Below are 57,671 nucleotides of genomic sequence, written 5' to 3'. Positions count from 1 at the left end.
CGATACCTGGCACGTGAAAGACCGCTTTGGCTATCCGGTCGATGACCAGCATGTCGGCCGAATTGCGCATATCGTGATCGGTCTCCACCAAGAGCAGCTCCGGGTTCATCCTCGCCTGGGAGAAATGCCGGTCGGCAGCTGCGTAACCCACATTCGCGGGGGTCCAGGGCGGCAGATACTTCTTGCTGTCGTAATTCGTCTTGTACCCCGGCAGCGCGAGCAGCCCGATCAGGGCGATCGCGATAGACACGGCCAGGATCGGTCCGGGCCAGCGCACGATCGCGGTACCTACCCGCCGCCAGCCGCGGGTCCGCATCTTGCGCTTGGGGTCGAAGATCTTGAAGTAACTGCCGACTACCAGCACGGCCGGACCGAGGGTGAGCGCGGCCAGCACCGCTACCAGCATTCCTATTGCGCATGGGGCGCCCAGAGTTTGGAAATAGGGAAGGCGGGTGAAGCTGAGGCAATACATCGCACCGGCGATCGTCAGACCGGAGCCGAGGACGACATGTGCGGTTCCGTGGAACATTGTGTAGAACGCCTTTTCCCGGTCCTCACCGAGACCGCGCGCCTCTTGATACCGACCGAGCACGAATATCGCATAGTCGGTGCCGGCCGCGATCGCCATCAGCACCAGCAGATTAACCGCGAAGGTGGAAAGCCCGATGATGTTGTAGTGCCCCAGGAAAGCAACGACTTGCCGGGCCGCCATCAACTCGATTCCGACCATCACCAGGACCAGCAGCACCTGGACAATGGATCGGTATACGAAAAGCAGCATCACGATGATCACCAGAAAGGTGATCATCGTGACTTTCTTGACGCCTTTGTCGCCGGACGTGGACTGATCGGCGGTGAGCGCGGCCGCGCCGGTGACATATGCCTTGACACCCGGCGGGGCCGGAACGCTGTCGACGATCTTGCGCACCGCTTCGACGGATTCGTTGGCCAGCGACTCGCCCTGGTTACCGGCCAGGTTCAGCTGGACGTAGGCCGCCTTGCCGTCGGGGCTCTGTGAACCGGCCGCCGTCAGCGGGTCGCCCCAGAAATCCTGGATGTGCTGAACGTGTTTGGTGTCGGCGGAAAGTCTGCGGATCAGTTCGTCGTAATAGTGGTGGGCGGCGTCGTCGAGTGGCTTGTCGCCTTCCAGCACGATCATCACCGAGCTGTCGGTGTTGAATTCGTGAAAAACCTTGCCGACGCGCTTCATCGCGACCATCGACTCGGCGTCATTGGGGCTCAACGAGACGGTGTGGTCTTTGCCGACCTGTTCCAGCGACGGTACGAAAATACTCAGAACGACGACAAGTCCGATCCAGACCAGCACGATCGGCACCGCAAGGCGGTGAATTACCCGGGCAAACGAGGGCCGTTTCCCGGACCCGCTTCGGGTTTGATCCGCGGGACTGCTTTCGGTGGTCGTCTGGATCTCGCTCATGCCGATTTCACCAGGCAAAAGGTTTGGGCGTTCACTTCGTTCTCGGACCTTTCGTCCTTGACTTCGCCGTTGACGATGATGCGGCAACCGATCTGATCGCTGTTGCCCTGCGCCACCACGTTGACGCTCACCGAAGCCAGCGTGGTGGTGACGGAAAGCGTCCAGGGCAGCGGGACGTTACTGACCCGCTGGGGCTGCGCATTGACGTCCAAATAGTTGATGTTGGCAATGGTCCCGGGCGGACCGAACACCTCGTAGACGACGTGCTTGGGGTTGAACGGCTTGATGTCATCGGCAATGCCGCTGGTGATCGGTCCCTTGTCCTGATAGCCGAAAAAGCTACGGAGGCGATGGACGCTGAAACCCGCCACCGCGACCACGGCAACGATGACGAGGGGGATCCACACTCGCTTCAGCACGCCGGCAACCGAAATCTTTGCCACCCATCACCTTTCGCTCGCCGGGACCGGGATCATGCGTCGCGGCGCTCGAGCCATCGCGCGCGCCAGGTTTGTCGAAGGGATCCGGGAAGCAAACCCGAGGCGGCCGGAAACGGCCGGTGTAGGTGACAACCCATCCCGATGATTTGTTGCGCTAAGTATCTTAAACGTACCGGTTGCGGGCCGCATAACCTCGCCCACGCGACGGTCGCAACCGGTTGTGATCTGCTCACGAAAACTCTCCATCCTCGGTGGCTCAGGAACATTCGGCGGTGAGGCCGAAACAGGTCGCGGTGAGCAGCCGAGTGAGGGCGGAGGCGAAATCGAGGTTCCACTCGGGCGGCAGCACGTCAGGCTCCTCGGCGTAGGCGTCGGTGAGCCGCTCCGGCGGATTGGCAATCTGCCACAGCGTGGCCGCCAACGAGTAAGCAGCCAGCAGGATGTCGAACGCCCCCGAACGCCCGAGCGCCGGCAGCGCATTCTCGATCGCGTCAGCGAGCGCGATCACCGCGGCGGTGCTGGTGCGCTTTACCTCGACCACCCGGTCGACATCCACCTCGTGTTCGAGGTGCAGGTGAAGATTGGCCAGCAGGTCACAGAACAGCGGATCGGCGGCAAGGCCGTCGGCCAGGGCCGCGGCCACCCGGGAATGCGACATCGGGCCGGGTTCGCTCAAGCTCTCGCATACCGTCTTCGACCACCGCACCCAACCCTCGGCAGCGAGGTGGAGCAGGACCTCTTTGTGGGAGGTGAAATAGCGGCGCACCGCCGAGTAGTGAATGCCGGCGCGGTTGGCGACGGCGGTCAGGGTCACCGACGCCACTCCGGTTTCGGATGCCAGCGAACGCGCCGCTTCCATCAACGCCGCGGCACGCCGGCGTTTGTTCTCCTCGGTGCGGGCGCGCCGGAACGTCAGTTGCGCCACTGGCAGAGGATAACGCACATCGCGTGATTTGCGAGCGGTAAGCCGACCGGGTAGCGTGCCGTTACGCACGTGATATGCGTTACACTGCGGCCCTGCGGGGTGAAGGAGTTGCGCCCCACAGCGCAGTGGTTTACTTAGGCAAGGCTAGGCACAGTAATGGCAGGCTCGTGGTGATTCAGGGTGACCCGCGACGAGTAGCTCGTCGCGGCCACCGGCGTCGCTGATCGGGTGCGCCGCGGCTGATCGGGCGCGTCGCGGTGCTCTGTCGTTAAAAGCTCGGGAAGGACTTCGAAGGGGCGGGTATGGTTCGCCCGTAGCAAATACCAACCGGCGAAAGGAACTTGAGATCTTCAAGGTGCTGTCGCGGACATGGATCGCGCTGGTAATCCTGGCGGTGGTCATCGCCGGGGGGTTCACCGTGCACCGGATTCGCGGCTTCTTCGCATCCGAGAAGCGCGAGTCCTATTCCGACAGCAACCTCGACAGCAAACCGTTCAACCCCAAACAGATTACCTACGAAGTCTTCGGCCCGCCCGGAACGGTCGCCGACATCAGCTATTTCGATGTCAATTCCGACCCGCAACGGGTGGATCAAGCGGTGCTACCGTGGTCGTTGCACTTCACCACGAACTTGGCGGCAGTGATGGGAAACCTTGTGGCCCAAGGCGATAGCGACAGCATCGGTTGCCGGATCACCGTGGACGGCGTGGTCAAGGCCGAGAAGGTTTCGCACGAGGTCAATGCCTACACCTACTGCCTGGTGAAGTCGGCGTGACCATCAAATACGCAAACGACCCCGGCACCGGCACCCATGCCGAAAAGCCATTGATCGCGCGGATCATCCACGCGTTCGCGGTGCCGATCATCCTCGGCTGGCTGGCGATCTGCGTTGCGCTCAGCGTTTTCGTCCCGTCGCTGGAAGAAGTCGGGCAAGAGCGCTCGGTGTCGCTGAGCCCCAAGGAAGCGCCGTCGTACCAGGCCATGAAGCACATCGGCCAGGCGTTCAACGAAGGCAGCACCGACAGCGTCGCCATGATCGTCTTGGAGGGCAAACAGCCACTCGACGACGCGGCCCACAAGTACTACGACGTTCTCATCCGCAAACTGCGAGCCGATACCAAGCATGTCCAGAGCGTCCAGGACTTCTGGGGAGATCCGCTGACGGCAGCCGGGGCGCAAAGCAACGACGGCAAGGCCACCTACGTCCAATTGAATCTCGCCGGCAACCAAGGCGAGCCGTTGGCCAACGAGTCCGTCGAAGCGGTGCGCAAGATCGTCGCGGACACGCCGGCGCCGCCGGGGGTGACGACGTATGTCACCGGTGCGGCGGCGATGGTTGCGGACATGCACCACAGCGGCGACAAGTCGATGATGAAGATCACCATCACCACCGTCGCGGTGATCTTCATCATGCTGCTGGTGGTGTACCGCTCGCCGATCACCGTCGTCATGCTGTTGCTGACCGTCGGGGTGGAGTTGACCGCGGCCCGGGGAGTGGTCGCGCTCCTCGGACACACCGGGGCCATCGGACTGTCCACCTTTGCGGTCAGCCTGCTGACCTCACTGGCTATTGCCGCCGGCACCGACTACGGCATCTTCATCTTCGGGCGCTACCAGGAGGCGCGCCAGGCCGGGGAAGACCGGGAAACCGCCTTCTACACCATGTACCGCGGCACCGCCCACGTCATCCTGGGCTCCGGCCTGACGATCGCGGGCGCCACCTTCTGCCTCAAGTTCGCCCGGATGCCCTACTTCGAAACCCTCGGCATCCCTTGTGCGGTGGGCATGCTGGCCGCGGTGTTCGCGGCGCTGACGCTGGGGCCCGCGGTGCTGACCGTCGGCAGCCGATTCGGGTTATTCGATCCCAAGCGGCTGCTCAAAGTTCGTGGCTGGCGCCGGGTCGGCACGGTGGTGGTGCGGTGGCCGCTGCCCGTTCTCGCCGCCACCTGCGCCGTTGCTTTGGTCGGTCTGCTCGCGCTGCCCGGATACCGGACCAACTACAACGACCGCTCCTACCTGCCCAACTTCATTCCCGCCAACCAAGGGTTCACCGCCGCGGAACGCCACTTCTCGCAGGCCCGGATGAAGCCCGATGTGTTGATGATCGAGTCCGATCACGACATGCGAAATCCCGCGGACTTTCTGGTGCTCGACAAACTGGCCAAGGGAATCTTCCGGGTTCCCGGAATATCCCGGGTGCAGGCGATCACCAGGCCCGATGGAACAGCGATGGACCACACGTCGATCCCGTTTCTGATCAGCATGCAAAACGCCGGTCAGGTGCAGACCCTGAAGTACCAGCGTGACCGGATCGATGACATGCTCAAGCAGGCCGACGAGATGGCCAAGACCATCACGATCATGAAGCAGATGTACAGCCTGATGTCACAGCTCGCCGAGAACACCCACCGCATCGTCGGCGACACCGAACAGATGCAGCAGATCACCAACGAGCTGCGCGACCATATCGCGGACTTCGATGATTTCTGGCGCCCGATCCGTAGCTACTTCTACTGGGAGAAGCACTGTTACGACATCCCCATCTGCTGGTCCTTCAGGTCGATATTCGACGCGCTGGACGGGCTCGACCAGGTTGACGAGAAGCTCAGCGATCTGGTAGCCGATACCAAGAATATTGACCGGCTGATGCCGCAGATGCTGGCGACGTTCCCGCCGATGATCGACAGCATGGAGAGCATGCGGATCATGATGCTGACCATGCACAGCACCATGGCCGGCTTCTACGACCAGATGAACGAGATGAGCGAAAACTCGAACGCCATGGGCAAGGCGTTCGACGCCGCCAAGAACGACGACTCGTTCTACCTGCCGCCAGAGGTCTTCAAGAACAAGGACTTTCAGCGCGCCATGAAATCGTTCCTGTCCCCGGACGGGCACACCGCCCGGTTCATCATTTTGCACCGGGGAGATCCGCAATCACCCGAGGGAATCGCAAGCGTCAATGCGATCCGCACCGCGGCCGAAGAATCGCTCAAAGGAACCCCGCTCGAGGACGCCAAGATCTATCTGGCCGGGACGGCGGCCGTCTTCTACGACATCGCCGACGGGGCTAAATGGGACCTGCTGATCGCCGGGATTTCCTCGCTGTGCCTGATTTTCATCATCATGCTGATCTTGACCCGCGCGTTCGTCGCGGCGGCGGTGATCGTGGGTACGGTGGCGCTGTCGCTGGGTGCCTCCTTCGGGCTGTCGGTGCTGTTGTGGCAGCACATCCTCAGCATCGAATTGCACTACATGGTGCTCGCCATGTCCGTCATCGTGCTGCTGGCGGTGGGATCTGACTACAACCTGCTGCTGGTTTCTCGGTTCAAGGAGGAAATCGGCGCAGGGCTCAACACCGGCATCATTCGCGCGATGGGCGGCACGGGCAAGGTCGTGACCAACGCCGGACTGGTGTTCGCGTTCACCATGGCGTCCATGGCCGTCAGCGATCTGCGGGTGATCGGCCAGGTGGGCACCACCATCGGCCTGGGTCTGCTGTTCGACACGCTGATTGTGCGTTCGTTCATGACGCCCTCCATCGCCGCGCTACTGGGACGCTGGTTCTGGTGGCCGATGAAGGTGCGTTCCCGGCCGCCCCGAATCCGTTCGGCACCAAAGGGTCCCGGGGAGGAGCCGCAAACGGACCGGCTGATGGCGATGAGCGGTGAACATTAGGGTCGGTTAGCTCCGCTCCCATCCGAGCTGCCGACGGTTCCGAATACCTGATGTGCAGCAAAGACATCCCGCGGGACGCTCGATAGCGGTCATCGGCAGCGGCGTCGCCGGCCTCACCGCCGCCTACCTGCTGTCCGGACGTGACCGAGTCACCTTGTACGAGGCCGACACCCGGCTCGGCGGACACGCCCACACCCACTACGTCGATCCTGGCGGCGAGACGGGCGGTCACCGTCTGGTGGCCGTCGACTCGGCGTTCCTGGTGCACAACGACCGCACCTACCCGACGCTGTGCCGGCTGTTCGACGAACTGGGGGTGGCCACCCAGGAATCGGACATGTCGATGTCGGTGCGCGCCGACGACATCGGCCTCGAATATGCCGGGGCACTGGGCGTCCGGGGCCTGTTCGCGTGCCGCCAAGCGCTGCGGCCGCGCTACCTGTTGATGCTCGCCGAGATCCTGCGCTTCCACCGCGCCGCCTCCCGGCTGCTGCGCGCGGAACCAGGCGATGAGCCAGAGACATTGGCGGCGTTCCTCAAACGGCACCGTTTCTCGTCGTTTTTCGTCGACTACTTCATCACTCCCCTGGTGGCCGCAGTGTGGTCATGCGCGAGTGCGGATGCGTTGCGCTATCCGGCCAGGTATCTGTTCGTCTTCCTCGACCATCACGGGATGTTGTCGGTGTTCGGATCGCCCACCTGGCGCACCGTCACCGGGGGTTCGGCGACCTACGTCCAGGCCATCGCCTCACGTCTGGCCGAGGTGGCAACGGACGCACCGGTGCATTCGCTGCGCCGGGTCGCCGGCGGCGTGGTGATCCGAGCCGGTCACGGCGCCCCGCGAGAGTTCGACGCGGCCGTCGTGGCCGTGCATCCCGACCAGGCCCTGCTGCTACTCGACCAGCCGACCGCCTGGGAGCGCCACGTACTCGGCGCCATTCCGTACTCGACAAACCGGGCCCAGCTGCACACCGACGAGTCGGTGCTGCCGCGCCACCCCGGCGCTCGCGCGTCGTGGAACTACCTGGTGACACCGGGCGCCGACCATGTGGTGGTCAGCTACGACGTCAGCAGGCTGATGCGCATCGACCACAACCGCCGGTTCCTGGTCACCCTCGGCGGCCATGACCGGGTGGACCCGGGCTCGGTGCTTGCCGAGATGACCTACAGCCATCCGCTGTACACACCGGAATCGGTTGCGGCCCAATGTTTATTGCCCACCCTCGATGACGATCGGGTGGTGTTCGCCGGGGCCTACCACGGCTGGGGGTTCCACGAGGACGGCGCCGCCTCCGGGCTGCGCGCGGCCCGCAGACTCGGGGCGGACTGGCCGGCCGCTACCCGAAGGGAGGTGGTGGTGCCATGCTGACTCCGGCGATCTACCGCACCACCATCACGCACTCGCGGCGCGCCCCGGTGCACCACTCGTTCGAATACCGAAGCTACAGCTGGTATGTCGACGTCGACGAGCTGCCGCGGCTGCCCTGGTGGCTGCGGACGTTCGCCCGATTTCGCGCCGACGATCACTTCACCGGGACGCCGCACGGTTCACTGCGGGACCGGTTGGAGGCGTTCTTCACCGATCGCGGCGTCGCTGTTCCCGACGGCCGGATCACCGCGTTGCTGCAGGCGCGCGTGCTCGGGCATGTCTTCAACCCGTTGAGCGTCTATTGGTGTCACGACCGTGACGGCCGGGTGTGCCACGTGGTGGCCGAAGTGCACAACACCTACGGGGAACGGCATGCGTATCTGCTGCCGCCGGCCGATCGGCCCGTGGTGACGGCCAAGACGTTCTATGTCTCGCCGTTCAACGGCGTCGACGGGCGCTACGTGGTGCGGGCACCGCGGCCCGACCACGAAGTGGACGTGACGGTGGCGCTACACGCCAAGAACCACCCGGCCTTCCCGGTATTCATCGCGAACCTTCGCGGGACGCGACGACCCGCGACAACCAAAGAAGTCGTGCTCATGCAATGCATTTCACCGTTGGCCCCGTTGGTGGTGGCCGCCCGTATCCGGATACAGGGGATCACACTGTGGTTACGTCGAGTTCCAGTGGTACCGCGATGAGCATCGAAACGATCGGAACGCCTTCGGTCACAATAGATTCCGAACGCTGGCCGGCAGTCACCGCGGTGCCGTCGGGACCGGTCGCAGCGGTGTCGGCGGCCATCGCCGACTGGCTGTTGCGTCGCGCGGTCGCCCGACTGCCGCTGCGACTGGTCTACCCCGACGGCACGGCGATCGGCGCCGGCGACGCCACGTCGGCGACGCTGACGGTTCACCGCCCGCAGGCGCTGGCACGACGGATCGGCCGGCACGGCCTGATCGGCTTCGGCGAGTCCTACCTGGCCGGTGACTGGTCGTCGGAGGATCTCACCAGGGTGCTGACGGTCCTGGCCGAGTCGGTGGCCGACCTGGTGCCGGGCCCGCTGCAGTGGCTGCGTCCGCTGGCGCCAGCGTTCGAGCCGACGCGGCGCGGTCCCAGCCGCGATCAGGCCCGCCGCAATGTCGCCGAGCACTATGATCTGTCGAACGACCTGTTCGCTGAGTTCCTCGACGAGACCATGACATATTCGTCCGCGCTGTTCGACGCTCTTCCCGCCTCGTGGCCCGATTTGGCTGCCGCCCAACGGCGCAAGATCGATCGGCTGCTCGACCTGGCCGGTGTCGGACCGGGCAGCCGGGTGCTCGAGATCGGCACCGGCTGGGGCGAGCTGTGCATCCGGGCGGCCGCCCGCGGGGCCCGGGTGCGATCGGTCACGTTATCGGTGGAGCAGCAGCGGCTGGCGCGGCAGCGGGTCGCCGCCGCGGGCCTGGCCCCTCGGGTGCAGATCGAGCTGTGCGACTACCGCGACGCCCGGCCGGGGCATGACCCTTATGACGCGATACTCTCGGTCGAGATGATCGAGGCCGTCGGATACCGCTCCTGGCCAACGTATTTCGCAACGCTGGACCAGCTGGTGCGCCCGGGCGGCCGAGTGGCGATCCAGGCGATCACCATGCCCCACGACCGGATGCTGGCCACCCGCAACACCCGCACCTGGATCCAGAAGTACATCTTCCCCGGCGGACTGTTGCCGTCCACGAAGGCCATCGCGGCGATCACCGAGCGCCACACCAGCCTGCGCACGGTCGACACCGCCTCGCTGCGACCGCACTACGCCGAGACCCTGCGGCTGTGGCGGGAGCGATTCGTCGAGCGACGAGACCGGTTGGCGCACTTGGGTTTCGACGAGGTATTCGCCCGGATGTGGGAGTTCTATCTGGCCTACTCCGAGGCGGGATTCCGGTCGGGGTACCTCGATGTCGTCCAGTGGACGTTCGAGCGCAAGGATGACCGGTGAACGAGGCCGACATCTTCCTGGTATCGGGCGCTTCGGCGCTGGCGCTGGCGGTGGTGCATTCGACGACCTTCCTGATCGGCAGGTGGCTCGGCCGCTACAACGTCGTCGACGTCGCCTGGGGGCTTGGGTTTATCGCGGTAGCAGCCGTGGCGGCGGTATTGGGCACCGGAGACCCGGCCCGGCGGTGGCTGCTGCTGGCGCTGGTGACGGTGTGGGGTCTGCGGCTGAGCTGGCACATGTACCGCAAGACCGCCGGCAAGGGTGAGGATCCCCGCTACGCCGATCTGCTGCGCGGTGCCACCACGGGTCAGGTGGTGCGCAAGGTCTTCGTACTGCAGGCCTTCCTGACGCTGTTCATCTCCTTTCCGCTGCAGCTGTCGGCGATCACCGGGGCCACGCCCAAGCCATTGCTGGTGGTCACCGGTCTGGGCGTGGCGGTATGGCTGGTCGGGGTCTTCTTCGAAGCGCTCGGCGACCGCCAGTTGCGGGTCTTCAAATCCGACCCGGCCAATCGCGGGGCCATCATGGACCGCGGCCTATGGGCCTGGACCCGCCACCCCAATTACTTCGGTGACGCCTGTGTCTGGTGGGGGTTGTGGCTGATCACCATCACCGGCTGGGTGCCGCTGCTCACGGTGGTCTCGCCGCTGTTGATGACCTACTTCCTGGTCGACGTGAGCGGGGCCCGGCTGACCGAGAAGTACATGAAAAACCGTCCCGGATTCGGGGAATACCAGCGTCGGACAGCGTATTTCGTGCCCCGGCCACCGCGATCGGCGCGTCAGTGATGACCAGTCCGGCGATTTCGGTGCTGCTTGACGATAGGCTACCGTCGATGACGGGACCGCCACGCCTGAGCAGCGACCTCAGCGCCCTGTTGCACCAGATCGCGCGGGGCGACCCCGACGCGTTCGCAACGTTCTACGACCACACCAAAACCCGGGTGTACGGATTGGTGGCGCGGGTGTTGCGGGACCCGGGCTACAGCGAGGAAACCACGCAGGAGATCTATCTCGAGGTGTGGCGCACGGCGTCGGAGTACGACGCCGTCAAAGGCTCGCCGCTGGCCTGGTTGCTGACCATGGCACACCGGCGCGCCGTCGACCGGGTGCGAGCCGAGCAAGCGGGCAGCCAGCGGGAGTCACGCTACGGCGTGGCCAATATCGACCCGGCGAGCGACGTCGTCGCCGACTCCGCGATCGCCGGTGACGAGCGGCGCCGGGTCGCCGCATGCCTGGGCGGGCTGACCGACGCGCAGCGGGAGTGCATCGAACTGGCCTACTACGGCGGCCTGACATACGCCGAGGTGTCGCACCGGCTGGCCACCAACCTGTCGACGATCAAATCGCGCATGCGGGACGCGCTGCGCGGTCTGCGGAACTGCCTGGGTATGTCATGACCGAGCCGACCGATTTCGGACTGTTGGAGCTGGCGATCCCGTATGCGTTGCATGCGATGTCCGACGAGGAGCGAGTCGACATCGAGCGAATGGTCGCCGCCGCGCCGTCGGCGGTGACGGCCGCCTTCAACGAAGAAGTCCGCGCGGTTCGCGAGACGATGGCGATCGTGTCGGCGACGACCGCCACCGAACCGCCGGAACGTCTGCGCACAGCCGTCCTGGACAGCGTCAAGCCAGCCGCCGGCCGCCGCCAATCACGTTGGCGTACGGCCGCTTTCGCATCCGCAGCCGCTGTGGTGGTGGGACTGGGCGCGTTCGGCCTGGGGACAGTGCTGCGGCCGCCGGCGGCGCCCACGGTCGCCGAGCAGGTCCTGGGCGCACCGGATGTGCGGACGGTCTCCCGCCCGTTGGGCAACGGGACCGCCACGGTGATGTTCTCCCACGACCGCAATGCCGGCGTGCTGGTGATGAACAACGTGCCGCCGCCGTCCCCGGGCACCGTTTATCAGATGTGGCTGCTGGGCGCCAACGGGCCGACGTCGGCGGGGACCATGGGCCCGGCGGCGGTGGCGCCGTCGACGAAGGCCACGCTGACCGACCTGGGGAACTCGACCGCGCTGGCGTTCACCGTCGAACCGGGCACCGGTTCTACGCGGCCGACCGGCGCGATCTTGGCCGAGCTGCCGCTGCGTTGAGACGGTGAGCCGGGGTTCACCGACGGGATTCGCCGACATTGCTCCCACGGCTGCGTTCGCGGTCTGAAGCACGACCATCACGGCAATCTCGATGAATTCCGGTCACTTCCACAGGCTTCCCAGCACCGCGGCCAGCACGCCCAGCACCACCAGCGCCACACCGGCGGCCAGCGTCAGGTTCAGCCACAGGTGCAGGCTGCGCTCCGCCGCAGCGACCATGACGTCGGCCACCCGCCGGATATCGCCGGTGGTGCGAGTGAGCGCGTCGCCGACATATCGACTGCCGATCTCGATGCCCGCCCAGCCGGCGGCGCCGACAAGCAGCCCCGACACGCCGAGGCTGGTCAGCGCCTTGCCCCGGCGGCGCGCGGTGGCCAGCATCAGCAACGCGCAGCCGGCACTCGAGGCTGCGGCGCCGATACTGACCCACGGGCCCCACACCGCCAGCCGCCGCAGCTGTCCCTGGTGCACCGACTCAGGCAGCGACACCGTCAGCGGAACCTTCAGCGTCGCCGGCACCGTGACGTGGTAGCCGCTCAACACCTGCTGCATCGAACTGTCGTTGAGCATCGGGGCCAGATCGACCACCCATTGGTCACCGCTGCGGCCGGACCGCGGCTCGCCGAACAACCAGCGGTGCGCGACCCGGTTTGCCTGGGCGAACAGCGGCGGAAACGCCGGGCCGGCGGTGAATGCGGCGGCGGCATCGCGCACGGTCAAGCTGTCGACCGGATGGCTCGGATAGCTCGACCCCCGGCGCTCGGCGATCAGCGCGGTTGCGCGGGTGGCGAGTTCGGCCGCCATGGCGGACTGCAGAACGGGATCGGCGGCGGCAGTCTGGGCCAGCGCGGCGTAGCCGTCCTCGTCGAGGATCGTGGTCTGCGCCCACGCCGCCGGCACGGCCACCGCCAGCGCGGCCGTGGTGGCCAGCCACAACACCACCGTCGCAATGAATCGCACGCCGTGAAACCTACTGGGCCCGCGGCACGATCCCACGCAGGTAGGCGGCCTGGCCGAGATGTTGTGCGCAGTCGTCGATGATGCTGACCAAGCGCATGCTCGCGGTCACCGGCGGGTCCCAGTTGGTGTCCACGATGCGCGACAGCTCGGCCGCGGTCACACCGGCGACGTAGTCGAGGGTGAGCTGGTGCACCGCGTGGTAGTAACCGGACAGCAGGCCCGACGGTGCGCGCACCTTGCCCACATCGGCGGGGCTGTGCCCGTAGCCGGTGTCGTCGCGCGGTAGGTCAAGACCGAACCGGTCGACCCAGCCGTCGCGCGTCCACACCTGCTCCACGCCGGCGATGTGAGCCAGCTGGATGTCCTGGACGCGGGCACTGTGCCAGAGCAACCAGGCGATGCTGTTGGCGCTCGCGGTCGGCCGGTAGGCGGCGATGTCGTCGGTCAGGCCGTGGGTGAGGTCGTCGGCGTGTTCGATCAGGCGGGTGAACGCGTCGCGCAGCAGCTCCCGCGCCGCCGCAGCATCGTTGGCAGGGGTGCTGGCCATACCGGCGACTTTACGGACGGGGACGATCCTGGCACCACCCGCCGCCTCGGTCGTAAATTAATTAGATGACCTACGACCTGCTCATCCGCAACGGCACCATCGTCGACGGGTCGGGCGGCGAACCGTATGTCGGTGACGTCGCGGTGCAGGACGGCGTCATCAGGGTTGTTGGTGTTGTCAACGACGAATCCGCCAAGCGGGAGATCGACGCGACCGGTCTGCTGGTCACCCCAGGTTTCGTCGACCTGCATACCCACTACGACGGCCAGGCCATCTGGTCGGACCGGCTGACACCGTCGTCGGCGCACGGCGTGACCACGGTGGTGATGGGCAACTGCGGGGTCGGCTTCGCGCCCTGCCGCCAGCAGGACCACGACGTGCTCGTCGACGTGATGGCCGGCGTCGAGGACATTCCCGGCGTGGTGATGACCGACGGCCTGCCGTGGACCTGGGAAACGTTTCCCGACTACCTGAATGCGCTCGAGGCGGGCAGCCGAGATATCGATGTGGCCGTCTACCTGCCGCATTCTCCATTGCGGGTTTACGTGATGGGGCAGCGCGGCGCCGACCGCGAACCGGCCACCCGGCAAGACCTGGCCGCGATGCGGGCCCTGGCCAAGGAGGCGATCGAGGCCGGCGCGCTGGGGTTCGCGTCGTCGCGGCTGACCATCCACAAGACCGAGAGCGGCTCGCCGATCCCCAGCTACGACGCCGCGCGGGAGGAGATCGAGGAGATCGCCAGGGGTGTGGTCGACGGCGGCGGCGGGCTGCTGCAGTTCGTGCCCGACATTCCCGCCGGCGGCTATCAGCCGGTTCTGCAGCTAGTGTTCGACGTCGCCGAGGACTTACGGCTGCCGGTCACCTTCACGCTGGTGGTCGCCAACACCGGCGATCCGACCTGGCCGGACGCCATCACCATGATCGAGAAGGCTAACGCTGTGGGGGGAGACATCACCGCGCAACTGCTGCCGCGGCCGATCGGGCTGATCATCGGGCTGCAACTGTCCGCCAACCCGTTCGTGCTGTACCCGAGCTACCGGGAGATCGCGCATCTGCCGCTGGCCGAGCGGGTCGCCGAGATGCGCAAGCCCGAGGTGCGCGCCCGCATCCTGGCCGACAAACCCGGCCACGGCCATCCGATCCTGTATGTGGCCCAGGCCTGGGACTGGATCTTCCCGCTGGGCGAGAGCCCCGATTACGAGCCGGATCCGTCGGACAGCATCGGGGCCCGGGCCCGGGCCCGGGGGGTGAACCCGATGGAAGAGGCCTACGACCGGCTGCTCGACGACGACGGCCACGCCATGCTGCTGGTCGCCACGAGCAACCTGGAGAACAACTCGCTCGACACCGTCGGCAAACTGCTGCACCGCGACGACGTGGTGCTCGGCCTCGGCGACGGCGGCGCCCACTACGGCATGATCTGCGACGCCAGCTACTCGACGTATTTCCTGGCGCACTGGGCGCGCGACCGGGCATCCGGGCGGTTCACGCTGGCCGAGGCCGTGCGGGAACTCACCTCTGTTCCGGCCCGGGTGGCCGGGCTGGCCGACCGCGGACGCATCGCCGTCGGCTACAAGGCCGACCTCAATGTCATCGCCCACGGCGCGCTGCGGCTGCACAAGCCGGTCATCAGATACGACCTGCCCGCCGGCGGGCGGCGCTTGGACCAGACCGCCGAGGGCTACGTCGCGACCGTCGTCTCGGGCGAGGTGATCGCCGAGAACGGGGTGCCTACCGCCGCCCGACCCGGCAGGCTGGTCCGCGGACGTCGGTCCGCTCCGGTCCCCGCCTGAGCACTTAGGGGGTTCCTGTGCGCCGGGTATGGATATGCAGTTTTCCTGCGCCGATATGGCCACGTCGAGGGGCTCGGGCGGGTAGTTTGGGCTAGTGACAAACCCGCATTTCGCGTGGTTGCCGCCAGAGATTAATTCGGCGCTGATGTTCGCCGGTCCCGGCGCGGGACCGCTCCTTGCCGCGGCCGGGGCCTGGGGCGGCTTGGCCGAGGAATTGGCGTCGTCGATGTCGTCGTTCAGCTCGGTGGTCGCCGAGCTGACCAATGGTTCTTGGCTGGGTCCATCGTCGGCGGCAATGATGGCCGTCGCGACCCAATACATGGCATGGCTCAGCGCGGCCGCAACCCAGGCCGAGCAAGTCGCGGCTCAGGCCGCGGCCACGGCGACGGCCTTCGAGGCGGCGCTGGCGGCCACGGTGCAGCCCGCGGTGGTCGCGGCTAACCGTGGCCTGATGCAGGTGCTGGCGGCCACGAATTGGTTGGGGTTCAACACCCCGGCCATCATGGACATCGAGGGCGCCTATGAGCAGATGTGGGCGATGGATGTGGCGGCGATGGCGGCATACCACGCCGACGCCTCCGCGGCCGCGTCACTGTTGGCGCCCTGGCAACAGGTGCTGCGCAACCTCGGCATCGACATCGGCAAGAACGGCGCGATCAACCTCGGCTTCGGCAACACCGGCAGCGGCAACATCGGTATCGGCAACACCGGCAGCGGCAACCTGGGCATCGGCAACACCGGCAGCAGCAACATCGGCGGCGGCAACACCGGCAACAACAACGTCGGCATGGGCAACCTGGGCAATAGCAACCTCGGCTTCGGCAGTACCGGCAATCATGACGTCGGTGTTGGGCTGACCGGCAATAACCAGGTCGGTTTCGGCGGCTTCAATTCCGGTAGCGGCAACATCGGCTTCGGCAACTCCGGCACCGGCAACATCGGCTTTTTCAACTCCGGCAACGGAAACCTGGGAATCGGCAACTCGGGCTTCCTCAACAACGGGTTTGGGAACTCGGGAAACATCAACACCGGCTTCGGCAACGGCGCCATGAGCGCGGGCCTGTGGCAATCAGTGCTGCAGAACAACGTGCCGGGCACGGCCGGCCTGGACGCCGGCTTGGCCAACTCCGCGAGCTACGCAACCGGTGGCACGGCAACCTTGAGCTCGAGCATTCTCAGCTCCGCCCTCGGTCAGACGGGCGGCGTGCACCCGGGTCTGGCAAACGCGCTCAACCCGGCCCCGGCCACACCCCCGGCGGCGACGCCGATCACTCCTCCCGCGGCAGTTGACCCCGGGGCCGCGAACAGCGGCGGCGCCACTGCCGGCACCGGCTCGCCGGCGAATGCCGGGCTGCGCAACCCGGGTAGCGGGTACACCGGTTTCTACAACTCGGGCAGCAACGACTCGGGTGTGCGCAACGCCCCGGTCCGTGAGCCGGTCAGCGGCGCTCCGGGCGTTCCCGGGTCGGGCATCCCCAAGTCGACCTTCTACCCCAGCCGCGAACCTGCCGACCCCGGCACCGGCATCAAGCTGCCGGTTCGGTCCGACTAGCCCGACTAGCCCAGCAGCGCCCATCGGCCCGTCTTTACCGGCGCCTATCCTCGATTGCATGGGCGCCAAAAAGGTAGACCTCACGCGGCTGGCCGCCGCCTTGGCCGATTATCCCTTCGCCTACCTGATCACCGTCGATGACGACTACCGCGCGCACACCGTGACCGTCGAGCCGGTACTGCGCGGGGTCGTCCTCGACGTGGGGCTGGTCGGCGGAGGAACCCGCAAGAACCTGGCGCAGCGCCGCGACGTGACGCTGCTATGGCCCGCGCGTGAGCCCGGCGGCTATTCGCTGATCGTTGACGGCAGCGCTGAAGTAGCACAAGCCGGTGAGGAGACCGTCCGTCTGGGGGTGGTGCCCACCCGCGCGCTGCTGCACCGCGAGGCCGACCCCGACTCCCCCGCAGCGGCCAAAGGCTGCCGCCACGACTGTGTGGTGTTCTCGGCGCCGTAGCGTGCCCTGCGCGCGTGTCCAGTCTGCGGCCATTGCGTCGAAACTGCGGTGGGCGTCTAGGTTGGCCCGGTCCTGCAGCCGGGTACGCAGTCTCGGCGCGCGAAAAAGCCCGGCCTGCAAAAGCAGGCCGGGCTTTTCGTACCGGGACTTAGAAGTCCATGCCTCCCATGTCGCCGCCACCGGGCATGGCGGCCTTTTCCTTCTCGGGCTTGTCGGCGACGACGGCCTCGGTGGTCAGGAACAGCCCCGCGATGGACGCCGCGTTCTGCAGCGCCGAACGGGTTACCTTGACCGGGTCGGCAACGCCGGCCTTGAGCAGGTCCTCGTACACACCGGTCGCGGCGTTGAGGCCATGCCCCGCGGGCAGGTTACGGACCTTCTCGGCGACCACGCCGGGCTCCAGGCCCGAGTTGAACGCGATCTGCTTCAGCGGGGCCTCCAGCGCCACCTTGACGATGTTTGCCCCGGTGGCTTCGTCGCCCTCGAGCTTGAGCTCGTCCAGCGTGGGCGCGGCCTGCAGCAGGGTTACGCCGCCGCCGGCGACGATGCCCTCCTCGACGGCCGCCTTGGCGTTGCGCACCGCGTCCTCGATGCGGTGCTTGCGCTCCTTGAGCTCCACCTCGGTGGCGGCACCGGCCTTGATCACCGCAACACCGCCGGCCAGCTTGGCCAGGCGCTCCTGCAGCTTCTCGCGGTCGTAGTCGGAGTCGCTGTTCTCGATCTCGGCGCGGATCTGCGCCACCCGCCCGGCGATGGCGTCGGAGTCACCGGCGCCCTCGACGATGGTGGTCTCGTCCTTGGTGACGACGACCTTGCGAGCCTTACCAAGCAGGCTCAGGTCGGCGTTCTCCAGGGTCAGGCCGACCTCCTCGCTGATCACCTGACCGCCGGTGAGGATCGCCATGTCCTGCAGCATCGCCTTGCGGCGGTCACCGAAGCCGGGCGCCTTGACCGCCACCGACTTGAAGGTGCCGCGGATCTTGTTGACGACCAGGGTGGACAGCGCCTCGCCCTCGACGTCCTCGGCGATGATCAGCAGCGGCTTGCCGGCCTGGATGACCTTCTCCAGCAGCGGCAGCAGGTCCTTGACGGTGGACACCTTGGAGCTGACCAGCAGGATGTAGGGGTCCTCCAGAACTGCTTCCTGACGCTCGGCGTCGGTGACGAAGTAGCCGGAGATGTAGCCCTTGTCGAACCGCATACCCTCGGTGAGCTCGAGCTGCAGGCCGAAGGTGTTGGACTCCTCGACGGTGATGACACCCTCGTTGCCCACCTTGTCCATCGCCTCGGCGATCAGGTCGCCGATCGACTGGTCACCCGCGGAGATGGCCGCGGTGGCAGCGATCTGCTCCTTGGTCTCGACCTCCTTGGCGCCCTTGAGCAGCGTCTCGGTGACCTTCTCGACTGCCTTCTCGATGCCGCGCTTCAGGCCCAGTGGGTTGGCGCCGGCCGCGACGTTGCGCAGGCCCTCTTTGACCAACGCCTGCGCGAGCACAGTGGCCGTGGTGGTGCCGTCGCCGGCGACGTCGTCGGTCTTCTTGGCGACTTCCTTGACCAGCTCGGCGCCGATCTTCTCGTACGGGTCCTCCAGTTCGATCTCCTTGGCGATGGAAACCCCATCGTTGGTGATCGTGGGGGCGCCCCACTTCTTCTCCAGGACGACGTTGCGACCCTTGGGTCCCAACGTCACCTTTACCGCGTCGGCGAGGGCATTGAGGCCCCGCTCGAGGCCGCGACGGGCCTCTTCGTCGTACGCAATTGTCTTGGCCATTGCGAAGTGATTCCTCCGGATTGGGAATGAAACTGGGGCCGCCGGGTGACGACCACCCCGTTACTTACGCTGGCCGGGCGCAGTGCCCGCGACGGACGATCGCAGCTGTTGCGGCTGGACCTCACCGTCCCGACCTAGCACTCGCCGGTGGAGAGTGCCAACGTCATTCTTAGCACTCGCCCATGCCGAGTGCAAGGAAGGGGTCGGTGATCGATTCCGGCAGCCTTCGCGCCCCGCATCACCTACTGGATCCAGTAGTCGCCGGGCACCATGGCGCGGGTGCGCTCGAAGAACGTCCGGCCGCTGTAGGGCAGTTGGGTGACGACCTTCCCGCTGGGATGCCGGAAGTAGTTGGCACACGCCAGCCACACCTTGCCTTCCATGGCGGCCTGGATCTCGTCGTTGTAGCGCCGCTGCGCCGCGGGCGTCACCTCGACGGTGCGCGCCCGGCGGCCGGTCAGCACGTCGAGGATGTGGCGGATGAAGGTCGTCTGCGCCTCGTGGATGTAGATGATCGAGTTGACCCCATTGGTGTTGGGGCCGTAGAGCATGAAGAAGTTCGGATACCCGGCGACCAGGGTGCCCAGATACGCCTCCGCGCCGTCGCGCCAATCCTCGCGGAGCCGACGGCCGCCGGTCCCGTAGACGTCGATGCTGGCCAGGTAGTCGGCGGCGTGAAACCCGGTGCCGTAGATGACGGTGTCGACGCGATGTTCGACGCCGTCGACGGTGCGCACGCCGTGTTCGGTCAGTTCGGCGATAGCGGTGGTTTCCAGGCTGACGTTGGGCAGCGAAAACGTGGGGTACCAGTCGCGCGACATCAGTGGCCGTTTACAGCCGACCGGATAGTCCGGAGTCAGCTTGGCGCGCAGTTCGGGGTCGGCCACCTTGCGCAGCAGGTAGCCGCGGGCCAGTTCGGTTGCCTCCCTGGTCTGCGCCGCGTCGATGTCGAAGCTGGACGACTCGTAGGAGTCGAAGGCCTCGTCGCGAAGTTTCCGGGCGGTGGCCGGGTCGCGCTCGAACAGCTCCTGCTGCTCGGCGGTGAACGGGATGTCGAATCGCGGGGAAATCCAGATCGGGGTCCGCTGGAACACGGTCAGGTGCGCGGCCTGCGCGGCGATCGCCGGCACGTACTGGATTGCGCTGGCGCCGGTGCCGATGGACGCCACCCGCTCGCCCGCCGTCGACTTGGTGTGATCCCAGCGCGCCGAATGGAACTGCCGGCCGCGAAACCGTTGCGCCCCTGGGATATCCGGGATGTTGGGCACGTCGAGCATCCCGACGGCGCTGATGAGGACGTCGGATTCATGCCGGCGGCCGTCGTCGGTGGTCAGCATCCAGCGCTTGCGGGCATCTGACCAGCGTGCCGTGGTGACCGCGGTGTTGGGCCGCAGCTGGGCCTGCAGTCCGTAGTCGGCAGCGACCTTCTCCAGATAGGCCAGGATCTCCGGCTGGTTCGCGTACGTCTTACTCCAGCGCGGGTTGGGCGCGAACGAATACGAGTACAGGTGCGACGGCACGTCACAGGCCGCGCCCGGGAACGTGTTGTGCCGCCAAGTGCCGCCGAAGCCTTCGGCGCGGTCGAAGATGGTGAAGTCGTACCCGCCGCCGGCGAGTTGGATGCCCATCGCGATGCCGCCGGCGCCGGCTCCGATCACCGCGACCCGCGGCTTCAGTGCCATTGCGCGAAATAGGGTCGTTCCGGCCGGCTCTTCTCGACCAGAATGAACACCACTCCCCACGGGTCGGCGAACCACGTGGTGCGGACCCGCGCCACCTCGGCGATCCCGTCGACCAGAAAGCGCACCCCTTTGCTTTCCAGGTCGGCGCGGGTGGCGTCGAGATCGTCGCAGATCAACGCGACGTGCGTCAGGCCGTGATCGCTCAGGGCCGCCGCGGCCCGTTGATCGGAACCTTCGACGTTGAGGTACTCGATGACCTCGAGGACGCGGTCGCCGTCGCCGGGCAGGCCGACGATCGCCGCCTTCATCGTGGGGTCGGACACCAGCTCGCCCATGTCGTCGCGAATGGCGTTACCGCCGATGACGAACGGTGGCGAGAGCACTTGCAGGCCCAGTACCTCGCGATAGAACGCCACCGCGGCCGCACAGTCGGGTACGCAGATGCCGGTGTGCGCCAAACCGGTAATCACGTTCTCAACTTTACTCAGGCCGTAGCGCCGGGCGCCGCCGTTGACGCCACTGAGTATCTTGTGCCCCATGACCTCTGACGTCTCGAAAAACGCCACGGCGAACCGCAAGTGGTCGCGAGCCGACATCCCGGATCAAAGCGGCCGGGTGGCCGTCGTCACCGGCGCCAACACCGGCCTGGGCTACCACACCGCCGCGGCGCTGGCCTTCCGTGGCGCGCACGTGGTGCTGGCGGTACGCAACCTGGAGAAGGGCAACGCCGCCCTGGCGCGCATCGTCGCCGCCGCGGGCCGAAATGCCCAGAAAGTAGACGTCACGCTGCAGCAGCTCGACCTGGGCTCGCTGGGTTCGGTGCGCGCCGCCGCCGAGGCGCTGCGTTCGGCGTATTCCCGGATCGACCTGCTGGTCAACAACGCCGGGGTGATGTGGACGCCCCGGCAGGTCACCGAGGACGGGTTCGAGATGCAGTTCGGCACCAACCATCTCGGTCACTTCGCGCTGACCGGCCTGCTGCTCGACCGGCTGCTGCCGGTGCGCGGTTCGCGGGTGGTGACGGTCAGCAGTCTGGGCCACCGGATTCGCGCCGCGATCCACTTCGACGACCTGCAATGGGAACAACGCTACGACCGCATCGCCGCCTACGGCCAGTCCAAACTGGCCAACCTGCTGTTCACCTACGAGTTGCAGCGCCGGCTGGCGGCAGATCCCAAGGCCGCCACCATCGCCGTCGCCGCCCACCCGGGCGGCTCCAACACCGAATTGGCGCGCCACCTGCCGCGGATTGTGCGACCGCTGTCCAACATCTTCGGGCCGGTGCTGTTCCAGAGCGCGGAGATGGGTGCGCTGCCGACACTGCGGGCCGCCGCCGACCCGTCCGTCAAGGGCGGGCAGTACTACGGTCCCGACGGTTTCGCCGAGCAACGCGGCCACCCCAAGCTGGTGCAGTCCAGCGCTGCCTCACACGACGAGGAGCTGCAACGCCGGCTGTGGGCGGTCTCCGAGGAACTGACCGGCGTCCACTTCCCGGTCTAGCGACCATAATGGCCGGGTGCGATCAGTAGCAGAACACCAGTTCATCGTCACCGACATGATCCGAGCACGTCCGGCGGTGACGGTTGCGCTCAGCGAAGCCCAGGGCCTGGTCCTGGCCGGCGACGTGATCGCTCCGCTGTCGCTGCCGGTGTTCGACAACTCGGCGATGGACGGGTACGCGGTTCGCGCCGAGGACACCGCGGGCGCGACGGCCGAGCATCCGGTGACGTTGCCGGTGGCCGAGGACATCCCAGCCGGGCGCACCGACGAACTGCGGCTGGCACGCGGCACCGCGCACCGCATCATGACGGGCGCGCCAATGCCGTCCGGTGCCACGGCTGTCGTCCCCGTCGAAGTCACCGACGGCGGGGTGCAGACGGTGGCGATCCGACAGCGGGCCATGCTGGGTAAGCACATCCGGCGCGCCGGCGAAGACGTCGCCGCCGGCACCACCGTGCTGCACGCCGGCCAACATGCGACGCCGGCCGCGCTCGGTTTGGCCGCGGCCCTGGGACTGCCCGAACTGACCGTGATTCCGCGCCAACGGGTGCTGGTGATCTCCACCGGATCCGAACTGGTGCCGCCGGGCAACCCGCTGCGGCCGGGGCAGATCTATGAGTCCAACGCCGTCATGCTGGCCGCCGCGGTGCGCGACGCGGGTGCCATGGTGGCGGCCACCGAGACCGCCGGCGACGACGTCGCGCAGTTCGCCGCGATCATCGAGCGCCGCGCGGCTGACGCCGACCTGATCATCACCAGCGGCGGCGTCAGCGCCGGGGCGTACGAAGTGGTCAAAGACGCCTTCGGGCGGGCCGGCGACCAGGGCGTGGAATTCGTCAAGGTGGCGATGCAGCCCGGGATGCCGCAGGGCGTCGGCGTGGTGGCGGGCACACCGATCGTGACCCTCCCGGGCAATCCGGTGAGCGCGCTGGTGTCCTTCGAGGTGTTCATCCGGCCGGCATTGCGCATGGCCATGGGTTTTCCCGATGCGTTCCGGCCGCGGCGGGCCGCGATGCTGACCGAGTCGGTGACCTCGCCGCGCGGCAAACGGCAGTTCCGGAGGGCGGTGCTGGACGCCGACAGCGGACAGGTCACCAGTTACGGCCCGCCGGCCTCCCACCATCTGCGCTGGCTGGCGTCGGCCAACGCGCTGCTGGACATACCGGAGGACGTCGTCGAGGTGTTCGCCGGAACCGAGGTGCAGGTCTGGGATCTGTCCTGATCTCAGTCCGCCGATCAGCGGCGGTCCCATCAGTTAGCCAGGGCCACCGGATCGACTCGGACACACCGCACGCCCGCCTTCCGTAAGATGACCGCGTGGCACGACGCCCCCGCCCTTCCGCTCAGGAGGGCACCTCCTTTCCGGAACCGACGTTGAGCCCGCAGCACCTGCTGGCGTTGGTGCGATCCACCGTTCCGCCGATCCACCCGGCGGGGCGGCCGTTCATCGCTGCCGGCCTGGCAGCGGCGTCGGCCGCGATTCTGGGTCAGGCCGCCACCGGACGTGATCTTCGCTGGCTGCGCCGGACGGGTCTGCTGGCCGCGGGTGCGTCTGCGGGCTTTTTCCGGCACCCCTCCCGGGTATCGCCGACCCGGCCGGGCGTCATCGTCGCGCCGGCGGACGGCGTGATTTGCGTGATCGACTCCGCGGCACCGCCCGCCGAACTCAGCATGGGCGCCGCACCGCTGCCCCGGGTCAGCATCTTCTTGTCGATTTTCGACGTCCACGTGCAGCGGTCACCGGTGAGCGGCGAAGTGATCGCCGTGCAACACCGGCCCGGTCGCTTCGGATCCGCTGACCTGCCCTCGGCCAGCGCCGACAACGAACGCACCAGTGTGCGGATCCGCACCTCTAGCGGCTCGCAGGTCTCAGAGGTCATAGTCGTGCAGATCGCCGGGTTGGTGGCACGCCGCATCGTGTGCGACGCACACGTCGGGGACAAGCTGTCGATCGGTGACACCTACGGCCTGATCCGGTTCGGCTCGCGGCTGGACACCTACCTGCCGCCCGGCGCGGAGCCCGTGGTCAGGGAGGGTCAGCGGGCGATCGCCGGCGAGACTGTACTGGCCGAGCTGCCATGACCACCAAGCCTCGGATCAGACGAGGGGTGAACCTGCATCTGTTGCCCAGTGCGATGACGGTGCTGTCCATCTGCGCGGGTTTGACCTCGATCAAGTTCGCCCTCGACCACAAGCCGATACCCGCGATGGCACTGATCGCCGTGGCCGCCATCCTCGACGCCCTCGACGGCCGGGTGGCCCGCATCCTGGACGCCCAGTCGCGGATGGGCGCCGAAATCGACTCCCTGGCCGATGCGGTCAACTTCGGCGTGACACCTGCGCTGGTGGTCTACGTAACGATGCTGTCCAAGTGGCCGGTCGGCTGGATGGTGGTGTTGCTGTATGCGGTATGTGTGGTGTTGCGGTTGGCCAGGTACAACGCGCAGCTAGACGACGGCACCTTGCCCCCCTACGCCAAGGAATTCTTCGTCGGAATGCCCGCACCGGCGGGCGCGGTGTCGATGATCGGTCTTATCGGCCTCAAATTGCAGTTCGGCGAGGGCTGGTGGACGTCGGTGTATTTTCTGGCCTTCTGGATCACCGGCACGTCGCTGCTCATGGTCAGTGCGATCCCCATGAAGAAGATCCACACCGTCGCGGTGCCGCCCAACCTGGCGGCCCCGCTGTTGGCGGTGCTGGCCATCGTGGCGGCCGCCTCCGTCCTGGCTCCTTACATCCTGATCTGGGTCATCATCATCTCGTACGTGTGCCACATCCCGTTCGCGGTACGCAGCAAGCGCTGGCTGGCCGAACATCCCGAGGTGTGGGGCGAAAAACCCAAGCAACGACGTGCCGCCCGGCGCGCGATCCGCCGAGCGCAACCGCACCGGCGGTCGATGGCGCGGCTGGGGCTGCGTAAGCCGGGCCGGCGGTTGTGACTCGTCCCGGTGATGCGTCGGCAACGCAGCTCACGCTGACTGCGCGGCTGAATACCTCGGCCGTCGACTCGCGCCGGGGTGTGGTGCGGCTGCACCCGAGCGCGATTGCCGCCCTGGGCATTCGGGAGTGGGACGCGGTATCGCTGACCGGGTCCCGAACCAGCGCAGCGGTGGCCGGCATGGCCGGCCCGCAGATTCCGGTCGGCACCATCCTGCTGGACGACGTCACGCTGTCCAACGCGGGAGTCCGAGAGGGCACCGCGGTGCTCGTCAACGCGGTCACCGTCTACGGCGCGCGAACGGTGACGCTGAGCGGCTCGACGCTGGCCTCTCAGTCGATCTCGCCGCTCACCTTGCGCCAAGCCCTGCTCGGCAAGGTGCTGACGGTCGGCGACGCGGTGTCACTGCTTCCCCGCGACCTGGGTCCTGGAACCTCCACGTCGACGGCCACCCGGGCATTGGCGGCTTCGGTCGGGATCAGCTGGACTTCGGAGCTGTTAACGGTGACCGGCGTCGATCCCGAAGGGCCGGTCAGCGTGCAGCCGAACTCCCTGGTGACCTGGGGCTCCGGGGTGCCCTACCGGGCGTCGACGGCCGCGGAGAAAGCCAGCGTCGCCACCCCGGAGATCCAGGTCGAAGAGCTCAAGGGCACCCAGCCGCAGGCCGCCAAGCTCACCGAATGGCTCAAGCTGGCGCTCGACGAGCCCCACCTGCTCAAGACTCTGGGGGCGGGCCCCAACCTGGGGGTGCTGGTGTCGGGTCCGGCCGGCGTCGGCAAGGTGACGTTGGTGCGCGCGGTGTGCGCCGGGCGCCGGCTGGTGGAGCTGGACGGACCGGAGGTCGGCGCGCTGGCTGCCGAAGACCGGCTCAAAGCCGTCGCCGCTGCCGTGAAGGCAGTCACGGCGGTGCGGGACGGCGGCGGGGTGCTGCTGATCATCGACGTCGACGCGTTGTTGCCGGCGACCGCCGAGCCGGTGGCCTCGCTGATCCTGGCCGAGTTGCGCACCGCGGTGGCCACCGACGGCGTGGCGGTGATCGCCACCACCGCCCGGCCCGACCAGATCGATGCGCGGCTGCGCGCACCCGAGCTGCTGGACCGGGAACTCGGTCTGCCGCTGCCCGACGCCGGCACCCGCAGGGCATTGCTGGAAGCGCTGCTCAAGCACGTCCCCACCGGCGACCTTGATCTCGACGAAATTGGTAGCCGCACACCGGGTTTCGTAGTTGCCGACCTGGCGGCGCTGCTGCGCGAGGGGGCATTGCGGGCCGCCTCGCGGGCCAGCGCGGACGGCCAGTCGCCGACGCTGAACCAGGAAGACCTGGTCGGCGCGCTGACCGTCATCCGGCCGCTGTCCCGCTCGGCCAGCGAAGAGGTCGCCGTCGGCAGCATCACGCTCGACGACGTCGGCGACATGGTCGAGGCCAAGCAGGCGCTGACCGAGTCGGTGTTGTGGCCGTTGCAGCACCCGGATACCTTCGCCCGGTTGGGGGTCGAGCCGCCCCGCGGGGTGTTGCTCTACGGCCCGCCCGGGTGTGGCAAGACCTTTGTGGTGCGTGCGCTGGCCAGTACCGGGCAGCTGAGCGTGCACGCGGTCAAGGGTTCCGAGCTGATGGACAAGTGGGTGGGCTCGTCGGAAAAGGCAGTGCGCGAATTGTTTCGGCGCGCCCGCGACTCCGCGCCGTCCCTGGTGTTTCTCGACGAAGTCGACGCGCTCGCACCTCGGCGCGGCCAAAGCTTCGACTCCGGAGTGAGCGACCGGGTGGTGGCGGCCCTGCTGACCGAGCTCGACGGCATCAACCCGCTGCGCGACGTCGTGGTGCTCGGCGCCACCAACCGGCCCGACCTGATCGACCCCGCGCTGCTGCGCCCGGGGCGGCTGGAACGCCTGGTGTTCGTCGAACCACCCGACGCGGCGGCGCGGCGCGAAATTCTGCGCACCGCCGGCAGATCGGTCCCGCTGGCCGCCGACGTCGACCTGGACGAGGTGGCCGCCGGGCTCGACGGGTACAGCGCCGCCGACTGCGTGGCCCTGCTCCGCGAGGCCGCCCTGACCGCGATGCGGCGTTCCATCGATGCCGCCGACGTCACCGCCGCGGACCTGGCCGCTGCCCGGGGAATCGTCCGGCCGTCGCTGGATCCGCTGCAGGTGCAGTCTTTGCGCGCGTTCGCCAAGACGTTGTGACGCCGCCCGGGGCCGGATGTTCGTCCTGCCCACCGCACTCGGAAATTCAGGGTGACCAGTGACCGGGAATGCCTGTCGACAAGTCGACTTGCGCAAGCCTTGGCTCTGTTCTCGGCCACACCACGCTCACCGAATCGATTGTCATGTCGCAGCATCGAGCGTGCGATGACGGCGTCGACTGTGCGCCCAGGGCGTCGACTGTGTATCCAGGGCGTCGACTGTGTATCCAGGGCGGAAGAAGTGCCCGATCACCGCCCTGGATGCAATATCGATGCCATAGACACACACTCGAAAACCCTCATGGCACACTCGGCGGCGCCAGGCTCCGACCCAACCGCGTCAGCAGGTGACAAAGGCGTTGCGCGCCTCAACTTGTCGCTCGAAGGCGGCTCGGCCAGGACTGCGCTGCGCGCGGTAACTGAATCAGCACCGCGCTACTCGGACAATTGAAATTCGACCATCGCGGCAATGGAATCCACCGCCTCCAGCATTGCGGTCAGCCGGTTGGCGGCCGTTGGCGCCGACAACACGGCGTAACGGTCGGCCGGTCCCATCGGTACTCGAGACGCCAACGTATACAAGAGTTTTCCAACCTCACCAGTGTCGTCGTACGTATAGCCCAGCACCACATCGCGATCCGGCAGGCGGACGCCGCGGACGGCCGCGATGCGCTGGAACAAATCCATGACCCGATTTTCAGCGTTGCGGAATTGGCTTTCCGTCACGCGATCTCCCGGTTCGTCCGGCCAAAGCACTACCCTCGCCCGCGGATAGGGATCGTCGGGTAGCCAGTCACACACCCGGATCCGCTCTCCTGTCCGGCAACGCAGTTGATAGCGACCCGCACCCTGATCGATGCATTCGCTGATGCTGGCAAGCGTTCCGACGTCATACCGGGAATCGCCGCCCCCCACTTCCCGCCCCCGCACGATGAGCACCACGCCAAACGGATCACCGGTGTCGATGCAGTGCCGCACCAGCGCGCTGTAACGCGGTTCGAAGATGCGTAACGGCAGCTCTTCGTCGGGCAGTAGCGCCGACTCGAGCGGGAACATCGCCAACTCGAACGGTTTTGTCGCCGTCATCCGACAGCCTCAAATGTCTAGTTCGGCAACCAGCGCATCGACGACGGCGCGCAGGTCGCCGTCATGGTCCTCGGCCACCCGCCGCTGCCGCTGATAGGAAGCACCCACCCGGGGGATATCGGCCACCGCGGCAAGCTCGTCGGCACAATTCAGCGACTTGGCGACCGGCTCCAGCCGGGTCAGCAGATCGTCGAGGTCCTCGGTGACCAGCCGCTCGTTACTGTCGGCGTCCAAGATGATCACAGCGTCCAGGCCGTAACGGGCGGCGCGCCACTTGTTTTCCTGGACATGCCAGGGGGGCATGGTGGGCAGCGTCTCACCGGCGTCGAGTCGGCGGTCCAGGTCGACCACCAGGCAATGGGTGAAGGCGACCAGCGCGCCGAGCTCACGCAAGTTGGAGATCCCGTCGCACACCCGCACCTCGATGGTGCCGAGATGTGGTGAAGGTCTTATGTCCCAACGGATTTCGTCCATGTGGTCGATGATGCCGGTCTTCTTCTGGTCGTAGACGAAGCCTTCGAACTCGGCCCAGGTCTGGAACTGGAACGGCAACCCGGCGGTGGGCAGCTGCTGAAACATCATCGCCCGGTTACTGGCATAGCCGGTGTCTTCGCCGCCCCACCAGGGTGAGGACGCCGACAGCGCCAGCAGATGGGGGTAGTAGTTGAGCAGCGACGAGATGATCGGCATCACCTTGTTGGCCGACGAGATCCCGACGTGGACGTGCACGCCCCAGATCAGCATCTGGCGGCCCCACCATTGGGTGCGCTTGATCAGCTCGGCGTAGCGTGGCGCGTCGGTGAGCTTCTGGGTCGACCACCGCGCGAACGGGTGAGTGCCGGCGCAGAACAGCTCCATACCGCGGTCCCGGACGATCCGGCGCGCTGAGCCCAGGGTGTCACGCAGATCCTGCATCGCCTCGGCGGCACAGTCACAGATACCGCTGACCACCTCGACGGTGTTGCGCAGCAGTTCCTTGTGGACGCGCGGGTTTTCACCGATCTCGGCGATGACCGCGGTGGCTTCGTTGCTCAGATCTCGGGTATGCGCGTCGACCAGCGCGAACTCCCATTCGACACCGACAGTCGGCCGCGGTGACGGGGCGAAATCGATGCGGGCATCACCTTTACCGGGCGCCCTGTTGACCGGCGAGCTAGCCGGCACCGATGACACCACACGCCACCCGCTTGCCGGCGTCACCGGTGGTCATCGTGGTCTGATCGGGCCCCGGGGTTCCGTTGGCCTGGGTGTAACGGTCCGCCGGGATGTTGGCGAAGTTGTCGGCACCGGCGTGGATGATGATCGCGGTTTTCTCGCCGCTCACCAGGTCGTCCATCGTGAAGGCATCGGTGGTGGTCACCAGCATGCCGCTGCCGTCACCGCGCACCTGCAGCGACGTCAAGTCACCATTGGATTGACCGGCCTTGGCACGCCCGGGCACCTGAAAGTGCCCGCCGGCGGATAGGAAGTCGCCGGGAGCGCCGCCGGACGGAGCGACCGAATTGGGCTCGCACTTGCCCGCCTGGTGGATGTGCACGCCGTGGAAGCCGGGCGCGAGGCGGCCGGTGCCGGTTGTCGCGATCGTGATGGTCGCGAACCCGTTGGCGAACTCGAACTTGGCGGTCGCCACCTCGGTGCCGTCGGGCGCCCGCAGCTGAGTGGTCAAGCCCTGTGCGCCGGGCACCCCCTCCTGATGGCCCCGGCCCTCCGACGGCGCGGGTGATCCGGTCCAGATCGACGGCGTGGTACCCGGTGTCGTCGAGGCGTGTTGCGGTGATGAGCACGCGCTTACCAGCGCGACGCAAACGGCCGCGGACAGGGTGGACAGGGTGGTGGCTACGACGTGGCGGTGACCGGCGGGCATAGACATAGCGGAGAGCCTAGCCTGGCGCCCCCCTTACTACCGAGCGGGTCGAAACGACCCGCTGGGAAGTCGGGCTCAACCCGTGACGAGGACGATGACGCCGGGCGGTTGGTCGGCAACTTCGGCGATGCGCCGCTCGACGGGCGCTCCCAGTTTCTGTCCCACCGCGTCCGCGGTGGCCCGCTCGCCCTCGGCGTCGCCGTAGTAAACGGTGGTGACGGAGACTTCCGACACGGCGAGGTTGGTGACCTCGGTCACTTTGAAACCGGCCGCCTTGAGTTGGTCCGCGGTACGCCCGGCGACTCCCTCTTTGCCGGAGATGTTGTATACCCGCACCTCGGCCTGGTTCGCCGCGGGCTTGGCGCTGGTCGAGGTGGGCGCGGTGCTGGTGGTCGTCATGCCGGCCACCGTCGACGAGTCGTCATCGGATTTCCCGGACGAACCCAGAGCCTGCCAGCCAAGCAGCAGGAAGATGATGCCCAAGAACAGCAGCACCATCACCATGGCCCGCAGGGGAAGCCCCGTAGAGTCGGGTACGCGCTCGTTCATCGAGCCCACTGTAGCCAGGAGTGGCCCGAAACCTGTAACGGCGCGTCAAAAAGGTGGACGGGTGTCAGGTCACCTCGAAGCCGAGGCGACGCGCCGCCCGCGCCTTCTGACGGCTAGCTCGCAGCCGCCGCAGCCGTTTCACCAGCATGGGGTCCGCGGCCAGCGCCTCGGGTCGGTCAACCAGCGCGTTGAGCACTTGGTAATAGCGTGTCGCCGACATGGAGAACAGCTCTTTGATCGCTTCTTCCTTGGCGCCGGCGAACTTCCACCATTGACGTTCGAAAGCCAGGATGTCGTGCTCGCGACGGGTCAGACCTTCGGCAATGTCAGAGTCGTCCCCCGCTCGATTTGCCCGCGCCATAGCGCCGTCCATATTGCTTCCCCTGGGCCCTTCCGGCGAATGCTCACTTAGCTCGAATGACTTGACCTACAAAGGCGCATGTTCCGGCGAATATTGAACCACGCCCGGAACTGTTGCCCGGTTACCCTGACCCGCGAGTCGGCCGATTGGGTGCATTGTCCTGCTTCCCGCCGCGCTGGCCGCATCGACCCGGTCACCGGCTCCGGGACGTCGTCGACCGCTGCGTCACATCGCCACACCAGCCACCGGCGGCACCGGTACCCCGCGCCGGCCCGCCTAAGCTAGCCGACCATGGCAGTCGTTCCTATTCGCATCGTGGGCGATCCCGTCTTGCACACTCCGACGAAGCCGATACCGGTCGGCGCCGACGGATCGCTGCCGGCCGATCTGCCGCAGCTGATCACCGACATGTACGACACCATGGACGCCGCGTACGGCGTCGGCCTGGCCGCCAACCAGATCGGCTACGGACTGCGGGTGTTCGTCTACGACTGCGCCGAGGACCGCGGCAAAACCGCGCGCCGCCGAGGGGTGGTCATCAACCCGGTGCTCGAGACGTCCGAAATCCCCGAAACCATGCCCGACCCGGATAACGACGAGGAGGGTTGCCTGTCGGTTCCCGGCGAATCGTTTCCCACCGGGCGGGCCAAGTGGGCGCGGGTCACCGGCCTCGGCGCCGACGGCACGCCGGTCGACATCGAGGGCACCGGCCTGTTCGCGCGGATGCTGCAGCACGAAACCGGGCACCTGGATGGCTTCCTGTACCTGGACTGTCTCATCGGCCGGTATGCCCGCAGCGCCAAACGGGCGGTCAAGTCACACGGCTGGGGCGTACCCGGGCTGTCGTGGCTGCCGGGCGAGGGGCCCGACCCGTTCGGTCACTGATGGCGATCTCGTGGCCGGACGCCGGGACGCGGGTGACGGTTCGCTACCGCCGGCCGCCCGGGTCTGTCCCGCCGCTGACCGACGCGGTGGGCCAGCTGCTGACCGTCGCCCCGACGGTGCGGGTGCGGACCAAGACCGGCGCGACGGTCGACATCGCCCCCACCGATGTCGTGGCGGTGCGGGTTCTCACCGATGCTCCGGTGCGCACCGCGGAGATCCGGGCCGTCGAGCACGCGGCCGCCAAGGCCTGGCCCGGTGCGCAACGCTGCTGGCTGGACGGCTGGCTGCTGCGGGCCAGCCACGAAGCCACTCCCGCCGATTCGGCAGTGCCGCTGGACATCTCGGCCCGAGCGGGTACCGTCCCCGCGATCGCCGACTGGTACCGGGCCCGCGGGCGCACGCCTCGGCTGGCCATCCCGGACCGGCTGCTGCGCCAGCCGACCGGATGGGTGCCCGAACACACCGAACGCCTCCTGGTGCGCGACCTGATGCGCGATGTCGGCGACGCGAGCACCCGCCCGACCGACCGCTTGATCATCGTGTCCGCCCGTCCCGACGACACCTGGCTGCGGCTCGACGACCGCCGGATACCCGTTGACGTCCTAACCGCCGTCGACGACGGTGAACTTGCTTTCGGCAGCTACCCCGGGGTGGCCGCGCGCGCGGCCGTCACCGACGCGCCGGACGGCACTCGGTGGGTGGGGCTGTGGGCAACCGGCGACCAGTCCCGCGCCGCGCCACTGTATGAAGCGCTGCTGGCTTGGGGCGCTCGGCGCGGCGCGACCCGCGCCTACCTGAGCGTGCCGGGCGCCGGCCCGGCCCAACCCCTGGGTTTCGGGCTGCACCATCGCCGCCGCTACCTGCGGCCACCCGATAGCCTCTAGCCATGCCCGAGGGCACCATCCGGCTGGCCACTTGGAACGTGAATTCGATTCGCACCCGCCTGGACCGCGTCCTGGACTGGCTTGCCCGCGCCGAGGTCGACGTATTGGCCATGCAGGAGACCAAGTGCGCCGACGGACAGTTCCCCGCGCTGCCACTGTTCGAACTCGGCTACGAGGTCGCACATGTCGGTTTCGATCAATGGAACGGCGTGGCAATCGCATCGCGGGTCGGTATCGACGATGTCCGGATCGGCTTCGACGGCCAACCCACCTGGAGCCGTAAGCCGGAGGTGGCGGCCACGGCGGAAGCCCGCGCCCTGGGCGCCACCTGCGGCGGTGTCCGGGTGTGGAGCCTGTACGTGCCCAACGGTCGCGCCCTGGGTGATCCGCATTACACCTACAAGTTGGATTGGCTTGCGGCGCTAAAGAATACGGCTGAAGGCTGGTTACGCGACGATCCCGCCGCCGCCATCGCGCTGGCCGGTGACTGGAACATCGCCCCGACCGACGACGACGTGTGGAGCACCGAGTTCTATGCCGGGGCCACGCATGTCTCGGCACCGGAGCGCAAGGCGTTCAATGCCATAGTCGAGGCCCAATTCGCTGACCTGGTAAGGCCTTTCGCCCCCGGACCGGGGGTCTACACCTACTGGGACTACACCCAGCTGCGCTTTCCGAAGCGGCAGGGAATGCGGATCGACTTCATCCTCGGCTCCCCCGCACTGGCGCGCCGCGTCGTCGACGCGCAGATCGTCCGCGAGGAGCGCAAGGGTAAGGCGCCCAGTGACCACGCGCCGGTCTTCGTCGATATACGCGACGACTCGACTACATAACCGGCAGACACTCTCCAGTCACTCTTCGTTGTCCTGGCGTTGGTAACGTGGCAGGCTTTTAGTAGACATGCGTGCTGTGAAGTGTGCGGCCCAGAGTAGATAAACGATTACAAGCCAGGGAGTCATCATGGGAGTCGTCGGCGGAGCGGTCCGCAGCGTTGGTCGAACGGTGAGTCAGGCCGCCACGGTGACCACGGCTGCCGCGGGCGCCGTCGGCGGCGCGGCGGTCAACGGCGTTGTCGGCGGCGTAAAAGGAGTCGCGGAGGGCGTGCAGCGCGGACTCAGCACCGGCACCAAGTCGACGCCGGCGGCCGCGTTGGCCATCGGCGCGCTCGGCGTCACCGGAATTGTCGAGTGGCCGATCCTGTTGGCCGTCGGGGGCGGCGCGTTGTTGTTGCGCCGGATGAACAAGAAACCCGGGGACTCCGGGCCGCCGGTGAAGGCGAAACTGACCTCGGTACCTAGCGAGTCCGAGCCGGAAAAAGCTCCACCGCAGAAGACAACCGCCAAGGCACCGGCCAAGAAGGCGAGCGGGCGCCGGGCAGGTAGCACCGAGCTGCGCAGCACCAACTGACGGCGGTGTTGAGCACCCGTTGAGCATTGCCAAGTCCATAACACGGTCTCTGCCGCTGCGCGCCCTCGCGACTGGCATTCAGGCGACCACCGCGCTTACCGTCGCATCGGTCACGGTCGCCGCGGACGTCGCCGAAACGTTGGGTAAGACGGCGGGTTCGGTCACCAAGGTGTGTTTCGAGGCGTGTTTGGAGGCCGGCACGGCGCCGCTGCGCGACGGGGCCAAGGCGGTTTCCGGCGAGCTGTCCCGCGAAACACTGAGCCGGCACTGCTGGCGCGGTGACGACCGCGCCTGGATCGAAGTGCGGGGCCTCGGCGACGACGGCGAACTCGGCCGCCTCGTGCTCGAATCGATACGGGCCCACCCCGGCGTGGCGTCGGCCGGCCTGAACTACCCGTTATCCCGTGTCGTCGTCGACATCGACGGGCCGGCGACAACGCTGCGGGAGCTGTGCCGCGTCGTCGCCGACGCTGAAAATCGTTACCGCTCAACGCAAGACAATTACCACCGCACACCCGCGGCCAGCCTGCCGGGCGATGGTGTGGTGCTGGCGACCCGGGCGGTGACCCTGGCCGCCAACGCCGCCGGGCTGGGCCTGGCGGTCGGTGGCCGGGCCCTGCGCTGGCCCCGATTGCCGAGCAGCCTGCTCGCGGGCGTGGTGGCGTTCGACTACCAGCCGCGATTACGCGGCCTGCTCGAAGACCGCATCGGCGCGGCCGCGACCGACACCGTCATGACCTTAGCCGTCGCCGCGGCAGAGACACTCACGCAGGCGCCGGCGTCGTTGTCGGTGGGCCTGGTGATGCAGACGCTCAAAGCCGCCGAATCCCGTGCCGCGGCGCGGGCCTGGCACTACCACGAACCACTGTTGGCGCGGCATGCGGACCAAGCCCCGATCGAGCCCGTCCGCCGGCCCGCGCCTACCGTCGAGCGCGCTACCGGTCGTTTTGCGCTCATCCAGGCGATCAGCGCCGGTCTGGTCGGCGCCAGCACCCGCAACCTGGACATGGCCGCCACCGCCGCGCTGGTGGCCACCCCCAAGGCCAGCCGAACCGCACCAGAGGCGTTCGCCGCCGCGCTCGGGCAAGGGCTGGCCGATCGCCATCGGGTCTTGCCGTTGCGCCCGGAGGGCCTGCGCCGCCTGAGCAAGGTCGACGCGATCGTCGTCGACCCTCGGGTGTTGTGCACCGAAAAGCTGCGGGTGGCCCGCATCGCCGGCGCCGAGCAGGACGAGCTGTCGTCGGCCTGGAACCGCGCACAGCTGCTCCTGGAAAACAACGGTCTTCCTCCCGGCTGGCACCAGGTACCCGGAATGCCTTCCAGCACAAGGGCATCCAGTGTCAGAGCGCTTTTTCTGCCGGCCCACGACCCATTCGCCGCGGCCGTGGTCGCCGAGGCACATCGCACCACAGCGGAGCTGGTCTCGGTGGACGACGGCTCGTTGGGCGAGCTTCGGCCGGCATTCGACGATATCCGGCCGTTGCCGAACGGAGCGCAGAGCAGCTCGATCGACGACGCCCTGGCCGGCGCGGTCGCCGATCTGCAAAAGGCCGGCCGGACCGTTGCGGTGTTGTCTTCGATTGGCGGGCAAGCCATTTCGTCGGCAGATGTGGCATTGGGGGTATTGCCGCACGCCGCGGCGGGCCCGACGTGGCATGCCGACGTATTGCTGCCCGACCTCGCCGCCGCCTGGCGCATGATGCACGCAATTCCAGCGGCCCGGGAAGCACGTCGGCGGGGAATCGAAATCTCCGGTGGCGCATCAGCTTTGGGCGCATTGCTGATGCTGCCCGGGGTCCGTGGGCTGGGCCCGGGACCCGTGACCACCGGAGCGGCGGCGGGGATGCTGTCGGGATACCTGTTGGCGCGCAAGATCGTCGGGGCGCGGCCGCCGCGCCCGGCGGCCTTCCACGAGTGGCACGCGATGTCCCCCGAGCAGGTCCGTAAACTCCTGCCGTCACCGGATGACCCGGAGCAGCCGGCGCCGGAGCGCGCCACACTGGCCACCCGCGCCATCGCCGGCGGCATTCACACGGCACAGCGCGGAGCCCGGCTCACCGTGGGGCCCGCGCAGGCAGTCGGACAGTTCCTCGGCGCGGTGCGTGCGGAGTTGTCCGACCCGCTGACCCCCATGCTGGCGCTGGGCGCCACCGCCAGCGCGGTGCTGGGGTCGCCCGTCGACGCGGTGATGGTCGGCTCGGTGCTCACCGGTAACTCGGTACTCGCCGCGACCCAGCGGTTGCGCGCCGAAAGCCGTCTGAATCGCCTTCTGGCACTACAGGTTCCGCCGGCCAGGAAGGTGGTGGCCGGTCCGGACGGACAGCGGGTGTACCGCGACGTCATCGCCGAGCAATTGCAGCCGGGCGATGTCATCGAGGTGCGAACCCACGAGGTGGTCCCGGCCGACGCCCGGGTGATCGAGGAGGTCGACATCGAGGTTGACGAATCCGCGCTCACCGGCGAATCGCTGTCGGTGACCAAACAGGTCGACGCCACGCCGGGTGCGGACCTGGCCGAGCGCCGCTGCATGTTGTACGCGGGCACTACCGTCGTCGCGGGCACCGCGGTCGCGGTGGTGACCGCCGTCGGCGCCGATACCCAAGAACGGCGCGCGGCCGAACTCGTTTCCAGCGACCTGTCCAATGTCGGTCTGCAATATCAGTTGAGCCAGCTCACCAACCGGGCCTGGCCGGTCAGCATGACCGGCGGCGCCGTGGTCACCGGGCTGGGCCTGCTGCGTCGCCAGGGCCTGCGGCAGGCGGTGGCCAGCGGCATCGCGGTCACGGTCGCCGCCGTCCCGGAAGGCATGCCGCTGGTGGCGACGCTGGCACAGCAGGCGTCGGCGCGGCGGCTGACCCAGTTCGGCGCGCTGGTTCGGATCCCGCGTTCGGTGGAGGCGCTCGGCCGGGTCGACATGGTCTGCTTCGACAAGACCGGGACACTCAGCGAGAACCGGCTGCGGGTGGCCAAGGTGCGCCCGGCGCCCGGGTTCAGCGGCGATGAGGTGCTGCGCTGTGCCGTGCACGCCGCGCCGGCCACCAACGGCGGCCCACAGCTGCATGCCACCGATGTCGCCATCGTCGAGGCGGCGCCGTCCGGCGTGGCCGGCAACGGGGACCCCCCGGATGCTCACCTCCCGTTCCGCTCGGGCAGGTCGTTCTCAGCCTCGGTGTCGGGCACCGAGCTGACCGTCAAAGGTGCGCCCGAGGTGGTGTTGGCCGCCTGCGGCGCCGACGGCCCCGACATGGACCAGACGGTCGCCGGACTGGCCGCCGATGGGCTGCGGGTGATCGCGGTGGCGCGCCGGCAGCTCGACCCGCAGCAGGCCCGGTCGGTTCTCGACGACCCCGACGAGATCGCCCGCTTCTGTCGTGACGGCCTGTCCCTGGTGGGCTTCCTCGGGCTGTCGGACACCCCCCGCGGCCCGGCCGCCCAACTGCTCGCGGACCTGCACGAACACGGGCTCGACGTGCGGCTGATCACCGGCGATCACCCGATCACCGCCGCGGCGATCGCGCAGGAACTGGGTATGTCGGTGGCCCCGGATCAGATCATCAGCGGTGCGCAGTGGGATGCCTTGTCGCGCAAGGACCAGGAACAGGCGGTGGCCGAGCGGACCATCTTCGCCCGGATGACCCCGGAGAACAAGGTGCAGATCGTGCAGACGCTGGAACGCAGCGGGCGGGTCTGCGCGATGGTCGGCGACGGCTCCAACGACGCCGCCGCGATTCGGGCCGCCACCGTCGGGATCGGGGTGGTCTCGCACGGTAGTGACCCTGCGCGGGTCGCCGCCGACATGGTGCTGATCGACGGACGCATCGAATCGCTGCTTCCCGCCATCCTGGAGGGTCGTCAATTGTGGCAGCGGGTCCAGGCGGCGGTGTCGGTGTTGCTGGGCGGCAACGCCGGCGAGGTGGCGTTCGCCATCATCGGCAGTGCCATCAGCGGAACGTCGCCGTTGAACACCCGACAGCTGCTGCTGGTGAACATGCTGACCGACGCGTTGCCCGCCGCGGCGCTGGCGGTCAGCAAACCCCGCGACCCGGCCAGCCCGGACGCCCGCGGCCCGGACCAGCGCGCGCTGTGGCAGGCGGTCGGCGTCCGCGGGGCAACCACGGCTGCCGCGGCCACCGCGGCGTGGACCATGGCGAGGTTCACCGGCCTGCCGCGCCGCGCATCGACGGTGGGACTGGTCGCACTGGTCGCGGCGCAGCTGGGCCAAACCCTGCTGGACTCACATGACTGGCTGGTGGTGCTCACCGCGCTGGGCTCACTGGCCGCGATGGGAACCCTGATCAGCATTCCCCTGGTCAGCCAGCTGCTCGGCTGCACCCCACTCGGCCCGGTCGGGTGGGCACAGGGCCTGGGGTCGGCCGCCGCCGCGACCGCCGCGATGGCCGTTCTGAACCGCATTCTGGACAGTACGGATGCGGAACCGGATCCATCGGACCCGTCGGCACCCGAGCGGCGTACCCCGCCGGCACCGGGCGAGGGGCCGGCTTGCGCTCCACGATCTCCACGAACCCCACCCGCCACAGCAGCGCATAAAGCTCCCGCAACGGCACGCTCAGCACCGCGGCAATCGACGAAACCAGCGGATCGGCCAGGGCGTCGGTCGTCGACATACTCCCGACGGTGACCCTACGACACTGCTCGGCGGCAAACCCTTCGTTACTGAAAGGCAAATGATGGTAGAAAAGAAGGCTCGTCGCGGAACATCGCAGCGTGAAGCCGTGAAGAAAATCAGAGAGGGCGAGACCTTCGTGGTTAATCTTCCGTTGGTGGGACAACTAGAAGTGCCCCGGCCCGAACAACTGGCTTACTACGGCGGCCTGGCCGCGCTGGCCGCCCTCGAACTCATCGACTGGCCGGTCGCCTTGGTGATCGCGACCGGCCACGTCCTGGCGAGCAACCACCACAACCGGCTCCTGGAAGAGCTCGGCGAGGCGATGGAAGAGGCCTGATCACGGCCCAATCAGGCCTGGTCAGTTCCCCGTCAGGGTGCCGCCGCATCGTCGAACTGCAGCGCAACCCGGGTTCCGCCGGCAGTGCGGACGGTGTCGACGCGGTCAGCGAGCCCGCTCATCAGGGTGAGCCCACGTCCGCGCCGCTGGCTGCGCAGGCTGGCCGAGGAATCACCTGCCCATCGGCCGGAGTCGCTGACGGTGACCACGACCCGGTCCCGGTGCAGGAAAGCCTCGATGGAGACGGTTTTGCGGGCATCGCAGCCGCTGCCGTGTTCGATTGCGTTGGTCACCGCTTCTCCCGTGGCCAGCAGGATTTTGTCGCTACCGGCGGGTGCGATGTCGATGGTTGCCAACCAGTCCCGCAGGCGCTGCCGAGCGCCCGGGATTTCCGCCGGGACAGCGTGCAACACGGTGGCGAAACTGTGCGTCCCGACATGGCTGGGCCGAAGCGCCAGCACCACGACGTCGTCGCGGTAGCCATCCAGGGGGCGCATGCGGTGCAGCAACTCGGCGCAGACCGCATCGACGGGCAGCCCGGCGCACGCTGCGGCCGCGGTTTGCAGACGGGCGAATCCCTGGTCGAGCGTCTCCCCGGCCCGCTCGATCAATCCGTCGGTATAGAGCAGAATCAAACTTCCTGCCGGTAGCTCGGCGTGTCCGGTGGCCACGGTCGAGTCTTCTCCGTACGTGGCCACCGGGGGACGCCGGCCCGATCGGAGATAGACCGGGCGACCGTCCGCGGAGACCAACAGCGGATAGGGATGCCCGGCACACAGGTACCTCATGGCGCCGCCCCCGGGTCTGGCGTCCGATGGGGCGTCGATGACGGCGTAGGCAACGGTGGCGCCGCGGGCGCCGGCGATGGTAGCCCCATATTTGTCCAGCGCCGCCAGCACATCCGACGGCTCGGCCGACGTGAGCGCGGAGGCAGCCACCGCCGCACGCAGTCGGCTCATCACGATCGCGGCCGGCAGACCATGCCCGACGACGTCACCCACCGAGATCCCGATCGTGCCGTCGCCATTCAACGGCGTCACCGAATACCAGTCGCCGCCAACCCGCATCGCTTCACCCGCCGGTTGGTACACCGCGGCCACCGCCGCGGCCGTCGACCCGCGATTCAGGTCGAGAAGGTGCTCCTGGAAGGAGACGGCAATCCGATGTTCCTGGGCTCTGAGCAGCACCCGGTCCAGTGCGGATTGAGTGAATTCGGCTATCCGGGTGAACACGTCGAGTTCGGCGGCGTCGAACTGGCGCGGCGTCGGCCAGAGCAGGATCAGCACTCCGATCACACGGCCGGTGCGACCGCGCAACGGGTGGGCGACGCAGGCGCGCACACTGGCCGCGGTGTCCTGCACGGCGTGTTGATAGCGCGGCGGGAGCGCCAGGGTGTCGCTGACGACCATGGGTGTTCCGCGGCGGATGACGTCGGGCCCGACCAGGGGGCTGTTCAGCGAGACCACGTGATAGCGGTCGCGCACTTCGGCGGGAAGCCCGCCGGCGTACTCGAAGCGGGCGTAATCGCCGTCGACAACCCCGATTCCGACGGCGGCCGGGTCCGCACCGAACCGGGAGTCGAGCATTGCCGCCAGTATTCCGGCCACCGAGTCCGTGGCCTGCAGCGCGGCGTCAAGCTCGGCCAGGCCGACGGCCAGCCCCTGCCGCCTGCGCTCGCGGTCGACGGCGGCCAGCCGCGACTTCACCCGCTCGACGAGTTCCTGGGACCGGAACGGCTTGGGCAGGTAGTCGTCGGCACCGCCGGCGAGGCCCTCGCTGACGGCTTCGGCGCCGGCCCGGGCGGACAGCATGATCACCGGCGTGGCCGCCAGGACCGGATCATCGCGGATGGCCGCGACGAATTCGAATCCGTCCAGGGACGGCATCATGACGTCGGTCACGATCACGTCCGGGTGCAGCCGGCGAGTCGCGTCCAGCGCCGCCTCGCCGTCGGCGACCAGAACGGTCTGCCAGTGCGGCGACAACACCCGGTCCAGGTAGGCCCGCATGTCGGCGTTGTCGTCGACGATCAGCACCACCCCGCGCCCCGGGGCACGGCTGACCTCCGGGCGTGGCGTGGTGCTGATCGACGACCCCAACCACTGGCTGGCCTCCTCCACATACGGATTGTTCGCGTCCTTCGGCCGGGTGAACGACGGGTCGACCGCGGTGTCGCCCAGCGACGACGGAAGCCGAATGGTCACGGTGGTACCGCGGCCCGGTTCACTGTCGATCTGCACCGTGCCGCGCTGCAGCTCGACCAGGCCGCGCACCAGGGACAGGCCGATGCCGGTGCCCTCCGCACTGCGCCCGCTGACGTTCGCGGCCCGGTAGAAGCGCTCGAACAGACGGCCGAGGTCGTGTCCGGCAATCCCGACCCCGGTGTCGCGCACCGCAAAGCGGCAGTGCGTGCCTTCGCTGCGCACCTCGACCGTGATCGATCCGGTCAGCGTGTACTTGACCGCGTTGGACAGCAGGTTGAGCACGATCGTCTCCCACATGTCCGGATCGACATCGGCTAACACCGGATGACAGTCCAGCACCAGGTCGAGACCTGCGCGCGCACACAGCTCGCTGAACGAGGAGGCGATATCGGAGGTCAACGCCCCCACGTCGGTGCATGCCAGCGTCGCGTTCGCACGGCCGGCTTCGATACGGGAGAAGTCCAGCAGCGAGTCCACCATCCGCTGCAGACGCCGCGCGTTACGTCGCGCGGTGCCTAGCCGTTCGGCCAGGAGCGTGCCGGATCCCGCGTCGGTCTGCGCGTCGTCGAGCGGCCCGAGCAGCAGCGTCAAGGGCGTGCGGAACTCGTGGCTGACGTTGGTCAAAAAGGCTGTCTTCGCCCGATCCAGTTCGGCCAGCGCATCGGCTCGCCGCCGTTGCTGCTCATAGGAGAGCGCGGCCGCGAACGCCGCGGACAGCTGGTCGGCGAGCAGCTGGCAGAAGCTCTGATACAGCGGGTCCAGCGGACGGCGCGGATTCGTCCCCACTACCAGCGCACCCGGGGCCGAGTTCTCGCCGAGCGGCAGCACCAGCGCCTGCCTCGGGCAGTCCTGGGTGAAAACGGTGTCGATGCCGGGCATCAGCTCGTCGAGGTGGTCGACGACGTGCGCCGTCTCCCGCGATCGCGACGCCGCATCCCATCCGGTCAGCAACGCCAGGTCGGCGGGTAACACCGAACGCATCGACGGCGTGGCGCCGCGCAGCGTGGCCCCGTCCCTGTCGGGGTCGGAACCGTCTCGCACGTAGACCGCGATGAACGGCAGATCCTCTGGCTGGCTGGCACAGGCGGTGACGGCTGCGCTCACCGTGTCCTCGATGGTCCGGGTCTCCATGGTCGCCGACGCCACGGCATTGAGCAGGTGCAGGCGGCGCTCGCTCAGCACCCGCTGGGTGGTCTCGATGACGGCGCAGAAGACGGCCGTGACGGCACCGCGGCCGCCGATGATCGGGCTGTAGGTGAACGTGAAGTACCGCTCCTGCGGCGTGCCCGCGGTCACCAGCGGCAACATCAAGTCGTCCGACCAGGTGGCCTTGCCGGTCGCCACGACCCCGGCCAGCATCGGCCCGATTTCTGTCCATATCTCCGGCCACACCTGCCGGCCGGGAGCGCCCAGAGCCGCCGGGTGCTTGTCACCCAGGATGTGCGCGTACGCGTCGTTGTACATCAGGAACAGCTCTGTCGGGTCCAACCACAAGACGATGGGAAACCGCGATGTCAAAGCCACCGCCACCGCCGCACGAATCTCGGGTGACCAGTCGGCGGGCGGACCGAGCGGATGAGCCGGCCAGTCGAATTCAGCGAAACAGCGGCCCATTTCGCCGCCCAACGGGACCGCGGCCGCCAAGTCACCGGGTAGCTGTCGCCTACCGGAGGTGCTGGGCGGGGGCGGCTCGCTCATCGCGCCTGTTCAGATTCCTTGGGTGGGCACGTCCGCAGGGCTTCCGACATGGTGGGGTAGATCTTGAGTATCCGGTCCAGCTCGGTCACCCTGATCGGCTGGGTGACCTGACCGTGGCCGGCGACCAGCCGGACCGACGTCCCGGCGGCGATGCCCTGCTCGTGGCAATCCAGCACCGCGTTCAATCCCGCGCTTCCGAAGAAAGTCACCGGTTGCAAATCGATGACGAGCAGGCGGGCGGGGTGGCTGGCGGCCAGCTGCAGGGCCGCAATCAGATGGGCGGTGAGTTCGTCCACGGTCGTCGAGTCGATATCGCCCTCGGCACGCACCACAACGGCGTCCTGGCAAACCTCATGTCCGACCGCCAGCAGGTCCATGGCCTTCACTCCGCCCGCGAATATGTCGAATTCCGGTAGTTAACTGGGGCGGGGCGCCCGACCCACGCCTGCGCCGTCCTAGATTGCTACAGCCTAACCCGAGCCTAACCCGGTCCAGCCGGGATGCGTTCATGCACCGTGAGCAACAGATGGTCGAACTGGCTTTGGACGGTCGCCGAGGGCGCCGGCAAGGTGGCGACTTCGGCGACCAATTGCTTTGCCAGCGCGCGCACTTTGGTATTCGTCTCCTGCGACCGCCACTGCAGGACACGGAAGGCCTGCTCGGGGCTGACCCGGTACACGGCCATCAGCACACCCTTGGCCTGCTCGATCGCCGCGCGGTTCTCGAAGAGGTCGGGCAGGGCCTCGTCGAGCACTTCCTGCCGGGCTTCGTCGAAGGTGTCGGTGAGGTCGATGTAATAGCCGGCGGTGCCCACTACCGCACCCGAATCGTCGTGCATGCGATCGGCCACGACGATCGCGTCGTGCACGTTGCCCGCGGTGTCGACGAATCGATGACGGCTCGAAAACGAGCCACCCGAGCGCAACGCGTAGTCGAGTAAGTCCTGGACATGGGCGCGGTCGTCGGGATGTTTGTGCGACAGCAGCAGCTTCGTCGTCGGCACAACCGATCCGGGTTCGTAGCCATGCATTCGTGCCACTTCGTCGGACCACTCCCAACGTTGACCAACGAACCAGAATCGAAAACCGCCGACATTCAAGTACTTACTGAGCCCGGCGGTCGTTTCGCCGCCGGTCGGATGGTCACGGCAGTCGGGCAGGTGCACGTCTGAAATCATCCCACTTTAGGTGCCGACCGGCCAGCACGCGCCAGACGCCCCTGCACAGCGGCGCCGCGCTGCGCTAGCGTTGGGTACATCAACCAAATCCACGCGGGAGCGCACCCCCAGTGCGCTGAGAGGACGGCTCGGGGCCGTCGACCGTACGAACCTGACCGGATAATGCCGGCGTAGGGAGATGACAATGACCGTGACCACCGAACCGTCGGCGGCTTCCGTGACCACCGGCCCCATCGCGGGCAGCAGCAAGACTTATCGCGCACTGGACGGGGTACCCGGCGCGCGTGTGCCGTTTCGGCGGGTGCACCTTTCCACCGGGGATCACTTCGACCTCTACGACACCTCCGGTCCCTACACCGATCCCGATGCGGTCATCGATCTGACCGCCGGCCTGCCGGGGCGGCCCGGGGTGGTCCGCGACCGCGGCACCCAGCTGCAGCGCGCCCGCGACGGCGAGATCACGGCCGAGATGGCGTTCATCGCCGCCCGCGAAGACCTGCCGGCCGAGTTGGTCCGCGACGAGGTCGCCCGCGGCCGGGCGGTGATCCCGGCCAACCACAACCATCCCGAGAGCGAGCCGATGATCATCGGCAAGGCGTTCGCCGTCAAGGTCAACGCGAACATCGGCAATTCGGCGGTGACGTCCTCGATCGCCGAGGAGGTCGACAAGATGGTGTGGGCCACCCGCTGGGGCGCCGACACCATCATGGACCTGTCCACCGGTAAGAACATCCACGAAACCCGCGAGTGGATCCTGCGCAATTCGCCGGTGCCGGTCGGCACGGTGCCGATCTACCAGGCGCTGGAGAAGGTCAAGGGCGACCCGACCGAACTGACGTGGGAAATCTACCGCGACACCGTGATTGAGCAGTGCGAACAGGGTGTCGACTACATGACCGTGCACGCCGGGGTGCTGCTGCGCTATGTCCCGCTGACCGCCAAGCGGGTCACCGGCATCGTGTCCCGCGGCGGGTCGATCATGGCGGCCTGGTGCCTGGCCCATCACCGAGAGTCGTTCCTGTACACGAACTTTGAAGAGTTGTGCGATATTTTCGCGCATTACGACGTCACGTTCTCGCTGGGCGACGGGTTGCGGCCGGGTTCGATCGCCGACGCCAACGACGCCGCGCAGTTTGCCGAGCTGCGCACCCTGGGCGAGCTGACCAAGATCGCGAAAGCCCATGGCGCACAGGTGATGATCGAAGGACCGGGTCACATACCCATGCACAAGATCGTCGAGAACGTGCGCCTGGAAGAGGAACTGTGCGAGGAGGCCCCATTTTACACGCTGGGCCCCCTGGCCACCGACATCGCGCCGGCCTACGACCACATCACCTCGGCCATCGGCGCGGCGATCATCGCCCAGGCCGGCACGGCGATGCTGTGCTACGTCACGCCGAAGGAACACCTCGGTTTGCCCGACCGCAAGGACGTCAAGGACGGGGTGATCGCCTACAAGATCGCCGCCCACTCGGCCGACCTCGCCAAGGGTCACCCCCGCGCCCAGGAGCGCGATGACGCGCTATCCACTGCTCGGTTCGAATTCCGGTGGAATGACCAGTTCGCCTTGTCGCTGGATCCCGACACCGCACGGGAATTCCACGACGAGACGCTGCCCGCCGAACCGGCCAAGACCGCACACTTCTGCTCGATGTGCGGGCCCAAGTTCTGCTCGATGCGCATCACGCAGGACGTGCGCGACTTTGCCGCCAAACACGGGCTGGAGACCGAAGAGGACATCGAAGCCATGCTGGCCGAAGGGATGGCCGAGAAGTCCCGCGAGTTCGCCGAGCACGGCAACCGGGTGTATCTGCCGATCACACAGCGGTGATCGCAAGCGCGGCGGGGCCGGGCGCTGGGGGCACCTCCCGCTCGCGGGGGCCGGGTCACCCCTCGTCCGACACAGTGAATTATCTGCCCGTGCCGCCGCCGGGGACGACCCCGCTGCGGGTGCTGACGATCGCCGGGTCGGACTCCGGCGGGGGCGCCGGTATCCAGGCCGATATGCGGGCCATGGCGTTGCTCGGCGTGCATGCGTGCGTCGCCGTCACCGCCGTTACCGTGCAGAACACGTTGGGCGTCAAGAGCTTTCACGAGGTGCCCGCCGATGTTGTCGTCGGCCAGGTCGAGGCCGTGGTCACCGACATCGGTATCCAGGCCGCCAAGACGGGGATGCTGGCGTCGTCGCGCATCATTTCGGCGGTGGCCGCAACGTGGCGCCGGCTCGAGTTGGGCGTCCCGCTCGTCGTCGACCCGGTCTGCGTATCCATGCACGGCAACCCGCTGCTGGCCGCGTCGGACCTGGATTCGCTTCGCGCTGAACTGTTTCCGCTGGCCACGCTGGTGACGCCGAATCTGGACGAGGTGCGCCTGCTGGTGGATATCGACGTGGTGGACGGCGAATCGCAGCGCGCGGCGGCCAAAGCCCTGCATGCCCTGGGTCCGCGCTGGGCGCTGGTCAAGGGCGGGCATCTGCGGTCGTCGGAGCGCAGCTGCGATCTGCTCTACGGTGGGGCCGACTATTACGAGTTCGACGCGGCGCGAGTGAGTACGGGCAACGACCACGGCGGCGGCGACACCCTGGCCGCCGCGGTCGCTTGTGCGCTGGCGCACGGGTTCACCGTGCCCGACGCGGTGGCCTTCGGAAAGCGTTGGGTCACCGAATGTTTGCGCGCCGCCTACCCGCTGGGGGCCGGTCATGGCCCGGTCTCGCCATTGTTTCGGCTGTCATGAACCTCGACCGGATTTCGGGCATCGCGCATGAACCCGACGGCCGCGCGAACGGCATCGCGGTGCTGACTCATGGTGCTGGTGGCAGCCGTGACTCTGTTCTACTGCAACAGCTTTGCGACGAATGGGCACGTCGTGGCTGGCTGGCGGTCCGGTATAACCTGCCCTACCGTCGCCGCCGACCGAAAGGCCCACCGTCGGGCGCGGCAGAATCCGACCGAGTGGGCATCGTCGAAGCGATCGAGTGGTGTCGCGGGCTGGTCGACGGCCCGTTGATTGCGGGTGGACATTCCTACGGAGGCCGGCAGACGTCGATGGTGGTGGCTGCCGGTGGCGCAGCGGTGGACGTCCTGACGCTGTTTTCCTATCCGGTGCACCCGCCCGGCAAACCGGATCGCGCCCGCACCGAGCATCTGCCGAGCATCACCGTGCCCACGGTGTTCACCCACGGCAGCTCCGACCCCTTCGGCACCATCACAGAGCTGCGCGATGCCGCGGCGCTGATCAACGCGCCCACCGAGATCGTCGAGATCACCGGCGCCCGACACGATTTGGGCTCGAAGACCGTCGACGTCGCCGCGCTGGCGGTCGACGCGGCGCTAAGTCTCTTGTCCGGCTGACCGAGTCGCCGGCTTGCGGCCCCGCTAAAGCTAAAAGGGCGGAGGTTCGTCGTCTACGACGACCGGGATGTCCTCCGACTGCTGCTGGGCGGCGACTCGCTCGCGGATCTGGTGGTTTTTTCGCCTTTCGGCGGCGATGTAGCGAGCACGGTTCTGCGCCCGGCTGGTGGCCCGCAGCGGCATCTTCGCAGTACGGTCGCCACAGCGCGCGCTGGCTTGCGAGGCTTGCCGGGGTGCCTCGCCGGTAGGCGCACACAAGCTGGGAAACAGCAGCGTGCTGCCCGGGGTGGTGACGTAGGTATCTCCGGACGGGGAGGTCCAGATCACCGTGCCGTCGGGCAGCTGTTTGTCGCGCCATCCCCAGAAGGTCTTCAGCAAATGATGTTGGCGGCAAAGGCATTTCAAGTTTGAGGCATGGGTGGCACCGCCGTCGCCATAGGGAATGGTGTGGTCGATGTCGGTGTGCATTGCCGGGCGGTCGCAGCCGGGAAACCGGCACGTCAAATCCCGGCAGCGGACAAAATCAGCCAACGTCTGCGACGGGGTGTAGCCGCCCTCGGGAGCCGCATCGATCGGGTGCACGACCGGACGCAGGCGCGCCGACTCGGCCAGCTCGGCGAGCAATTCTGCCGGGATGAGGCCCTCGGCGCCGACCAATGCGCCGGGAGTTGTCGAGGTGCCAGCCACGCTGGCCCGGTCGGCGACCACGTGGATGACCACCGGCCGCGGCGCCGGCGTCGTCCCGGTAGGGCAGGCCGACTGCCCGCAGCGACACACCAGCCGCTCGGCCCCGACCGCCAACGCCCCCAGTGCGTCGGCGCGGCGCTGGGCGCGGGTACGCGGGTCATCAGCGCATACCGCGGCGGCCAACGCATCCAGCCGCGCATTGAGCGCCATTGCATCGCTGGTGACCATCCTGCCGCCGACTTCGGTGAGACCGTTGTCGCTGCCCCAGATCGAGAACTCCCGCTCCGCCTGCCGCTCCCGGGCGCGCCGCACGGCATCACGATCCGCACGCGCAACGACCCGGTCGATATAGGCCGACAGGCGCGAGCGTGTCAACGACGGCCATCGGCTCGCCTTCACGGCAAGCTCGGCGTCCACTGCGGCCATTACCTCGGGATCTTCGATCAGCTCGGTGCGATACACCATCGTCTGGAACATCGCGTAGGTGATGTCGCCGGCCAGTAGCGCCGCGCCGGACTTCGGCAGCCGGTTGCGCATGGCGCGTGAATAGTGCAGATAGCTCGACGCCAACGCCTGGCTGATCCGCAATGCCGCCGCGACCTCCGCACTCACCGCATCCCAGGTATCGGTCCCCCACGACTCGCAGTCGCCAGAAGCCCTCAGTCGCAACACATCCAGCTCGCCGATGGCGGCCAGCCGCTCACCAGCGGACCGGTTTTCCGCCCGCGACGCCGCGCAAAGCCGGTCCACGATGGCGGCAGATGCCGGTGTGGTCGGCGGATGGCACCGCTCGAACATGGCAGTGAACCTCTCGATCACCTCAGGGTGCGAAACGGCGCCGCTGGTATCGAACATACATTCGATTCTATACGGCTCCACTGACATGAGCGCATCGACCGCGATCCGAGCCGGGTCGGCACCGGCCCGCCCGGGTGTGGGGTCAACGACTCGGCCGGAGACACGCGGCACCGAGGGCTTACCTGCTCCGCCCACTGCAGCAAGTCCGCGCACCGAGCCCGGCCCCAGTGACGGCGCTACTGTCGAGGATTGGCGAATCGGCAATGCCCGCAATCACATTCGTGACCATTCGAGATCATCGCCGGTAGGCGCACGACGCCAGGACCGAGCAGCGCAGTCACCGCTGCTGAGTCGCCGGAATACATCGACCGACTACTGCCCTTGCCCGGCCCAGGCCAACAAGCGCAATCACGGAACGCTATCCCACTGCTGTTCGGGTGCATCGGCGTTGCACCAGCGGGTGGAGACCCAAGCCCCGGGACCAGGGCCGCCGAGAACGGCGAGGCAGCCGCCAAGGTCATTGTTGATCTGGCCGTTGGGCTGGATTGTCCAATGCTGGCTGATCCAATTGGTACAGGGATTGAGCTTCGCCCACAGACTCTCCCCCGGTTGTTGCAGGCACTCCCCGGGAAAGGCCACGCTCTCGATCTCTCGGTCACCGTTGACATTCCAGCGCTGGAAGTCCGTGCCATTGCAGGGGTTGATCACCACAGGAGTGAACCAGCTGCCACTCGGGGCGTCCAGACAGAAGTCGCCCAATCGGCTTTTCAACTGGACCGGACCGTCGGCGCTCGCCGTGCCGGCGCACAGCACCGCGACGCCCAACACCGCACCCGCGAGGGCAAGGACACGGGTCCGGCACACACTGGCCGTCAACACGGTTCACGCATCCCGAGTCCATTATCACTTGGCGCAGCTCCACCGACCGCACGGCGCAGCCCGCACCGAAACCGCCGCCGCCGCAGCCAGTTGCCACGGATAACGAGATCCCCACTTTAGCCTGCGTCAAACCACTTCGCATCTGGTGATGCGTTCCCCGCCGGGACTCCCGCATGGCGGGCGCGCCCGCACCGCCGAGTATCACCGGCCAATCCTGCTCCGGGCAACGGCCTTCCGGGTGATCTAACGAGTGCGCTACAGCGCGTAACGCGAGTAGCAGGCCTCCATATCGCCACCCACCCCGGCGCGGAATGCCGCAATCCGGGTGAACCCGGCCGGCACGCTGATCCCGTCGGCATCGCTGGCCACCATGTGGTTGGTCAGCAATCCGGAAACGGCTTCGTCGAGATCACCGGCGGTCAGAATGAGTTGCTGACCGGAAGGCAGGTCGATCGGCTCGGCCATTTTCCGGTGCGCAACGCCGGTCAGGCAGGCCGTCCGCAGGGCGGTCCACGGACTCTGCATCGCCAGCCCGCGTTCATGCTGCGCCGCCAGTGCATATCTCGACATCACGATCGACAACGCGGTGTCATCGCCCTGCGGCAACGACTGTTCGTCGGTGCCGGCGACCTTTCCCATGGTCGCCAACGCCGCCAGGTCGACGACGATCGTGTTGCTGGCCGGACAGTACGACGCCGGCGGGCTGGGCTTGGCGTCGCGGCAGCCGGTCGCCTGGTAGGACAGCGTGGGCGGATTCTTGGGCGAAAAGACCTTGCCCATCAGCTCCATCAGCGTCTTCAGGGTGTCTTCGTTGATCGCGACCTCACCGGTCTCCTGGTTCCCGCTGCTGTCGACCCGCAGGCCGGTCGGCAGGTCACCACGGCGCCGCTCGATCTCGGCCTTGTTGATCGCCGCACACGCCTCGGTCCCACTGAGGAAGCCCATCTGGAAGGCGCTGACGCGGTCCAGGGCGGACCCGTGTTCGTCGTCGTTTTCCGCATCCGCGTCCATCACCGGGTCGCGGGTGGTGATGATTCCAGCGAGCACGTGGTCGAGCCCGTCCGCGGTGCTCAACGTGAAGCGCGGCGACTTGCCCGCGGCCACCCAGTACAAATAGACGCCGGCGAAGCAATCCGCTTGTTGCTCACGGACAATGGTGGCGTCGTTGCGGGTCACCAACTTCGCCATCACCTGAAGGGCATGCCCGAACTCGTGTGCTAACACGCCGGTGACGGATATCTCGCCGAAATACTTCTCGGCGACCGGCATGAATACCCCTCGGTCCCAGGCGATGATGTTGCAGCGGGAGGTAAAGAACGCGTTCACCAGCTGGTAGGTCTCGTTGTGGCAGACCATCGGGCTGCTGGGGTCGTTGGAGTCATAAGACACCAGTTTGTCGACGGGTCTGAACGTGCCCTTGAGGGCTTCGCTGTAGACGCCTTTCCAGTAATCCTGGATGTCGTTGACCGACAGCAACGACAACTTGTCGATCGGTCCGTTGTTGGTGTTGATCACCGTGCCGCTCGGAGCGGGCCCGTCGGGACGGGGGCCGCTGGGACCGTTGGTCGCGGGCAGACCTCCGACCCGAAACGGGTCGTTGAGGATCGACAGCCCACGTCCCTCCACCAGGGTGGTACAGCCGGCCACCACCAGCACGGCACCCAGGCCGGCCGCCGCGGCGCGCAGTGATGCGGCCAGCCCGCGTGTGCGTCGCCGCCGCAACTGACGTCTTGCCCCACCGCAGTTATCCATGTAATCGACCCCGATCCCGACTGGCCTGCACCCAAGGGTCCCAGTTTAGATCGGTTGATCGGAAGTCAGTGCGCAAACCAAGCAGCGACGCCGCAAAAAGTCCGGGTGCCGCGTACGGCCCGAGCAGGCCGGTGGCACAACGGTTTAAACTCGCCGGACCTGCCGGACTCCGCCCGGCGCGGCAGCCGCTACGACACCGGCGCGCGATGGCGCTTGTCGTGTGGGGTGACACCGTTGACGCCCGCGATGGACTGCGCATAGCTGCCCACCGCGAACGCCACCGCCGAACCCATCACGGCCAATGCTTCCCCGTTGAGGTTGTCGGCGGTGTCCCGGGCACTCAGATAGTTGGGATCGAATGCGACGCCTGCCTGACCGCCCCAAAGACGGGCCTGCACAGTGGTTTTCGCCTGAGAGGCGCCGGTGGTCAGCCCGCCGATCGGCACCCCGGCGACCAGGAAGGGATGGTAGTCGGCACTGGCGGTCAACGGCATGTCAGCGGGCCGCTTACCCGCCAAGTTCACATAGCCGGCAAGGGTGCGCTCGATGCCGGCCGAACCTTCCGGCACATCGGCCGGTACCACACCGGAACCCGGTGGGCCGGACTGGTCGCCGTCGTCGGTGAAGAATCCCGCGTTGGGCGAGCCAAGCATGTCGAAATTCAGGTACATCGCGAGGTTGTTGAGCTGTTCGCCATTCAGACCGAAGACGTAGTCCATCGCACCGGTGAGCCCGGCGCCCCAGAAGGCGAACCGCACCGCATTGTTGACCGGCGGCAGCGGCCCCAACTGCAGCGCCGTTTCCAGCACCGCGGCCACCCCGGACCCGCCGTCGTTGATGCCCGGTCCTCCGGCTGGGCTGTCGAGATGCGAGCCGAGCATGATCACCTCATTCGGCGTCCCGGTTTTGGTCTGCGCCAGCACATTCCGCGAGGTGATCTTGACGTTCTCGGTGTCCAGCACCAGCCGCACCGGGGCGGTTGCGCGTCCCAGGGCAGCGGCGACGTTGGCGTCGACCACCGCGACGGGCACGGTGAGCTGGTTGTAATAGCCAGGGCTGAAGAGGGTCGGTGGGCTTCCCTGTCTCGTGGGCTCACTCACCACAATCAACCCGATAGCACCCTTGGCGAGCGCGCTGTTCTGCTTGTCGACGACCGAACAGCGGGTATCGTCCACCACCGCGATCGCGCTCTTGGGCAGCACGGACGGGTAGTCGCCGACGGCGCAACCGGCCGGTTGGGTGGGCCGTACCGGCTGGCCGGTCAGGCCACCGGGTGGCGTCCGAACCAGCAGCGAGGCCTGGTCGACGGGATAACTGCGGCCGGCGACCGTCAGCGCCGGTTTACCCTGCGACGCGGTGTACACTCGCTCGAACTGCGGGGTCGATACCTCAAACCCCTTGGTGCGCAGCGCATTCGCCACATAGTCAACGCTGGCGTCGTAGCCACGCGTACCCGTCGCCCGGTTGCCGTTGTTGGCGTTGGCGATGGCCTGCAGTGCACGTAGGTGGGTGAACATCCCGTCGGCGGTGACCTTGCCGGCCAACATGCGACCCAGGTCAGGCGCCGCGGCCGGCGGCGGCTTGGGCGCCGAGCACGCGGCCAGCAGGCAGGCCAGCAGCAGAGTCGCTATCGGGCCCCGCATCATGGCTTGACGAGCACGTGACGGGTGCGATCCTCTATCGGGGGAACACCGTTACGGCCGGTCAGGTCCTGCGCATACAGGCCCACGGCGTAGGCGACACCGGCGCCCTGGATGCCCAGCGCCGTGCGGTCGATGTGCTCTAGGGTGTCACCCTTTTGGTGATAGTTGGGATCGAAAGGCTCGTTTGCGGTGCCGCCCCACAGCTTTGCCTGCTCGTCGGTCTTCTTGGCCTCCGCACCGGCGAACAGCCCGCCGGACGGGATCCCCGCCAAGGTGAATCCGTCATAGTCGGAACGACCGTCGAATGCCGTGTCCTGCGCGGTCTTGCCGGCCAACTTCAAATACCCGACCAACAGCCGCTCGATCCCGGCCGAGCCTTCCGGCACCACCGGCTGGCCGCGGCTGTCCAGCGGCAGCGACAGGTCTCCGTCATAGGTGAAGTAGCCCGGATTGGGGGAAGCCAGCATGTCGAAGTTCAGATAGAGGGCGATGTTCTTCAGCGCGTCGAGATTGAGCGACTCTACATAGTTGCGGGAACCGATCAGCCCCAGCTCCTCGGCGCCCCAGAATCCGAACCGCACCGCGTTGTGCACCTGTGGCGAGTTACCCAGTTGCACTGCGGTTTCCAGGACCGCGGCCACTCCGGAGCCATTGTCGTTGATACCGGGACCCTCGGCCACGCTGTCCAAATGGGCGCCGGCCATCACCACATCGGTGGTGGACCCGGTTTTGGTCTGCGCGATGACGTTGCGCGCCTTGAAACTCTGGGTGCTCGCCGCGAGTTTGACGGTTGTCGGCCCGGACTTCGCGCGCAGCTGCATGCCCACCGACTTGGTGACACCGACGACCGGGATCTTGACGTCGGTGTTGACCCCCAGAGTGCCGCCCATCGACTGCTCGTCGACGTTGTCGACGATGACCAGCGCCGCGACGCCCTGCTGGGCGGCGACGTCTTCTTTCTGGGCGAACTCGCAGCTGCCACGGTCCACCAGCGCGACCGCACCCCGTGCCGGCAGTTTGTCGTAGTCGGCGGCGGTGCAGCCCGGGCTGTCGTCGGTGGGAACCGACAGCAACGGTCCGCTTACCCCGTCCGGGGCGGTGCCGAGGCTGTATTCCAGCGCACGTGCCTCCACGGTCACGCCACCGACGGTCACCGACCCCTTCTCGGCGTGGAACACCCGGGCCGAAAACTCGGGTGTCTGCACGTCAAAACCGCTGTTGCGCAAGGTGTTGACGACGTAGTCGACGCTGGCCTCATAGCCCGGGGTGCCCACCGCCCGGGTGCCGTTGTTGGCGTTGGCGATGTCCTGCAGTTTGGCAAGATGCGTCACCATCGCTTCGGTATGCACCCGGTTGTGCAACGCGTCGGCGAACTCGGCCGCGGCCGGATTGCCGGTAAAGGCCTGGGGACAGCCCGACGAATGAACACAACCGACCACCAGCAGGGCAATGACCACCACCACGGACATTGCCGGGGTCCTTGATTTGTTCGCCATCGCGCCCAGATTAGACCGCGGTCCAGCCGCGGCGCCGCTTGACACCCATCCGGCGGGCGATCGATCCGGCCTTAGTGAATGCGGGTGAGCCCAGACGAACTCAGACAGGCACGGCCTCAGACGAACAAAGCGCTGAACGGCGCAACTGGGATGTTGCGCACCACGAACCAGGCCAGCACCAGCGACAACGTCACCAGGGCCGACCAGCGACTGCGCTGCCAGCCGCGTATTCGCCGACCCACCAGCCGACCATACGTCCACGCCAGGTAGGCCCACACCAAGAGCACCACCGCCGCCAGGCCGAGAGCGTTGAATCTCGCGGCGGCCAACAGATTGCCGTGCAGCAGGCTGTACAGCATTCGCAGGCTGCCACAGCCCGGGCAATCGATTCCCAGCAATGCCTTGGTGGGGCATACCGGAAGCGGACCGTTCGGCGTCGTCGGGTCACCCACCCAGATAACGGCGCACACCGACATGGTGGCCGCGGCCACCAGCAGTGGCGCACCCAACCGCAACGGCACCGACCCTTGGTGGGTCACCATGTACTCGCCTTAGAACATCCCCACGAGCATGGCCGCGCTCGACGTCCCGGCGTTCAGCGCACCGACCGCCATCAAGATGCCGTAGATGACGATCACGATTACGCCGGCGATGGCCGACCACATCACGAACTTCTTGGCGCTGTCGGCGGCCGCCTGGGCCTCCGCATAGCGCCCCTGTGCCCACAGCCCACTGACCTGGGTGGACTTGACGATCGCAACGATCCCAAGCGGAAGACAGCAGAACAACGTCACCAGAATGGACCACACCAAGTAGTTGTCAGGTTGTTGCCCGGCAGGCGGCTGCTGCGGCGGGTAACCAGGCGGTGGTGGTTGTGTCATGAAAACTCCAGATCACGAGAAGTTAGCTGGCCTAAAGCGGTGCCTACCATACCCGAGAGCCGCCCTGACGGCACCACCTAATGGGAAAAATCCGCGGGGCGGCGGGCAGTCGCTGAACCACATCGGTGCCGCAATGCGGCGCACTTGTCCGAATCGGCTCGACCCGGATTCCCCAGGGGGCAATCGTTCACCGCTGCCACCAGGGTCGGCAGGAGCCAGAAGCCGTGGTGGGACTCGGGTGAAAGATGTTGTCTTACTGATGATTTCACCAACCGTCGGCACCAGCGCGCAGCCGTGTTGGCACCTTGACCAACGTCCGCCGCACACCGAAATTAATGTCACGACAGACAATTTCCCACAGAATATGTGTAGGCGCAGACATGCCCTATAACGGCCCTATAACGGTCCGCCCATACCGATCGGCAAAGCCCTGTTTTCCGACCATCGACACCAATACACTCACCGATGTCAACGCAGCCGCATCGTCGGTCCGACACACCAAGGAGTCAAGGATGTCTCACTTCACCACCGCGCTGCGAGCCGCGACGGCTGCAGCACTCATGGGTAGCCTCGCCTGCCTGGGTACTGCGACCGCGAATGCGGACCCCACCGGCACTGCGTCCGACGTCAACACGCTCGCCGGTTCGGTGTCGAAGGGTTACGGACTGAACAACTGCACGCCCCAGACGATCACCAGTGGCGAACTCGCCGCGCTTTCCTGCGGGCAGAACCCCGACGCCGCGGGACCCGCCCTGGCCAAGTACATCCTCTTCGCCACCCCCGACGACATGAACGGATCATTCAAGGCCAGCATCAAGGACGAAACCCTCACCGCGTGCGGGGACAGCGGCCAGTCGCCGACCACCTGGCGCCAGGGCAGCGCGGGCGCCACGGCCGGACAGGTGGCCTGCGGCACCTACCAGGGTGCCGCCGAGATCATCTGGACCACCGACGCCAAGAACGTGCTCAGCTACATCCGTGCCGGCAATTCGGATGTCCCCGCGCTGTACCAGTGGTGGCGGACCAACGGCTGACGCTTACAGTTGGGCCGCAACCAGTTTCGCGACCGCGCGCATCCCGGCGGCATTGGGGTGCAGCGGCGCCGGCCGCGCCGGTAGCGGCACCCCCAACCGCGCGGGCTTTTCCGTCCACGGCTCGGGCGACCATGCGTGGTGGTCGCGGCTGGCTGCCGCGGCGCGCACGACCTCACAGCCGGTGAGCGCGGCGGCGTCGGCGGTAAGTCGTTCCAGCGTTGCCGCGACGTGGCGGCCGAGCTCGCTGTCCGCCGCGGACAGTGGCGCAGCCGCGATCCCAGCCGGGGGCAACACCGTGAGGTAGTCGACGAACAGTACCCGCGCCCGCGGCGCCCGCCGCCGTAACGAACGACCGACCTCGCACAGCGAATCGAATACCTGGCCCAGGGCCTGATCGCGGTTGTTACTGTCGCGCAGTTCGGCTATCCGCGCGCCGAGCAGCGGCAGGCGCCGCGCCGGTCGCGGCAATGCCGCGGCCATCAGCAGCGGAATGTAGCCGACGTCGTTGCCGCCGATGGTTACCGTGACCAACGACTCCGAGCCGTCCAGCGCGGTTATCTGCGGTGGCGCGCCGTGCTGGTGATCGGCGAGCACATTGGCGGTGGTGGCGCCGGAGTAGGTGACGTCCACCAACTCCAGGTGTTGTTGTTCGGCGACCAGGTGCGGGTAGTTGCGGGCCGATCGGCCGGATCGCCACGGCGCGCCGGCCGCGCGCGGCCCGATACCCGGACCGGCTGCCATCGAACTGCCAAGCGCCACGTAGCGTTTGG

50 protein-coding genes, 1 pseudogene and 1 riboswitch (2 of these 52 only partly in view) are annotated in these 57,671 nt (G+C 67.3%); of the genes and pseudogenes, 26 read left to right on the top strand and 25 right to left on the bottom strand.

Annotation, left to right across the window (positions count from 1 at the left end):
• The 3 genes from B4U45_RS17560 to B4U45_RS17550 form a co-directional block, all read right to left on the bottom strand.
• A protein-coding gene (locus B4U45_RS17560) for an MMPL/RND family transporter (protein ID WP_082275322.1) crosses the window boundary here: on the bottom strand, positions 1-1,438 show its beginning. Its footprint begins 1,541 nt before the window's first position; the window shows 1,438 of its 2,979 coding nt (coding positions 1-1,438); its start codon is at positions 1,436-1,438; its stop codon lies beyond the left edge, outside the window.
• On the bottom strand, positions 1,435-1,857 hold the full coding sequence (locus B4U45_RS17555) for an MmpS family transport accessory protein (RefSeq protein WP_075546319.1): 423 nt from the start codon (positions 1,855-1,857) through the stop codon (positions 1,435-1,437). Before B4U45_RS17555 ends, B4U45_RS17560 begins: the two co-directional genes overlap by 4 nt.
• Before the next feature lie 277 nt (positions 1,858-2,134).
• Positions 2,135-2,821, bottom strand: a complete 687-nt coding sequence (locus B4U45_RS17550; protein ID WP_075546248.1) for a TetR/AcrR family transcriptional regulator — start codon at positions 2,819-2,821, stop codon at positions 2,135-2,137.
• A 337-nt stretch (positions 2,822-3,158) separates the two neighbouring features.
• Here B4U45_RS17550 and B4U45_RS17545 point away from each other — a divergent pair, with 337 nt between their 5' ends.
• Genes B4U45_RS17545 through B4U45_RS17510 form a run of 8 tightly spaced genes read left to right on the top strand, consistent with a single transcriptional unit; the run spans position 3,159 to position 11,922 of the window.
• Positions 3,159-3,578, top strand: coding sequence for an MmpS family transport accessory protein (locus B4U45_RS17545; protein WP_075546249.1), 420 nt, complete (start codon positions 3,159-3,161; stop codon positions 3,576-3,578).
• Entirely contained in the window at positions 3,575-6,481 is a 2,907-nt protein-coding gene (locus B4U45_RS17540) for an MMPL/RND family transporter (protein ID WP_075546250.1), read from the top strand. Before B4U45_RS17545 ends, B4U45_RS17540 begins: the two co-directional genes overlap by 4 nt.
• Before the next feature lie 52 nt (positions 6,482-6,533).
• Entirely contained in the window at positions 6,534-7,850 is a 1,317-nt protein-coding gene (locus B4U45_RS17535; protein ID WP_075546251.1) for an NAD(P)/FAD-dependent oxidoreductase, read from the top strand.
• The gene (locus B4U45_RS17530) at positions 7,844-8,551 is read left to right on the top strand and encodes a DUF1365 domain-containing protein (RefSeq protein ID WP_075546252.1); all 708 of its coding nucleotides are present in this window, start codon (positions 7,844-7,846) and stop codon (positions 8,549-8,551) included. Before B4U45_RS17535 ends, B4U45_RS17530 begins: the two co-directional genes overlap by 7 nt.
• The gene (locus B4U45_RS17525) at positions 8,548-9,828 is read left to right on the top strand and encodes a class I SAM-dependent methyltransferase (RefSeq protein WP_075546253.1); all 1,281 of its coding nucleotides are present in this window, start codon (positions 8,548-8,550) and stop codon (positions 9,826-9,828) included. Before B4U45_RS17530 ends, B4U45_RS17525 begins: the two co-directional genes overlap by 4 nt.
• Before the next feature lie 17 nt (positions 9,829-9,845).
• Complete coding sequence (locus B4U45_RS17520; RefSeq protein WP_075546320.1) at positions 9,846-10,616, top strand: DUF1295 domain-containing protein; 771 nt, start codon at positions 9,846-9,848, stop codon at positions 10,614-10,616.
• Positions 10,617-10,663: 47 nt separating this feature from the next.
• The gene (locus tag B4U45_RS17515) at positions 10,664-11,227 is read left to right on the top strand and encodes a sigma-70 family RNA polymerase sigma factor (RefSeq protein WP_075546321.1); all 564 of its coding nucleotides are present in this window, start codon (positions 10,664-10,666) and stop codon (positions 11,225-11,227) included.
• A complete protein-coding gene (locus tag B4U45_RS17510; RefSeq protein WP_075546254.1) occupies positions 11,224-11,922 on the top strand; it encodes an anti-sigma factor in 699 nt (232 codons plus the stop codon). The genes B4U45_RS17515 and B4U45_RS17510 overlap by 4 nt, the downstream gene beginning before the upstream one ends.
• A 102-nt stretch (positions 11,923-12,024) precedes the next feature.
• On the opposite strand, the gene B4U45_RS17505 is transcribed toward B4U45_RS17510, so the two are convergent.
• Together B4U45_RS17505 and B4U45_RS17500 are read right to left on the bottom strand one after the other, a co-directional pair.
• Positions 12,025-12,882 (bottom strand): hypothetical protein, encoded by an 858-nt coding sequence (locus tag B4U45_RS17505; protein WP_075546255.1) that lies wholly within the window; start codon positions 12,880-12,882, stop codon positions 12,025-12,027.
• Between the two features lie 10 nt (positions 12,883-12,892).
• Entirely contained in the window at positions 12,893-13,429 is a 537-nt protein-coding gene (locus tag B4U45_RS17500) for a mycothiol transferase (RefSeq protein ID WP_075546256.1), read from the bottom strand.
• 65 nt (positions 13,430-13,494) lie between these two features.
• Between B4U45_RS17500 and B4U45_RS17495 the strand changes: the two genes are divergently transcribed.
• From B4U45_RS17495 to B4U45_RS17485, 3 genes are all read left to right on the top strand, one after another.
• Positions 13,495-15,222, top strand: coding sequence for an N-acyl-D-amino-acid deacylase family protein (locus B4U45_RS17495; protein WP_219859469.1), 1,728 nt, complete (start codon positions 13,495-13,497; stop codon positions 15,220-15,222).
• A 94-nt stretch (positions 15,223-15,316) separates the two neighbouring features.
• Positions 15,317-16,774, top strand: coding sequence for a capsule stability/integrity protein PPE10 (locus tag B4U45_RS17490; RefSeq protein ID WP_122510273.1), 1,458 nt, complete (start codon positions 15,317-15,319; stop codon positions 16,772-16,774).
• A gap of 58 nt (positions 16,775-16,832) precedes the next feature.
• Positions 16,833-17,228, top strand: a complete 396-nt coding sequence (locus B4U45_RS17485; RefSeq protein ID WP_075546259.1) for a hypothetical protein — start codon at positions 16,833-16,835, stop codon at positions 17,226-17,228.
• Positions 17,229-17,376: 148 nt separating this feature from the next.
• Here B4U45_RS17485 and groL read toward each other — a convergent pair whose 3' ends face one another.
• The 3 genes from groL to B4U45_RS17470 form a co-directional block, all read right to left on the bottom strand.
• On the bottom strand, positions 17,377-18,999 hold the full coding sequence (gene groL / locus B4U45_RS17480) for a chaperonin GroEL (protein WP_075546260.1): 1,623 nt from the start codon (positions 18,997-18,999) through the stop codon (positions 17,377-17,379).
• A 242-nt stretch (positions 19,000-19,241) separates the two neighbouring features.
• Positions 19,242-20,681, bottom strand: coding sequence for a flavin-containing monooxygenase (locus B4U45_RS17475; RefSeq protein WP_075546261.1), 1,440 nt, complete (start codon positions 20,679-20,681; stop codon positions 19,242-19,244).
• A complete protein-coding gene (locus B4U45_RS17470; protein ID WP_075546322.1) occupies positions 20,672-21,151 on the bottom strand; it encodes a VOC family protein in 480 nt (159 codons plus the stop codon). Before B4U45_RS17470 ends, B4U45_RS17475 begins: the two co-directional genes overlap by 10 nt.
• 67 nt (positions 21,152-21,218) lie before the next feature.
• On the opposite strand from B4U45_RS17470, the gene B4U45_RS17465 reads away from it, so the two are divergent.
• From B4U45_RS17465 to B4U45_RS17445, 5 genes are all read left to right on the top strand, one after another.
• Complete coding sequence (locus B4U45_RS17465; RefSeq protein WP_075546262.1) at positions 21,219-22,181, top strand: SDR family NAD(P)-dependent oxidoreductase; 963 nt, start codon at positions 21,219-21,221, stop codon at positions 22,179-22,181.
• Positions 22,182-22,197: 16 nt separating this feature from the next.
• Entirely contained in the window at positions 22,198-23,403 is a 1,206-nt protein-coding gene (gene moeA, locus B4U45_RS17460; RefSeq protein ID WP_075546263.1) for a molybdopterin molybdotransferase MoeA, read from the top strand.
• 95 nt (positions 23,404-23,498) lie between these two features.
• Positions 23,499-24,263, top strand: a complete 765-nt coding sequence (locus B4U45_RS17455) for a phosphatidylserine decarboxylase (RefSeq protein WP_082275323.1) — start codon at positions 23,499-23,501, stop codon at positions 24,261-24,263.
• Positions 24,260-25,120, top strand: coding sequence for a CDP-diacylglycerol--serine O-phosphatidyltransferase (pssA, locus tag B4U45_RS17450; protein WP_075546264.1), 861 nt, complete (start codon positions 24,260-24,262; stop codon positions 25,118-25,120). Before B4U45_RS17455 ends, pssA begins: the two co-directional genes overlap by 4 nt.
• The gene (locus B4U45_RS17445) at positions 25,117-27,303 is read left to right on the top strand and encodes an AAA family ATPase (protein WP_122526365.1); all 2,187 of its coding nucleotides are present in this window, start codon (positions 25,117-25,119) and stop codon (positions 27,301-27,303) included. Before pssA ends, B4U45_RS17445 begins: the two co-directional genes overlap by 4 nt.
• 434 nt (positions 27,304-27,737) lie before the next feature.
• Here the strand turns inward: B4U45_RS17445 and B4U45_RS17440 are convergent, their stop codons facing one another.
• The 5 genes from B4U45_RS17440 to B4U45_RS17420 all read right to left on the bottom strand — a co-directional run bounded on the left by B4U45_RS17440 (position 27,738) and on the right by B4U45_RS17420 (position 31,174).
• A complete protein-coding gene (locus B4U45_RS17440; protein ID WP_075546266.1) occupies positions 27,738-28,388 on the bottom strand; it encodes an LON peptidase substrate-binding domain-containing protein in 651 nt (216 codons plus the stop codon).
• A 9-nt stretch (positions 28,389-28,397) separates the two neighbouring features.
• Positions 28,398-29,561, bottom strand: coding sequence for a glutamate--cysteine ligase (locus B4U45_RS17435; protein ID WP_099185049.1), 1,164 nt, complete (start codon positions 29,559-29,561; stop codon positions 28,398-28,400).
• Positions 29,542-30,258, bottom strand: coding sequence for a superoxide dismutase[Cu-Zn] (gene sodC, locus B4U45_RS17430; protein WP_075546267.1), 717 nt, complete (start codon positions 30,256-30,258; stop codon positions 29,542-29,544). The genes B4U45_RS17435 and sodC overlap by 20 nt, the downstream gene beginning before the upstream one ends.
• Before the next feature lie 69 nt (positions 30,259-30,327).
• Entirely contained in the window at positions 30,328-30,801 is a 474-nt protein-coding gene (locus tag B4U45_RS17425) for a LytR C-terminal domain-containing protein (protein WP_075546268.1), read from the bottom strand.
• 64 nt (positions 30,802-30,865) lie between these two features.
• Complete coding sequence (locus B4U45_RS17420; protein WP_023370272.1) at positions 30,866-31,174, bottom strand: nucleoid-associated protein NapA; 309 nt, start codon at positions 31,172-31,174, stop codon at positions 30,866-30,868.
• Between the two features lie 279 nt (positions 31,175-31,453).
• Between B4U45_RS17420 and B4U45_RS17415 the strand changes: the two genes are divergently transcribed.
• From B4U45_RS17415 to B4U45_RS30105, 5 genes and pseudogenes are all read left to right on the top strand, one after another.
• Positions 31,454-32,047, top strand: coding sequence for a peptide deformylase (locus tag B4U45_RS17415; RefSeq protein WP_075546269.1), 594 nt, complete (start codon positions 31,454-31,456; stop codon positions 32,045-32,047).
• Entirely contained in the window at positions 32,047-32,931 is an 885-nt protein-coding gene (locus B4U45_RS17410; protein ID WP_083154428.1) for an N-acetylglutamate synthase, CG3035 family, read from the top strand. The genes B4U45_RS17415 and B4U45_RS17410 overlap by 1 nt, the downstream gene beginning before the upstream one ends.
• A 17-nt stretch (positions 32,932-32,948) precedes the next feature.
• Positions 32,949-33,764, top strand: a complete 816-nt coding sequence (locus tag B4U45_RS17405; RefSeq protein WP_176357533.1) for an exodeoxyribonuclease III — start codon at positions 32,949-32,951, stop codon at positions 33,762-33,764.
• A gap of 127 nt (positions 33,765-33,891) precedes the next feature.
• Entirely contained in the window at positions 33,892-34,338 is a 447-nt protein-coding gene (locus B4U45_RS17400; protein ID WP_075546272.1) for a hypothetical protein, read from the top strand.
• A 733-nt stretch (positions 34,339-35,071) separates the two neighbouring features.
• Positions 35,072-38,686 (top strand): annotated as a pseudogene (locus B4U45_RS30105) (HAD-IC family P-type ATPase); the annotation flags it as partial.
• Here the strand turns inward: B4U45_RS30105 and B4U45_RS29400 are convergent.
• Positions 38,649-38,963, bottom strand: coding sequence for an Rv1535 domain-containing protein (locus tag B4U45_RS29400; RefSeq protein WP_239988051.1), 315 nt, complete (start codon positions 38,961-38,963; stop codon positions 38,649-38,651). The pseudogene B4U45_RS30105 and the gene B4U45_RS29400 overlap by 38 nt on opposite strands.
• Positions 38,964-39,026: 63 nt before the next feature.
• On the opposite strand from B4U45_RS29400, the gene B4U45_RS17390 reads away from it, so the two are divergent.
• On the top strand, positions 39,027-39,302 hold the full coding sequence (locus B4U45_RS17390) for a hypothetical protein (RefSeq protein ID WP_089025118.1): 276 nt from the start codon (positions 39,027-39,029) through the stop codon (positions 39,300-39,302).
• Positions 39,303-39,334: 32 nt separating this feature from the next.
• Here the strand turns inward: B4U45_RS17390 and B4U45_RS17385 are convergent, their stop codons facing one another.
• The 3 genes from B4U45_RS17385 to B4U45_RS17375 form a co-directional block, all read right to left on the bottom strand.
• Positions 39,335-43,204: a SpoIIE family protein phosphatase gene (locus tag B4U45_RS17385; RefSeq protein WP_075546273.1), complete on the bottom strand. Its 3,870-nt coding sequence runs from the start codon at positions 43,202-43,204 to the stop codon at positions 39,335-39,337.
• Complete coding sequence (locus B4U45_RS17380) at positions 43,201-43,581, bottom strand: STAS domain-containing protein (RefSeq protein ID WP_075546274.1); 381 nt, start codon at positions 43,579-43,581, stop codon at positions 43,201-43,203. The genes B4U45_RS17385 and B4U45_RS17380 overlap by 4 nt, the downstream gene beginning before the upstream one ends.
• A gap of 104 nt (positions 43,582-43,685) precedes the next feature.
• Positions 43,686-44,381 carry a PAS and ANTAR domain-containing protein gene (locus B4U45_RS17375; RefSeq protein ID WP_075546275.1) on the bottom strand — a complete coding sequence of 232 codons (696 nt, stop codon included), beginning with the start codon at positions 44,379-44,381 and terminating at the stop codon, positions 43,686-43,688.
• An 83-nt stretch (positions 44,382-44,464) separates the two neighbouring features.
• Positions 44,465-44,575, top strand: a riboswitch (TPP riboswitch).
• Between B4U45_RS17375 and thiC the strand changes: the two genes are divergently transcribed.
• The 3 genes from thiC to B4U45_RS17360 all read left to right on the top strand — a co-directional run bounded on the left by thiC (position 44,566) and on the right by B4U45_RS17360 (position 47,731).
• Positions 44,566-46,212 carry a phosphomethylpyrimidine synthase ThiC gene (gene thiC / locus B4U45_RS17370; protein ID WP_075546326.1) on the top strand — a complete coding sequence of 549 codons (1,647 nt, stop codon included), beginning with the start codon at positions 44,566-44,568 and terminating at the stop codon, positions 46,210-46,212. Its footprint overlaps the riboswitch before it by 10 nt.
• A gap of 74 nt (positions 46,213-46,286) precedes the next feature.
• A complete protein-coding gene (gene thiD, locus B4U45_RS17365; RefSeq protein ID WP_075546276.1) occupies positions 46,287-47,114 on the top strand; it encodes a bifunctional hydroxymethylpyrimidine kinase/phosphomethylpyrimidine kinase in 828 nt (275 codons plus the stop codon).
• Entirely contained in the window at positions 47,111-47,731 is a 621-nt protein-coding gene (locus B4U45_RS17360; RefSeq protein ID WP_075546277.1) for an alpha/beta hydrolase family protein, read from the top strand. The genes thiD and B4U45_RS17360 overlap by 4 nt, the downstream gene beginning before the upstream one ends.
• Positions 47,732-47,761: 30 nt before the next feature.
• Here B4U45_RS17360 and B4U45_RS17355 read toward each other — a convergent pair whose 3' ends face one another.
• The 7 genes from B4U45_RS17355 to B4U45_RS17325 form a co-directional block, all read right to left on the bottom strand.
• Positions 47,762-49,273, bottom strand: coding sequence for an HNH endonuclease signature motif containing protein (locus tag B4U45_RS17355; protein WP_075546278.1), 1,512 nt, complete (start codon positions 49,271-49,273; stop codon positions 47,762-47,764).
• Between the two features lie 351 nt (positions 49,274-49,624).
• Positions 49,625-50,095: an Rv1419 family lectin gene (locus tag B4U45_RS17350; protein WP_075546279.1), complete on the bottom strand. Its 471-nt coding sequence runs from the start codon at positions 50,093-50,095 to the stop codon at positions 49,625-49,627.
• A gap of 255 nt (positions 50,096-50,350) precedes the next feature.
• Positions 50,351-51,847, bottom strand: coding sequence for a neutral zinc metallopeptidase (locus B4U45_RS17345; protein WP_075546280.1), 1,497 nt, complete (start codon positions 51,845-51,847; stop codon positions 50,351-50,353).
• Between the two features lie 188 nt (positions 51,848-52,035).
• On the bottom strand, positions 52,036-53,493 hold the full coding sequence (locus B4U45_RS17340) for a M28 family peptidase (RefSeq protein ID WP_075546281.1): 1,458 nt from the start codon (positions 53,491-53,493) through the stop codon (positions 52,036-52,038).
• Positions 53,490-54,986: a M28 family metallopeptidase gene (locus tag B4U45_RS17335; protein WP_075546282.1), complete on the bottom strand. Its 1,497-nt coding sequence runs from the start codon at positions 54,984-54,986 to the stop codon at positions 53,490-53,492. The genes B4U45_RS17340 and B4U45_RS17335 overlap by 4 nt, the downstream gene beginning before the upstream one ends.
• A 116-nt stretch (positions 54,987-55,102) precedes the next feature.
• The gene (locus B4U45_RS17330) at positions 55,103-55,528 is read right to left on the bottom strand and encodes a DUF2752 domain-containing protein (RefSeq protein WP_075546283.1); all 426 of its coding nucleotides are present in this window, start codon (positions 55,526-55,528) and stop codon (positions 55,103-55,105) included.
• A 9-nt stretch (positions 55,529-55,537) separates the two neighbouring features.
• Positions 55,538-55,867 carry a CD225/dispanin family protein gene (locus B4U45_RS17325; RefSeq protein ID WP_075509523.1) on the bottom strand — a complete coding sequence of 110 codons (330 nt, stop codon included), beginning with the start codon at positions 55,865-55,867 and terminating at the stop codon, positions 55,538-55,540.
• Between the two features lie 512 nt (positions 55,868-56,379).
• Between B4U45_RS17325 and B4U45_RS17320 the strand changes: the two genes are divergently transcribed.
• Entirely contained in the window at positions 56,380-56,901 is a 522-nt protein-coding gene (locus B4U45_RS17320; RefSeq protein WP_075546284.1) for a serine/threonine protein kinase, read from the top strand.
• Between the two features lie 3 nt (positions 56,902-56,904).
• On the opposite strand, the gene B4U45_RS17315 is transcribed toward B4U45_RS17320, so the two are convergent.
• Positions 56,905-57,671: the 3' portion of an SGNH/GDSL hydrolase family protein gene (locus tag B4U45_RS17315; RefSeq protein WP_075546285.1), read on the bottom strand. The gene runs 13 nt beyond the window's last position; the window shows 767 of its 780 coding nt (coding positions 14-780); its start codon lies beyond the right edge, outside the window; the stop codon is at positions 56,905-56,907.

This window comes from Mycobacterium persicum, from assembly GCF_002086915.1.
Classification (GTDB): domain Bacteria; phylum Actinomycetota; class Actinomycetes; order Mycobacteriales; family Mycobacteriaceae; genus Mycobacterium; species Mycobacterium persicum.
This window is presented reverse-complemented; position numbering and strand designations above follow the sequence as displayed.

Bases quoted from the DNA above. Each gene is read 5' to 3' on its own strand.
- B4U45_RS17385 (WP_075546273.1), bottom strand. From the start codon at position 43,204: ATGAGCGAGCCGCCCCCGCCCAGCACCTCCGGTAGGCGACAGCTACCC.
- B4U45_RS17345 (WP_075546280.1), bottom strand. From the start codon at position 51,847: ATGGATAACTGCGGTGGGGCAAGACGTCAGTTGCGGCGGCGACGCACA.
- B4U45_RS17340 (WP_075546281.1), bottom strand. From the start codon at position 53,493: ATGATGCGGGGCCCGATAGCGACTCTGCTGCTGGCCTGCCTGCTGGCC.
- B4U45_RS17495 (WP_219859469.1), top strand. From the start codon at position 13,495: ATGACCTACGACCTGCTCATCCGCAACGGCACCATCGTCGACGGGTCG.
- B4U45_RS17325 (WP_075509523.1), bottom strand. From the start codon at position 55,867: ATGACACAACCACCACCGCCTGGTTACCCGCCGCAGCAGCCGCCTGCC.
- B4U45_RS17525 (WP_075546253.1), top strand. From the start codon at position 8,548: ATGAGCATCGAAACGATCGGAACGCCTTCGGTCACAATAGATTCCGAA.
- B4U45_RS17390 (WP_089025118.1), top strand. From the start codon at position 39,027: ATGGTAGAAAAGAAGGCTCGTCGCGGAACATCGCAGCGTGAAGCCGTG.
- B4U45_RS17500 (WP_075546256.1), bottom strand. From the start codon at position 13,429: ATGGCCAGCACCCCTGCCAACGATGCTGCGGCGGCGCGGGAGCTGCTG.
- B4U45_RS17380 (WP_075546274.1), bottom strand. From the start codon at position 43,581: ATGGACCTGCTGGCGGTCGGACATGAGGTTTGCCAGGACGCCGTTGTG.
- B4U45_RS29400 (WP_239988051.1), bottom strand. From the start codon at position 38,963: ATGTCGACGACCGACGCCCTGGCCGATCCGCTGGTTTCGTCGATTGCC.
- B4U45_RS17320 (WP_075546284.1), top strand. From the start codon at position 56,380: ATGTCTCACTTCACCACCGCGCTGCGAGCCGCGACGGCTGCAGCACTC.
- B4U45_RS17475 (WP_075546261.1), bottom strand. From the start codon at position 20,681: ATGGCACTGAAGCCGCGGGTCGCGGTGATCGGAGCCGGCGCCGGCGGC.
- B4U45_RS17515 (WP_075546321.1), top strand. From the start codon at position 10,664: ATGACGGGACCGCCACGCCTGAGCAGCGACCTCAGCGCCCTGTTGCAC.
- B4U45_RS17375 (WP_075546275.1), bottom strand. From the start codon at position 44,381: ATGATTTCAGACGTGCACCTGCCCGACTGCCGTGACCATCCGACCGGC.
- thiC (WP_075546326.1), top strand. From the start codon at position 44,566: ATGACCGTGACCACCGAACCGTCGGCGGCTTCCGTGACCACCGGCCCC.
- sodC (WP_075546267.1), bottom strand. From the start codon at position 30,258: ATGTCTATGCCCGCCGGTCACCGCCACGTCGTAGCCACCACCCTGTCC.
- B4U45_RS17330 (WP_075546283.1), bottom strand. From the start codon at position 55,528: ATGGTGACCCACCAAGGGTCGGTGCCGTTGCGGTTGGGTGCGCCACTG.
- B4U45_RS17465 (WP_075546262.1), top strand. From the start codon at position 21,219: ATGACCTCTGACGTCTCGAAAAACGCCACGGCGAACCGCAAGTGGTCG.
- B4U45_RS17410 (WP_083154428.1), top strand. From the start codon at position 32,047: ATGGCGATCTCGTGGCCGGACGCCGGGACGCGGGTGACGGTTCGCTAC.
- B4U45_RS17415 (WP_075546269.1), top strand. From the start codon at position 31,454: ATGGCAGTCGTTCCTATTCGCATCGTGGGCGATCCCGTCTTGCACACT.
- B4U45_RS17400 (WP_075546272.1), top strand. From the start codon at position 33,892: ATGGGAGTCGTCGGCGGAGCGGTCCGCAGCGTTGGTCGAACGGTGAGT.
- B4U45_RS17485 (WP_075546259.1), top strand. From the start codon at position 16,833: ATGGGCGCCAAAAAGGTAGACCTCACGCGGCTGGCCGCCGCCTTGGCC.
- B4U45_RS17420 (WP_023370272.1), bottom strand. From the start codon at position 31,174: ATGGACGGCGCTATGGCGCGGGCAAATCGAGCGGGGGACGACTCTGAC.
- B4U45_RS17440 (WP_075546266.1), bottom strand. From the start codon at position 28,388: ATGACGGCGACAAAACCGTTCGAGTTGGCGATGTTCCCGCTCGAGTCG.
- B4U45_RS17360 (WP_075546277.1), top strand. From the start codon at position 47,111: ATGAACCTCGACCGGATTTCGGGCATCGCGCATGAACCCGACGGCCGC.
- groL (WP_075546260.1), bottom strand. From the start codon at position 18,999: ATGGCCAAGACAATTGCGTACGACGAAGAGGCCCGTCGCGGCCTCGAG.
- B4U45_RS17425 (WP_075546268.1), bottom strand. From the start codon at position 30,801: ATGAACGAGCGCGTACCCGACTCTACGGGGCTTCCCCTGCGGGCCATG.
- B4U45_RS17510 (WP_075546254.1), top strand. From the start codon at position 11,224: ATGACCGAGCCGACCGATTTCGGACTGTTGGAGCTGGCGATCCCGTAT.
- B4U45_RS17355 (WP_075546278.1), bottom strand. From the start codon at position 49,273: ATGTTCGATACCAGCGGCGCCGTTTCGCACCCTGAGGTGATCGAGAGG.
- B4U45_RS17530 (WP_075546252.1), top strand. From the start codon at position 7,844: ATGCTGACTCCGGCGATCTACCGCACCACCATCACGCACTCGCGGCGC.
- pssA (WP_075546264.1), top strand. From the start codon at position 24,260: ATGACCACCAAGCCTCGGATCAGACGAGGGGTGAACCTGCATCTGTTG.
- B4U45_RS17335 (WP_075546282.1), bottom strand. From the start codon at position 54,986: ATGGCGAACAAATCAAGGACCCCGGCAATGTCCGTGGTGGTGGTCATT.